Genomic DNA, 57,671 nt, shown 5'->3' on the forward strand with positions numbered 1-57,671 from the left:
AAGCAAGAGCATCACACTGATAATGTTAAAAAAACTAATGGATTTAAAGTGCTGGATAAAAACACCTCCAAAAAATGGCCCCATCAAGCTCCCGATGCTAAACGCGACACCACAAAGCAAATTTCCAGTTGGCAGCATATTTTTTGGTGTCAAATCGGCCATATAGCTGATCCCAAGGGAAAAAGTAGAACCAACGACCATTCCTGCTAAGAAGAGACAGATGGTTAAACCAATCATGATTTCTTCCAAGAAGCTTGCTGTCATAAAACTAATAGATCCTATTAAAAGAATGATCATTAAAATATTTCTCCTGCCATATTTATCGCTTAACAAGCCAAGCGGCAGTTGAAACACAATGGCTCCAACGGCAAAAGTGGTTAATAGAAGCGAAACATTCTCAATCTCAAGCCCAACTCTGAGCCCATACACAGGGAAGCTTCCATTTAGTGATGATTCTAGAAAGCCATAGCCAAATGGAGGAAGAAAGGCGACCCAGCTATATTTGATTGCTCCCCCGAATCGTTTCATTGTCTCCCTAAAGGAATTAACGGCAATCGTTTGCTCAGGCAGCTCATTTTTTAACGTAAATAAGAAACACCAAGCAACTAAACAAAGAGCCGATGAAAGAATAAACGGCAACGATTCATTTACTTTTACAAGTGGTGTCATTAATGGTCCAGCAGCAAAACCGATTCCGAAAAATAGCCCATATAGTGAAATATTCCGTCCCCGTCTTTGTTCTGAAGAAAAAGACGTGATCCATGTTTGGGTTCCAAAATGCAGGGCATGATCGCCAATGCCAATTAATAAACGAAGGAAAAACCAAAACCAGAAATTTTTCCAAACGGGAAAAAGGATTAATGATAACACAACAAGCAAGCAACCGTAGACAATTACTGGTTTAAAGCCGTATTTTCTTAAGGGATACTCCATAAATGGCGATACAAGCAAGATGCCAATGTATAAACCAGTCGCATTCATTCCGTTTAAGCTGGAGGAAATACCGTCATTTTCAAATATAATGGCAATTAACGGAAGCAGCATCCCTTGGCTAAATCCCGAAATCGCAATAATACTCACTAAAATCCAAAAGCGTAAATTTTCTAATTTCATTTTCAATCCCTCTACATATCTATTGGCTTTATTAATGAATATTGTGCCGATCAAACCGCCACATGCCTACCTGCTCTTTACGTTTTCGTCCTGAATAAAACCCGTTCGTATGCATGCATATGGCTAGTAATCAACAATAATCACTAATAGCCTAACTATTACTAAAAAAATTCCTAATTATGATCGTATCAAGGAAAAAGAAACATTGGCAAGAAAAATAATTTTTTTCAAAATATGGGGGCAGAATAGGGTGGTATCCATTTTACGTAGTTAATGACATTCTTTTTCGAAGGGATGAACGATCGCAATGAATAAAGTTTTTTCGGTACTCGTTTTAGTTGGTGTACCTTTATCTATCATTGGTGCACTCATGCACTGGTCGAGTATTTTAATGTTTATCATCTATTGTTTAACAATTATAGCCCTAGCTAGCTTTATGGGGAGGGCGACAGAGAGCCTTGCCATTGTGGCTGGCCCAAGAATTGGCGGATTATTGAATGCCACGTTCGGAAATGCCGTTGAATTAATTATTTCGATATTTGCCCTTAGAGAAGGATTAATTGGAGTTGTTCTTGCGTCCTTAACTGGATCTGTCCTTGGAAACCTGCTATTGGTTGCAGGTCTGTCTTTTTTTGTAGGAGGACTGAAATACAAACGCCAAAAATTTAATGTTTATGATGCCAGACATAATTCTGGCCTGCTTATGTTTGGAGTGATTGTGGCCTTTGTGATCCCTGAAATTTTTACAAAAACGATGTCGAAAAGTGATACCCTTAACTTTAGTGTTGGGATTTCAATTATATTAATTGTTTTGTATTTGGCTGCGCTGCTATTTAAGCTTGTTACACATCGCGGGGTTTATTTGACAGACAATGTGGCTGAAGATAGACATGAAGAAGAAGAGCCGGAGTGGGGAAAATGGAAGGCCCTCATCATTTTAGCCATTGCAACGGTCGCTGTGGGGTATGTATCAGAAAAGTTAGTAGACACCTTTCATACAGTCGGGGAAGCCTTCGGATGGACAGAATTATTTATAGGGGTAGTCATCGTTGCGATCGTAGGAAATGCCGCAGAGCATGCTTCAGCTATCATTATGGCCATCAAAAATAAAATGGATATAGCCGTTGAGATTGCTATCGGCTCGACTCTACAAGTAGCCATGTTTGTAGCACCAGTACTTGTGCTCATTTCCTTAATGTTTCCAGTTTCAATGCCTTTAATTTTCAGCATGCCAGAGCTCATCGCAATGGTTACAGCTGCACTTCTCATGATTATTCTGTCAAATGATGGGGAAACGAACTGGTTTGAAGGGGCTACATTACTTGCAGCTTATTTAATTATGGGAATTGGGTTTTACTTATTGTAAATCAAAAAAACGACTCTGAAATTTCGCAGAGTCGTTTTATATACATTTTGGTTTTATAAAGGAATGTAAATCTACTCGCTATTAGGCATTGATCACCAACCTTTACGTTGTTTATTGACCATAAAACCTTATTGGGAATGATGACAACTTCCTATAAATAAAAACTTCATCCTCCTTTTTATTTTAGCGAATCGACTTAACGGCCCTCCTTTTGCTTGAAAGTAAGTTTATTATACAATTATTTTTGATTATTGTAAATATTCTAATTTTTACAATTATGTTACAAATGAAATGAATGTCATTGCTTTTTTTTGAAAATTTTTTTCAAAATGGATAATAAAGCTGAAGTCCGAAAAAACTATAATCAAACGTAATGAGTTAGTGAGTTGAAAGGAGTTCGCATCATGAGAAAATCTGTATCCATCGTCCTATTAGCTCTAATTTTCATGTTTTCTTTTCAGCAAAATTTTGAGGCGGAGCAAGGGGGCAAAAAAACAGAAAAAGCCCCTAACGTAATCACTGTGCCAAACTCGGTTTTAAAAATCGCTAAAGAGAATACGTATCCAAATCCAACTCAGGATATGCCTAAATTACAGCCAAGTGAACTAACACAAAGTCTCATTGATACATCAAAGATTAAAATTGAAAATCCTGATTTAATCCGAATGCTCAACGAAACAACAGTCAATAGCACTCCGTTTGCTGTTGGCTATCGAGCAATTATCTACCTTGGCCAATGGCCTCTAAATTATGAATCAGTAGAGACTGCTCCCAACTGGGAATATCAGAAAATAAATACGAACTACCATGACAACCGTGGTGGAAACGCGCTTTATTCCATCCACTATGTTCAGGAAGCACAAAAAATCATCAGAGGCGGACTAACCGCGAAAGTCCCTAACACAGAAGATGTGAAAAAGATGATGCTTTTAAAGGCAATGGAAAAATCCGGTCTACCACTTGCGTTCGAAACGATTGTCGGTGCCGGCACGAAAAAGGGTCATAAATACAATATCCCGCCGAGAAGGCTCGGCTACCTCTACGCCTATGCACCAGCTGTAAATGAAAAAGGAAAGGTCACTTATGGTGAGGTGTATTTAATGCTTAAAGGCAGTAAAAAAGTGATTATTATTAAAAATGTAACTTCTCAAGGGGTAGGAGCTTGGATTCCTGTTCAGGATCATGTCTCATTTGGATTCTTGGCATCAGAACGTCCGCGTTAATATAATGGCAATATAGAAATCATGCTATAAAAAAGTCTGTAGGGGATGCGAACAGAAAATAATCGTATCCCTACAGACGTATTTATTTTATAGAGCTCGTATATCGGATATCTCATCTCGAACGATCGTCATTAATACTTCATGGTGCTCGTTTATCGGATAGCTCATCTCGGACGGTCGTCATGAACGCTTCATGGAGCTCGTTTATCGGATATCTCGCCAAAAACGGTCGCCATGAACGCTTCATGGATCTCGTTTATCAAGGAACTCCCCAAAAACGGTCGCCATGAACGCTTCATGGATCTCGTTTATCAAGGAACTCCCCAAAAACGGTAACCATGAAAGCTTCATGGAACTCGTTTATCAAAGACCTCACCAAAAACGGTCGTATAAACACAACATGAGAATTTTTAGAGTTGAGTTATTCTAGATTTCAATTTACTAAAATCCATATCCCGATAATAACTATTTTTCACCAGAACATTTGGACCAAGGCAGCGAACTTCAGAACAATGACAATTTAAAGAGTGAGCTAGGCTTGTTTGAAGCCATTTGTCAAAAATGTCCGGGAGCTGATCAGTTTGGACATTCCCAAGAGGAGGTGTGTCACCAAAATCAGTAACAATGACATCCCCTGTGAAAATATTAATATTTAAGCGGGAGCGTCCATCCGGGTCGTTTCTTACCGTTACATTTTTCGCCGAATAGAGTCTTCGTAACAGTTCCAAATCCTCTTCATTCGCACTGCAAGCATAGAACGGCAGGGTGCCGAATAACATCCATGTGTTCTCATCCCGTATATCCAATAATTGATGAATGGCGGAACGAATCTCATCTAATGATAGTGTTTCTAAATTAGAAGCAAAGTCAGAAGGATACATGGGGTGAATTTCATGGCGTTGGCATTTCATTTCTTCTACGATTTGCTTATGGATTCCTTTAAGATAAGGCAAGGTACGCTTATTCAACATCGTTTCAGCCGAAACCATCACACCAGCTTTAACAAGCTCCTGACTATTTTCTATCATTCTTTAAAAAGTCTTTGTCTTTGCTCATACGTTGGCTTGCGTTCCATCATCGCAAAGCCGCCTTCTATGAATTCTTCCTCCGTTCCCCAATTATGTGAAATATGCAGGACATCTAAGTATGGGATAATCTCCTCATAGCGGGCTAATTCAAGTGTTAAATTGGAGTTGATCTGCGTCTTTACGCCTCGATTATGAGCATACCGGAGCAAGGGGACAACATATTTCTCAACTGACTTTTTAGACAGGATCGGTTCCCCGCCTGTAATACTTAAAGCTCTTAAATACGGAATTTCATCCAGTCTTTTCAGCAAGAGCTCGATTGGCAGTCCATCTGGATCCTTTGGTTGCAGTGTATAGCCAACTGCACAATGCTCACAGCGCATATTACATAGTACGGTTGTCGTAAATTCAATGTTTGATAGAGTAAGCTTTCCGAATTCCTCTAGATCACGGTAAGCTTCCCAGGCATCATTTTCAGGTTTAACCTGTAAAAAGTTTGAAATCATTTTGTTCTCCTTTAAAATAAAATCCTTTATCATTTTAAAGTAAATAGCTCTTAATTCAAAGATAGGCGTATATTTTTTTATATGCACAAAATTGATTGTTTATTTTTAAGTCTGTTTTCGTAAAGTTTGTTGCTTTATTAGTGTGATTTATATTTAATTATCTGAGTTGAGTTGAGTGAAGGGCACTTGACTCCTCGAAAATGCATACGCATTCAAAGGCTAAAAACAACAATATATGATAAAAGAGCCATTTTTAAAAATAAATTGACTAGATGCTTTGGACAGTTTATGATAACCGTATTAACGACTATATAACGACAATTGTTAATAGTCAAAAAACACGTTAGAAAAAACTAAAAGGGGAGATGAACGATGAAAAAGGAGATGACTTTCAAGCTTGCGATTATTCCGCTTGTAGTAATGATTATTGCCATGGCAGTAACGGTTATTAAACTAGATGAGGGACCACATATTCCACTTATAATTGGAACTTCAGTTGCAGCAATTGTCGCATGGTATGCTGGATTCAAATGGCAAGATATTGAAGAAATGATGTACAAGGGGATCCGTCTCGCACTACCAGCAGTCGTTATTATCATGCTTGTTGGCTTAACGATCGGCGCATGGATTGGTGGCGGAATTGTGGCAACGATGATTTATTATGGGTTAAAAATTATTACACCATCACTATTTCTCGTCGCGGTTTGTGTCATTTGCTGTATTGTTTCTCTTGCCATTGGAAGCTCCTGGTCAACAATGGGGACGATTGGAGTTGCCGGCATGGGAATCGGTTTAAGTATGGGTATTCCTGCGCCAATGATTGCTGGAGCGATCATATCTGGTGCGTATTTTGGGGATAAAATGTCACCGCTTTCAGATACGACAAACTTAGCTGCTGGTTTAACTGATACTGATTTATTCGTTCACATTAAACATATGTTATATACAACTATTCCAGGAATTACTATCGCTTTAGTTGCTTATGCAATTTTGGGTAGAAAATTTGCCAATGGGGCTATGGATGTACATAATATTGAGCAAATAATAAAGGTTCTTGAAGATAGCTTTGTGATTACTCCATTCCTATTAATTATTCCAGTGCTAGTTATTGTTCTCGTCGCTAAAAAAGTTCCCGCGATTCCAGCACTTGTTATTGGTATTTTGCTAGGATTTTTAGCACAGATTTTTGTGCAAGGCGGCAATGTGGCCGATGCGGTCGTGGCATTACAAAGTGGTTTTGTTATTGAGACAGGGAATGAGATGGTGGACAATCTCTTTAACCGCGGTGGATTGGATTCGATGATGTATACAGTTTCGATGACGATCGTAGCCATGACATTCGGCGGCATTTTAGAAAATACGGGAATGCTTGAAGCAATTGTAAAACAAATATTGAAACTAGCAAAAACAGCAAAAGGTCTAGTTGCTTCTACTGTTGTCTCATGTTTTGCAACGAATGCTACATGCTCAGAACAGTATATCTCGATCGTTATTCCATCTCGTATGTTTGCAAAGTCTTATCGGGAAAAAGGGCTGCATTCCAAAAACTTATCTCGTGCCCTTGAAGATGGCGGTACACTCACTTCTGTTTTCGTACCATGGAATACTTGCGGCGTATTCATCCTTGCGACCCTCGGCGTTCATACATTTGAATATGCACCATATGCGATACTAAACTTTGTTGTTCCGATTCTTTCAATCATTTTTGCGTTTACTGGCTTTTCCATTGTTAAGCTGACTGATAAAGAAAAGCTTGAGCTTAAAAGAGAAGATAAAATAGCACTATAAGGATAAAAATAAAAAGGGAAAGTTCACAAAATGAACTTTCCTTTTTTTATTGCCCAGTAGAAAAAGTTAGAAGACACATAGATTATTTATTCAAATAAAGAATAGATAAATATGAAATATTTCAATTTTATTTAATACATGGAATATTGGTATGATAAAGATACTCTATGAATAAAAATAAATTTAAAACAGGGGGAGAAAAAATGAATATTGTTGATCAATTTAAAGAAGTGCCAACAACCTGCATTTCTGATGCATTAGACGGAATGACTAATCTAGACGCTTCGATCAAACCTTTAAAAGAAGAGTATCGAGTTGCCGGTCGGGCATTTACTGTACAAATGCAAAAGGGGGATAATCTGGTTGTATTAAAAGCAATTCGTGAGGCGCAGCCAGGTGATGTCATTGTGATTGATGCAAAAGGAGATACGAATAGAGCCATTGCTGGTGACTTTATTCTTGGGATGGCACAAACATTAGGAATTAAAGGGATTATTGTGGACGGTGTCATTCGTGATATTTTAGGCGCCAAAGAGTTAGATTATCCTGTATTTTGTAAGGGGACAACAATAGCAGCAGGCAATAAAATAGGTAAAGGCAGCATTAATGTCCCTATTTCATGTGGAGGGGTAACGATTCACCCCGGTGATATTGTTGTTGGGGATGCGGATGGTGTTATCGTTATACCCCGTGAAAAAGAAGAAGAAGTATTGAAGCAAACACAAGATAAGTTGGAAAAGGACATTCAAAGAGAGAAGAAAGTGTCCAACAATAAGGAAGAAATCATTCAGTATTTAGATAAAATGTTATCATAATAGTAGTTGGGCCTACACTAGGCCCAACTTTTTATATGCAAAAATAAATTGTCGTCGGTTTCGTTGAACAAGCCTTGATGTACGAAGTAATCACCAGCGCAGTGAAATGAAGCCGACGACATTTACATACCTGGCTTGAAATTGCAAAATCATGAATGCTTTTTTGAAGAGGCTGTTACTGATTCCTTTATAAAATCAATAAATGCTTTCACAAAATTAAGCTCCTCAACACTTTTATGATAAACCATCCATGTCTTTTGGGTTAATGGAATACCTTCTTTTGTTTGTAATGGAACTTGATGGACGTGTGGACAATCCTTTAAAAAGAGGGAAGGCAAAATTGCATAACCAAGTCCGTTTAGAACCATTTCTTTACATGTATCCCCACGGTCAACTGTAATTCTTACATATGGCGGTTGAGGATACCTTTCAGCCCACCAATTATCAGTCATATGTTTATATAGAGAATCTGTTTGATAGTCGATTTTTGGCAAGCTGGGAAGTTCATCCATGTCAATCGGCTTTAAAGATGCGATACATAGAGATTCCTCAAAAACCAATTCTTTTTCCCCTGGCCAATTGTAGTCTCCTCGAATAAAGCCAATATGTATGTCATGATTGTATGCCATTTGATAAATCTGTTTACTGTATCCAGTTTCGACCTGGAATTCGACGTCAGGATATTGCTTTTCGAATGATTGTAGCCAGCCAGGGAGTTTATATTTACTAATAAAATTGGACACACCCAGCCGCAATGTCCCAACAACATAATGATTAAAATTATCGATGTCTTCCCTTGTAATTTGAAAAATATCCAATAATTCCTCGGCTCTTTTTGCTAAGTATTCACCTTCGGCAGTGAATTGGACCCCTTTTATCCCTCGGTTTACAATTTTGACACCGAATTCAGTTTCAATTTGTTTTAACCGTTTTGTTAAGGTTGGCTGAGAAATATAAAGGGCTTGTCCGGCCTTTGTAATGTTCTTTTCTTTATAGAGAGTATGCAAAATTAGCCAATCCCGATCATCCATACACGTTCCTCCCTTTTTTCTAAAATCAGTTAATCACAATCTAAGTGGGTTCATTCAAAATGGTAATTACCAACTATGAAATAATCCTATTTTTCTATAAACGAAATATTCAATAAAATAGAATTAAATAAATCGATGAGATTAAGGGGGGCAACAAATGGATATAAAAACATTCAATATGCGTTCAAAATTAAAAATTAACGATAAAGATTATATCTATTATCCTATTAAATCATTAATTGAACAAGGTTTTGAAAAAGTAAACAAATTACCGTATTCATTGAAGGTATTACTTGAAGCAGCCATTAGAAACTATGATGGGAAAACGGTTACGAAAGAACATATTAAAAAAATCGCTAATTGGACAGTTGAATGCAGCAGAAATGAGGAAATACCTTTTAAACCAGCTCGAGTTTTAATGCATGATACAACAGGGCTTCCTGCTTTAGTGGACCTTGCTGCTATGCGTGAAACAATCAGCCGGAAAGGCAAAGATGCTTCAAAGGTAAATCCGGTTATTCCTGTTGATCTTGTTATAGATCATTCTGTCGCAGTTGATTTTTATGGAACCGCAAATGCGGTAACGTTGAATGAGAAAGTAAATATGGAGCGAAATAAAGAGCGATTTCGTTTCTTAAGGTGGGCACAGAATACATTTGATAATCTAAAAATTGTTCCTCCAGCGACTGGAATCATGCACCAAATTAATATGGAGTATTTATCATCGGTAGTCATTGAAAAGGATGCTAATGGGCAAAAAATCTTATTTCCAGACTCGCTTGTAGGAACTGATTCGCATACTACGATGATCAACGGTCTCGGCATAGTCGCATGGGGAGTTGGCGGATTGGAAGCTGAAGTAGCTATAATAGGACAACCTTTGTATTTTGAAGTACCACAAGTTCTTGGCTTTAAGTTAACCGGAGAGCTTGCGGAAGGTGTGACAGCAACAGATTTGGCTTTGACGATTACACAAATGCTTCGAGAGTATGGGGTAGTAGGAAGGTTTGTTGAATTTTTTGGCCCCGGTGTTCAATCTCTGAGCGTCGCAGATCGTGCCACTGTTTCTAATATGGCACCTGAATATGGAGCGACAATGGGCTATTTCCCAATTGATATTGAAACTATTCATTATTTAAGACTAATTGGACGTAGTGAAGAGTACTTAAAACTTATTGAAACTTACTACAAAGAACAGGGGATGTTCATGGATGAAAGCAGCCAGGATCCAGATTATCCGGAGATCATTGAATTAGATCTTTCTAAAGTCACTTCCTCATTGGCAGGACCAAAACGCCCGCAAGACCGGATCAATTTAACCAAAATGAAGGAATCCTTTAATGAAATCATCCGGAAGCCAATAGTTGACGGAGGCTATGGACTAACTGAGGAACAATTAAATAAAAGAGTAACAATAACACATGAAAATGGTAAGAAAACAAGTATCATGAATGGTTCTGTTGTATTAGCTGCTATTACAAGCTGTACAAATACCTCTAATCCAACTGTGCTCATGATGGCTGGACTTCTGGCGAAAAACGCTGTTGAAAAGGGATTGAAGAAGCCAAGCTTTGTTAAAAGCTCATTAACCCCCGGATCCCGAGTTGTGACAGATTATCTGCGTGAATCGGGTCTCCTTTTCTTTTTAGAAGATTTAGGATTCCATATTGCCGGTTATGGCTGTGCAACATGCATTGGTAACTCAGGGCCGCTCCCAGCTGAAGTCAGTCAAGTGATTGAACAACATGATTTAACAGTGGCAAGTGTTATTTCAGGAAATCGTAATTTCGAAGGTCGTGTACACCCAGAAATTAAAGCAAACTATTTAGCATCTCCACCACTTGTTATTGCTTATGCATTGGCTGGAACGATTAATATTGATTTCGCAACTGAACCAATTGGTTTTAATGATCAAGGTATACCAGTCTATTTACGTGAAATTTGGCCATCTTCAGCAGAAATTCAGAAATATCTAGCCGATGCAATTTATCCAGAGCTTTTTAAAGGCCGGTATCAAGAAGTGTATACAGCGAACGAGGACTGGAACAAAATTAGTATCCCGGAAGGACTGTTGTATGAATGGGATCCTTCTTCCACATACATTCAGGAACCTCCTTTCTTACATGACATGCCTGAGAAGCTAATTCATATTCAAGAAATAGAACAAGCCAGAGTATTAGCTTTTTTAGGAGATTCGGTTACGACGGACCATCTTTCACCATCGGGAGCCATTACACCAAATAGTCTCGCAGGTGCTTATTTAAGTGAAATGGGAATCGATAAAAAGGATTTTAATTCATATCCATCACGGCGCGGAAATCATCATGTCATGGTTCGCGGTGCATTAGCCAATCACCGTATTCGAAACAGGCTAGTACCTGGACTTGAGGGAGGATTTACTGAGTACTTTCCTTCTAATGAAATTATGCCAATCTATGAAGCTTCAACAAAATATAAGGAAAAAAATATCCCTCTTATCATTATTGCTGGTAAGGAATACGGGACAGGGAGTTCAAGAGACTGGGCGGCAAAAGGTGTTTATTTACTAGGGGTAAAAGCGGTTATAGCAGAAAGCTTTGAGCGTATTCATCGCAGTAATTTAGTCGGAATGGGCGTTTTGCCATTGCAATTTGCAAATGGTGCAAGTGCGCAGTCACTGGGAATTACCGGTCGGGAGATATTTCGTACAATTGGACTATCCGACCATATTAAACCTGGGGAAACGATCCATATAGAGGCAATAAGGGAAAATGGCACTCTATTTACCTTCGAAGTAATCGTACGTTTAGATAATGTAGTGGACATTGAATATTACCAGAGTGGCGGAATTATGCAGAGAGCGGCAAGGCGATTAATTGGTAATCAGTAAATTTTGGAACCATTGTCTTATTAACATTGCTTTGCCCCATTTCATTATGGTGTACGCGGTACTAAGGGCCTAGACAATCGTAATAATTTCTGGATTACTGCTAATTCTGGCTTCATACATACTGAAATCCACTATTGCTAAACCTTTTATAGTCTGCTATATTTTGAATTTATGAATATATCAGAAAACTAGAGGTGCCGAACTATTATGTATTATCGTAAAACTGATGTCAGAAACCTCCATATAAAGCCGGACGTAATAGTTAATTTAAAAATAAAAATGATCCTTCTTATAGGCATTTTAATTATGGCAGTTGTTATTATCATTGGGTTTTTCATTGAATATTTCGTATCTGATACGCTTGAAGCCGAAATGGGGCAACGGGCGCTTAGTGTGGCTGAAACTGTCGCTCATATTCCTGAGTTGATGGAAGCATTTTCGGGGGAAGATCCTGCATCCATTATCAATCCGATGATTGCACCGATCAAAGAATCAACGGGAGCCGAATTCATTGTAGTCGGAAATACGGACGAGATCCGCTATGCCCATCCCATTCCAGATCGTCTCGGAAAGAAAATGGTAGGAGGAGACAATGAGAGGGCGCTGGTGTTCGGAGAATCATATGTGTCAAAAGCAGTTGGTTCATTAGGGAGTTCGCTAAGAGCGAAAGTGCCTGTCTATTCAGATGGAAAGATTGTCGGAGTCGTTTCTGTTGGGTTTTTAGCTGATGATATTCGAAGCATCACTCGTACATATAATGAACATTTTTGGATTGTCTTGCTGCTCATTGCGGGAATTGCGATCATCGGGGCGGTCGTCATTGCATCTTATATAAAAAAATTGCTGTTTGGAATGGAGCCTGAGGAAATCGCTCACTTATTATTCCAAAAAGAAACGATTCTACAATCGACCCATGAGGGAATTATCGCTTTAAATCAACACGGAATTATTACGATGTTGAATTCAACCGCTGAACAATTATTATTTAATAGTCAAATTTCGGCTGAACAATATTTAGGGAAAAAGATACAAACAGTGTTGCCGGAGCCTCATTTATTCGAGTACTTAAGTGACGCGAACGGACAATCTAATCGGGAAATGGTGATAGGAAACCACATTGTTTTTGTTAATTCAGTTCCCATTTATTTTGAACAATCATTTATGGGAACTGTGTCAACACTTCGCAATAAAACTGAAATTGAGTTGCTGGCAAAGGAATTGGATAGGGTTAAGCAATATGCTAATGCTTTGCGTGCCCAAACGCATGAATTTTCGAATAAGTTGTATACAATTGTCGGCTTACTGCATTTAGGAAAGAAAAGACAGGCCATCGATTATATTTTAAAGGAAAGCAATTTACAAAAAAAATGGGCGGATCTGTTAATCCAAAAAATCGCGGATCCGTTAGTGAGTGGCCTTTTAATTGGCAAGTTAAATCAAGCGAATGAACTTGGAATTGAATTATCGATCCATTCGGATAGCGTATTGAAAAGTCTATTATGTGAAAAGCAGAGCAAAGCGTTGTTGACAGCCATTGGAAACCTTATTGACAATGCGATGGACGCAGTGAAGATGAAATCTACCCGTACAATTACAATTTTTTTTACAGATATCGGAGATGATATTATTTTTGAAATTGAAGATTCAGGAGAAGGGATACCAGAAGAGCTTTCAATGAAAATTTTCGAACAAGGTTTTTCTTTAAAGGAAGGTAATCATCGTGGATTCGGGCTCGCATTGACGAAACAGTTGATATCTGAAGTTAAGGGAGCCCTCTTTTTAGAGGAAGGAGAGCTTGGCGGAGCTTGCTTTGTTGTTTCTATACCGAAGGATCTAAATAAGGGAGGGTGCAGAAATGCATGAAAAGATACAAGTGTTAGTTGTTGAAGATGACTTTAGAATTGCTGAAATAAATCGTCAGGTAGTCAATCAGATAGATGGATTTACCGTGCTTTATGCTGTGAAAACGGGTGAAGATGCATTAACTTACTTACGGAATAATAAGACGTTACCCCATCTTATTTTATTGGACGTCTATATTCCTGATACAGAAGGATTGAATTTATTCTGGCAGCTGCGAAATGAATTCAATGAAATAGACGTGATCATGGTAACCGCGGCAAAAGAGGTAGTGACCATAGCAGAAACGCTGCGTGGTGGCATTTTTGATTATATTGTCAAACCTGTAGATTTTGCCCGCTTTGAACAGACATTGAAGAGATACCGCAAACAACGCACTCTGCTAACGTCAAGGGAAGAACTTGAACAGGATGAAATTGACCAGCTGATCGGGCTACCAACATTGCCGCCGCTAATGGAAGAAGTAGCGGTTGAAATGAATCCGAAAGGAATCGACAAATTGACGTTAGAAAAAATAAAAAACGTCATGCAATTGTGTGGCGAGTCAGGAATTACTGCATTGGATATCGGTAGTAGGGTAGGAGTCAGCCGCTCAACGGCAAGAAGGTATTTAGAATACCTAGTGTCTATTAAAGAAGCGATAGCCCAGCTTAAATATGGGGAAGTGGGTCGGCCGGAAAGAAGATATTTTCTGTGAACAAAATGAACAAAATGCTCATAATGAATATTATTGTTTTTATTTCAACAATCTTTATTATCAATGTTGCTTGTGATAAATTTCTGACTATATAAAAAATTAGGAACACAAGGGTGGGTGTATGACCGGCAAATAATAGCTATTTATGGACAGCGAAGGAACTAGTTGCTGAAAGGAATTAGGACAAGCTTAAGCATCTCTGAAAAAATGTAACCGTTCTCATCAAGCTGTTTTAGGGGGGAATTATGAAACGCAAAGCAATCATAGTTAATGTGGATAAAAAATCAAAGGGGGAATTAGAATGAGATTAATAAAGTACATGGTGTTATTATGTGCAGTTGTTTTAGCACTAGTCGGCTGTTCAAGTGACAGTGCAGGTGGAGACGGCGGAACTAAGAAAGAGAAAAAAGGTGGAGAATTGAGAGTAGCAGTACCTTCAGAACCACCAACTTTGGACACACATGTCAATACAACGACTATATCTTCGAATATTGCTAGAAACATCTTTGAAACCCTTCTTACATTTAACTCCAGCGGTGAAATTCAACCGATGCTAGTAGAATCGTATAAAGAGGATGGAAATACAATCGAATTTAAGCTTCGTCAAGGCGTTAAATTCCATAACGGTGATGAGATGAAAGCTAAGGACGTAGTAGCGTCAATGAATCGTTGGATCAACGTTTCAAGTTCTGGAAAAGAAACATTCAAAGGAGCAAGCTTTAAAGAAATTGATGAATATACGGTTCTACTAGAAATGGCGCAACCGACATCGACAGCTGCACTAGTTCTTGCTTACTCTGGGGGAGAAGCACCTACGATCATGCCTGCTTCTGTTCTGGAAGGGAAAGATCCAAAAGAGAAAGTAGGAGAATATATCGGTACCGGACCATTTCAAATTAAAGAGTGGAAACAAAACCAACAGATTCATTTAACAAAATTCAATGATTATTCAAGTCGGGAAGAGGCTGGAGATGGATTAGCTGGAAAAAGAGAAGCGCTTGTAGATGATCTCTATATTCTATTTGTTCCAGATTCCTCCACACGCGTTGCTGGGATTTTATCTGGAGAATATGATGCAGCCATGGAGCTTCCAATTGATAGTGTGGATCAGTTGAAAGGGAACAAAGATATCGAATTGAAAAGTGTACCGAGAGAACTTCTTTTGCTTTATTTCAATAAAAAAGAAGGACTCTTCACGAATAAAGTGGCACGTGAAGCTGTGGATGCAGCAATCAATAAAGAAGATGTGTTAAAAGCGGCTTTCGTTAACCCTGATTATTATAAAACGAACCACCATGTTATGCTAGCAAATCAGGAATCACAATGGTACAGCGAAATCGGGAAAGATAAATATGATTTTCATGACACAGACCTTGCTAAGAAATTATTTGCAGAAGCTGGTTACAATGGCGAAGAAATTCGTTTAATGACATCAAGAGACTATGATCATATGTACAATGCATCGATCGTTGTTCAAGAGCAATTAAAGAAAGCCGGGATCAACGTTAAGTTAGAAGTTTACGATTGGCCGACGTTCTCAGAACGTAGAAACGATCCATCTGCTTTTGATATCACGATCATTACAAATAAAGGGAAAGTAGAACCAACTTCTCTCGTTTGGTCTCGACCGGACTATGTCGGCTGGACAGAAAGTGAAGAATTAAACGGAATTACATCAAAAATCCGTCAAGCACCATCACTTGATGAAGCCCGTGGTTACTACGATGAGTTACAAGCATGGTTCTTAGACTTTAGACCAGCGATAAAAATGGGAGATGGCGACATGCTTTTTGCAGGCCGTAAAACTCTTTCACAATTAGAAGATGTGGACGGGCTCATATTCTGGAACGTTTCAAATTCTAAATAAGGTGAAACTTCAATCAGTGGTGGTTTTCCACTGATTGTTAGTTGCGGCCCACAGGATGTGGGTCACGGAGACGTTGCCACAGGACGTGGCGCTCTTAGTCTGCGTTCCTTAAATCGGGCTTTTACGGGCAGTTTGATCTCCCGCTTAGACTTCTTTGAATCTTCTAAAGTTTTGAAGTGGGAATCTTACTGCCCGTTAATGCGGGATAATAATCCGGACCAAATAACGTCAGGTTTACAATGTTGAATACATAAACTTGGCGTTATTTTAATTAGAAGTATGTTCAAAAAGGAGGACAAAATTTCCGGACTTTTTGAACAATCATAGAAACCATTAGTTAGGGGGGACTCCTTCATGTGGGCTTATATACTAAAACGATTGTTTTCCTTAATCCCGGTGTTGTTTATAGTCTCGATTGTTATTTTTTCAATTATACATATGACCCCGGGCGACCCGACGTCCTATATGCTGGGAGAAGAGGCGACTGAAGAGCAAATTGCGACCGCCAAAACCCAACTTGGATTGGATTTGCCGGTTTATGAGCAATATTGGAACTGGATTAAAAAGGCTGTAGCAGGTAATTTAGGCGCTTCCTATCATATGAATATGTCAGTGAACGAAGCCATCATGAGTCATATCGGACCTACTTTATCTCTTGCGATTCTAGCTGAAATCGTTGCATTATGCATTGCCATCCCACTTGGGATCATTGCAGCCATTAAGAGAGGAACGGCTACTGATCAAACGGTTATGGGATTTTCATTATTAGGAATGGGTATCCCGAGCTTTTTGCTTGCATTGTTTTTAGTTTTACTAGTCGGTGTAAAACTCCAATGGCTGCCTGTAGCTGGTTACAGACCGCTTGAGGAAGGATTATGGAATCACATCAAATACTTAATTATGCCAGCCATTGCTTTAGGATCCATCCAAGCTGCTTTGATTGCACGGATGACAAGGTCATCAATGTTGGAAGTACTTAATACGAATTATATTAAAATGGCAAGAGCAAAAGGCGTAGTTGAAAAAAAGGTCATCTATAGTCATGCATTGCAGAATGCCTTTCTTCCGATTCTGACTGTAATCGGTATCACATTTGGCGGTTTAGTGACAGGAGCGGTTGTTACTGAAACCATTTTTAATATCCCGGGCATCGGGTCATTAATCATGAACTCCGTTTCAAAACGTGATTACACAGTCATCCAAGGAATTGTCCTATTTGTGACTTTCGTCTACGTGCTGTTGAACTTAATCATCGATATTTTATATGGAGTCATTGATCCACGCGTTAGATTAGAAGATAAGTAATCTTTAAATGACATAACTTTGATTCATTCATTTCGAAGTGTTAGGAGGAATAGTATGGAGGGAATCGGGAGCACGTTAACGTTGTCGCAAGCAAGAAAAAAGTTGAAAAAAGAGCAGAATGAACTTCTGAAAAAACGCTTCTTGTCCAATTATTCGATGATGATAGGAATCAGTATACTCGCATTTTTAGTATTGTTAAGTTTAGTAGGTCCGTTGGTAGTCGGCTATAGTCCATATGAAATGGTTGTCAATAACCGGCTGCAAGCACCTCATGCAGAGCATATTTTAGGTACTGATAACTTTGGCAGAGATTTGTTGACACGAATTATTTATGGAGCACGTGCATCCATCGGTGTAGGATTTTCGATTGCAATCATTACTTCAATTGTCGGATTAGCCGTTGGCTTATACGCAAGTTTTTATAAAAGTTTAGACCAAATTCTCATGCGGATTTGTGATGGCTTGATGGCGATACCTGGAGTCCTGTTGGCAATCGCTTTAATGGCTGCTTTAGGTCCGAAGGTTGAAAATGTAATCATCGCTTTGAGCATCGTATTTACTCCTTATGTAGCACGTATTGTTCGGTCTGCTGCACTGGTTGTTCGTGAGCAAACGTATATAGAAGCGATGAAATCTCAAGGTGCTAGTTCCACGCGCATCATCTGGCTTCATGTAGCCCCTAACGTAATTTCACCATTAATTGTCCAGGCAACATTTATTTTTGCCGATTCGATTATTACTGAAGCTGCATTAAGCTTTCTAGGAGCGGGGATTCCTGCACCTGCACCGAGCTGGGGGAATATTTTATATGATGGAAAGCTTACCATATTTAATGCATGGTGGATGACCGTATTTCCAGGTTTACTCATTATCATCGCAGTAATCGGTCTTAACTCTTTAGGGGATGGGTTGCGGGACCTTATGGATCCGCATTACAAAAAAGTTAAGAAACGTCGAGCTAAAGCAAAAGCGTAAGGAGGGAAAGGAAGAATGACAGACGTACTCTTGGAAATAAATAATCTGAAAACACATTTTTATACAGAAACGGGACAAGTGACAGCTGTCAATGGCGTTTCTTTTGCAGTGAAAAAAGGGGAAATCGTCGGTGTAGTTGGTGAATCGGGTTGCGGGAAGAGTGTGATGTCTCAAACTATTCTACGATTATTTGAAGAGGGTACCGTTGAATACGATGGAGAAATCAATTTTAAAGGCAATAATCTTTTGACTCTCAATAAAAAGCAGATGAACAAAGTCAGAGGAAATGAAATTTCGATGATCTTCCAAGATCCATTAAGCACGTTAAATCCTGTTCATACAATTGGTCGTCAAATCGCCGAATCGATTATTCTACATCAAAAAAAGAGTAAAAAGGAAGCCGAAGCCGAGGTCATCGAATTGCTGAAATTAGTCGGCATTCCATCACCAGAAAGTAGAGCGAAAGAGTATCCTCATAATTTATCAGGTGGAATGAGACAAAGAGCGATGATTGCGGTAGCCCTTGCATGCCATCCCCAATTGTTGATTGCTGATGAACCGACGACTGCGTTAGATGTAACGATACAAGCGCAAATTCTCGATCTCATGAAAAAGCTGAATCAAGAACTAAACATGGGAATTATTTTTATTACACATGACTTAGGTGTGGTTGCGGAGCTATGTTCAAGAGTCGTTGTCATGTATTTAGGAGAAATTGTCGAAGAAGCTAGTGTTGAAGAGCTATTTTCAAACCCTTTGCATCCTTATACGCAAGGTCTTATTAAATCGATCCCTCAATTGGATGGTGATCGAACGGCGCTCTTACATACAATTGAAGGAACAGTTCCTCCTTTAACAAGGGTGCCTCATGGATGCCGCTTTGCCTCTAGATGCCCGTTTGCAGATGAACAATGCACGGCATCTTCACCACCAGTTTTTGAAAATACGGCTTCTCAAAAAGTTAAATGCTGGCATTTTGAAAAAATACTAGCTGAACAGAGGGGTGCGTAAAATGTCTATGCCTATGACTAAATCAAGTAATGTACAGATCGAACCAGCAAAAGAATCATTGTTAGAAGTGAAGCAATTAAAAAAGTTTTTTCCAGTGAAAAAAAACTTCCTGCATTTAAATAAGGAAAAAACATTTGTTCAAGCAGTGAATGATGTTTCTTTTACTTTGTATAAAGGCGAAACTTATGGACTAGTCGGTGAGTCAGGTTGTGGAAAAAGTACGACAGGCCGTACAATCTTGAAGTTAACTGACCCGACCGAAGGCCAAGCAATTTATAATGGAAGCAATATTTTCAAACTCTCAGAACAAGAGCTGCGGAAAGTGCGGCAAGATATCCAGATGGTTTTTCAAGATCCGTATTCTTCTTTGAATCCAAGAAAAAGAATCGGTAAAACATTAGAGGAACCGCTGGTCATTCATAACATTGGAAATGCCCATGAACGCACAGAAATTGTCATGGAAATATTACATACAGTCGGTTTGCAGCTCGAACATTATTATCGGTATCCGCATGAGTTTTCAGGAGGGCAAAGACAGCGAATCGGCCTTGCAAGAGCACTTATTTTGAATCCGAAAATACTAATCATGGATGAACCGGTCTCGGCGCTGGACGTCTCAATTCAATCCCAAATCCTTAACCTGCTGAAGAAATTACAGTCAGAGTTAGATTTAAGTTTTCTTTTCATCTCACATGATATGGGTGTTGTTCGCCATATTTCTGACCGGATCGGCGTGATGTATCTTGGGAGATTAGTAGAAGAGGCGCCGACAGATGAATTGTTTTCAGCCCCGTTACATCCGTATACGCAGGCTCTTTTATCAGCTGTGCCGGTGCCGAAATTAGGAACGAAAAGAGAGCGGGTCATACTTAAAGGTGATTTACCTTCACCGATGAACCCTCCTTCAGGTTGTGTTTTTCATACAAGATGTCCGTTTGTCATGGAGAGATGTAAATCCGAAGTGCCTCAAAAGAAACATAAGACAATGGAGCATCATGTTGCCTGTCATCTTTATGATGAATAAGTAAGTAATTGATCTAGGGGCTCCTTCACAATTCGGGGAAGGAGTCACTTTGTATGAGGATCCTGTCTTTCATGTAGTGTGACATGAGAGATAAAAAGGACTGTAGGTTTTGGTCCACATGAATATGAGGCGAATAAATATGGTATTAAGAAATGTCTTGCTGATCGTTCTCGGATTTCAAATTGTAATTAACGCCACCCGTCCAATCATCACATTATCTGCATACGACATGAACGCTTCCATGTTTGAGATTGGGGTATTGACCGCATCATTTGCGCTCTTGCCGCTTCTATTCGCCATTAAAGCGGGGAAAATTGCTGATAAGATTGGAGACCGTCTTCCGGTCATTATGGGTTTAATCGGGATGGTCATCGGGATGCTAATTCCGTATTTGAATGAATCGATTATCTCGTTATACATGAGCCAGTTTTTTGTCGGTATTTCCAATGTCTTCATTGCCGTTTCCTTACAAAACGTCCTCGGACATAATGCAACAAAAGAAAAGCGTGATCACTACTATAGTATGTTTGGGCTTGCTGTTGCTGCTGGTGCATTTATCGGCCCGATTATGGGAGGATATTTGTCTGAGCATTTTTCTTACGCTGCAGGTTTTCTTGTGTCCATGATCATCTGTGTGTGTTTAATCGGATTTGCTTATACGATTCCGGTCGTTATAAAGGAGCAAGCTGCCGATAAAGTACGTTCTGGTTCATCGCTTCAGTTAGTGAAGAGTCCTCTAATTCAAAGGGCGTTATTTTCAAGTGCACTCGTGTTGTATTCAAAAGATATATTTGTTGCCTATTTCCCGCTCTATGCAACAGAGATGGGCATTTCTACTTCCATGATCGGTTGGGTCCTTTCTATTCAAGGTTTGGCGATGATGGTTATCCGTTTTGTTTTACCCCATTTACTACGGCGGTTCGAGCGAGAGCTTATTTTATTTACTTCTATTTTACTTGCTGGTGCGTCTTTTCTCATATTTGCCCTATCAACGAACGTGATTCTTTTTTGTATTATTAGTTGCTTAATGGGGCTAGGGTTAGGATGTGGGCAGCCCATTTCGATGACGACGACGTATAACGCCTCACCAAAAGAAAGAACAGGGGAAGTGCTGGGCATTCGCTTAATGACGAATCGTCTGTCACAGCTTATTGCACCGGTCTTTTTCGGTGCAGTAGGGGGCTGGATCGGTGTCGTATCTGTCTTTTATGTGAGCGGCGCCTTTTTAATCGGAGGTGCTTTTGTAATGAAACCACGCAAAAACCAAGATGAATCAAGGTCTGTCAAAACATCCTAGACAGATAGTTAATATATTTTTTAGTGTGTTCAAAAAGGAGGACAAAAAGAGCCGAGAAGTTCAAGGAAGCGAAGCCTTCGAGCACCGGAACGTATGCTTTTAATACGTGAGGAGCGGAGAAGCAAGCTGACGCAGAAATTCGACAGCGATTTTTCCCGGACTTTTTGAACAACCTCTTTTAGTGACTAATTCGAGAGATTGAGAGGTGTTCAGCATAGAATACGTTCTAATTTTTTTCATTGGGATCATTGCGACGACACTCGGTACACTTGCTGGAGGAGGTGGACTCATTAGTCTTCCGGCCATGCTGTTAATGGGGCTTCCGATTCACGGAGCGATTGGGGCGAACAAAGTATCAAATACTGTTAGTTCGTTTTCCAGCTTTTTCGTGTTGGTAAGGCGCAAGGAAATATCGTTTAAAGAATCGTACTGGATTATTCCAGTCAGTCTTGGTGGCGGGCTAACAGGAGGCTATGTTGCATCAATACTTTCGGAGAAAAATTTGTATTGGATTGCCGTTTGTTTACTCATCTTCGCATTCATTACTTCGTTTTTATCCAAAGGGAGCTTTAGCGGGGATAAACCTCTCCGCTTCTCAAAAGCTAGTGTACCAGGCTTATATGGAATTGGAATCTACGACGGATTATTCGGTCCTGGCCAAGGGACACTAATGCTCTATTTATTCGGTCATTTACAGGTTGCATACATCAAAGCGGTAGCGTATGTCCGGCTCGCTACATTTTCAAGCTGCTTCGGAGCAGCTATAAGTTATATTGCTTCAGGAAAGATTATTTGGCCGCTGACAATTGCTTTGCTGCTTGGTTCGGTTGCAGGTGCGCAAATGGGGGTGCGAATTGCTCAAAAGTTGAAACCCAAATTCGTTAAGCCAATTCTACGTATTGTAACGGTCGCCATAATCTTTCAGCTGATTATAGATAACATTAAGTAAAGCTTTGGATGATCCCTGGTATTTCAAAGGCTCTTTAACCGAATAGGTTGGGGGTCTTTTTTGTTGCGATTACAGAAAACGCGCCCGATTGTTGAAGATCATTGCTTAAATCTTATTCAAGATAGACACCCGTTAATTTAAGTGCAATTCTTCACAAATTCACAAATCGTAATTATTCAAAATAAAAAACTGCAAAAAAGCTCGTTTACACGAGCTTATCTTTTTCGGTACCTCTACAAAATCAAAGTTATTGGTGATATTAAACTAGTTAATAAAGAAGTATGAAAAAAAGTGATTGTTGCTATCATATCGTATGAGCTTAAATCACCCATAACTGCTGTGATGTTTAAGTTAAAAGCAATTATCGAAAAGTCGGACTGTATCAAGTTTGATTAGATATTTGAAAAAGTGCAACAAGATGATGGGAGAGTTTCAGGAACTAGAATAGATATGGTGGAAATCTATCTAATGAATCACACTATAATTGAATCTTAATTTTATAAGAATAGACTTATTGGATATCCTTAATGAAAGCACCTAACGGTTGCAACATTTCAATTAATCAAAGAATACTTTCTTCTTTAGTAGACTATTTAAGAGTATCATTACATATTTGAAATGGCTTCACGTGTTGTCCATGTAGCGCTACTGAAAGCTCGGTAGTTCGTAACAGCAGCATGAAAATCGTTTTCACTAATTGTGGCAGTTGCATCGTAAACAACAGCTGTCTTGAAGCCATTTTCGATTAAATCTCTCATATGCGATTCAACACATACGTTTGATAATACCCCAGCCAAAATTACTTGTTCTTTTCTGCGTTGTCTTAGTTGATAGACCAGATCATTTGTCTGAGGACTGGCCACCTTGTGCGGTGTTGCAATGATGGTTGTTTTGTCCCAGATATACGGAGCTAAACTTGAAACATAATCGGCTTCCGGAGTTGGAGGACTATATTGATTTAATTTCTGATAAACACGCAAACTAATCAACATCTCTTGTTCGTTCCCTGTAAACTGCCAATCATAGTCATGTGGATATAAAAAGTGCGGGGAGACAAAGAGCTGATAACCTTTACTACGGGCAGTGCTTAATAGCAGTTCCAAGTTGACTAATGTATTATTCTGTTTAATGTTAGCCTTTGTCAAATGATATCCTCTTCCTCCTGGAGACAAAAAGTCATTTTGAGGGTCAGTAATAACAATTGCAGTTTGGTTTAAACATAGAATTGTTCCCACCTTTTTTATGTTTTCACTTATCGATTATACGAAAGGACACTAATCCTTATTCCGGATATGCGCCCGATTGTGGAACAACAAGGTATGTCTTTATCTTGTGAAACGGTTCACCGTCACGTATATAAATGAGGTTCCCATTTATTGTGCATAGGTTAGTTCTAATATGTGTTAATACAATTTATGTAAGACCAATAAATTAACACGGGCTAATACAGTTGATTTGTATTAGTTTAACTCACGAATTTTTCCTTCTAAGCAACGATTTTGGATTGAATGACAGATATGAGATTATACGGGGAGTAGAAAAAAGCCGGTGACCTTAAGTAGGTGACCGGAGTTTCCATATTAGCGTTTCGGCATTTTGCTCTCATCCATGTACAGCAGGTTCCAGCGGTGACCGTCCAGGTCGGCAAATCCTGCGCCGTACATCCAGCCATCAATTTCACTCGGCTTGCCAAAGATACTTCCTCCGGCAAACTCTACTTTTTGAATAAATGCATCTACTTCTTCTCTGCTTTCAGCGCCAATGGAAAATATTACTTCTGCGCTATGGGAAGTATCTGCGGTTTTTGAACCTGTAAATTTCTCAAACGCCGCATCCGGGAACAGTAGAATCGTTGTTTGTCCTATGGCAAGCTTGGCTCTCTCGTTACCAACGCTCACCGCATGGAATCCAATCTCATTGAAAAAGGCAGTTGACCTCTCAACATCTTTGACCGGCAGGTTAATCCAAATCTCCTGTGACATGGCTGTAGCCTCCTGGAATATATTTTCAACTACTCCTACTATACTCTACTTCTGGCAAGAGAAGCGAATCTTATAAAAGAAACCGCAACATAAATAATACAAGTACCATTTACTCATTATCAAAGAAGTCGGCTGGGTAGGTTTACCAAATGATGGTGAGTTATTATTAAGCTAACGGGAATCGATAGTTCAATAAATGTAGAAAAGATGGTTCTTCCTGTAGAGTGACAATAAAGTTATTTAATTAAAAACCTTAAATAAGCATAACCCCGTCCTAAAATCAGAACGGGGTTAAAATAAAGTTGTTTAATTTTTGATGAAAAATACTTCACCGAACTAAAAAATAACAATAAAAGTCGTTTAAATCTAAGTTTTATGCAACAATCTTGCCCTTTTCAAGAAGAAAGACACTTTCCTTATTTCAGAAAAGCGCCCGATTGTTGAACATCGTTTTTGGCTATTTTAGATTACCCACGTGTCTTTCCAAATGCACGGCATGCCTAATCCAACTTAAACTGTAAGGATACCGGTTGTCGGTTGAATGATTTCCACTTTATCTTACTTTCTTTGACTCTTCGTGAAGTATAGCTCGACTGCGGGCTACAAAGTCAAAAAGAAATTTAATCTCCTGATCATTATATTTTTCGAATAGTTCTCTCATTGATTGGCTAAAAGAAGCGAAGAGAGGGAGAATCTCTTTCTCGACTTTTTGAAAATGTACATTAATCATGACCCTTCTGCGATCTTTCGGATCTTTATCCCTATACACATAACAAGCTTTTTCAAGCCTGTCAATCACGCCAGTAACAGTTCCTGTCGTAAAGCCAGTCATTTCGGCCAGCTTGCCAGCAGTCATCGGATAGTTCTGCAAGATAATATCCAGACATTTGTGATCTGTCGAATTCAAGCCCAGTCTTTCAGCTACGTTTTGATGGAACATGATGGTTTCCGTGCTGAAGTTCCTCAATTCCTCATTAAATAATTCTAATAATTGTTCCCTCGATAAATTTTCTTTTAACATTTTGAAAACCTCCGCATATAAATAATATATCTCACGAGATAAGATATTTAGTAAACGAGATAAGATTCTTGTTAAACATAATATATTCAAAAACTACAGTAATAGTTCAATGCATATGCACATTATTAGTAACCGTTAGACGCGGATGTCTTATATGAGTGAGAGAAAAAATAAATTGAGAGGTGTTTTTTCAATGAATTCACTGAAAGAAGTTCTTTCGCAAAATAAAGGGATTACTATTTATACGCTTGCAAATTACATGAAGCAATATACTCGGAATAATTGGAAATCCGTATTGCAAGAATATAAATCGGAGTTTCAGGATGCATTTGATAAGTCAGGGGAATTTGCCTATGGTATCTTCGGACGTAAGTTGTTCGGGCCTTTGATCAAAGAAATTGAGCGTGAAGGGTTTGTCTTGGAGTCTGATCATTTGGCTTCTTCCGTGGAGTATTGGGGGCCGCCGGAAGAACGGGAACGGTGCATGTGGCATATTTGCAAACAAGCCGATGGTACTCCAATAGGGAGCTTGGTCACCCGTGTCTTTCACGATCATACGCAGTTTCGTATACCTCGTTCACCTGATATCATAGCACTTGAGAAAACGGAAAAAAGCGAGATCGTCGAGGCGCTTTCCCGTGCTTCCAACCGCATCACCAAATATAACGAATTCACTGGTACATTTTTAACAGAAAAAATCGACAATGACGAACAAAAGGAGCAAGGTTGGGAATACAGTGTTGAGGTTGGATTGGGAGATTATCTTGAAATCGATAACCCCGAAATGAGCGAGGGGATGCTTGATCATGCTCTTTCTCTTTGGGGACACAATAACTGGGAACTAACGTCAGTTGTTCCTTATCAGGGACGTCTAGTTGCGTTCTTTAAACGTCCTATTTTCGGAAGAGAGTAGAAATTAAAAGTAAGCACTGTAGTTACCTGCCTTCTAAGGTGTAGTACCATGGGAATTAAATGACTCTGTTTGTTACTTAATCAATAAAAACGAGCGCTCTTGCTCGTAGGAAACTGCGAAAGTCATTTCGGTAAGCAGATTGCAGTTGATCACACGGTTACTGTTTCTACCTAAAATTGTAGCTAACCCCCTCGATATCTTCTACTCCTTGACGTATGGGTATCTTAGGGGTTCGCTTATATTTATTGACGTACATTTTACCCTAAAAAGCATTAATCCCTGTCAATCCTTTTTTAAGTAAAAGTCCACAATTTAAACACGTTATCTTCAACAATCTGGCCCGATTGTGGAATAAGAAAAATTCCTGCAAGTTGTTGTAAAAATGAGGTCATATAGAGGTCTAATAAATAAAAAGTACACCACTATTTTGATATGCTCCCCTTAAGGTAGACAGGTTAAAAATCACAAACGTTATCAAGAACGACTAAACGGCCTTAGCCCTATGGAATATAGGGCCAAAGCCGCTTAAATCAATTTTTATTATTTCCACTGTCTACTTGACAGGGAGCACTTCATTTATAAGTGATGTACTTTTTATTTAATGTGTGACATTAAAGACAAACATCTACTCTACACAATAAAAGGGTACATTCACTTGTCTTTAATTTTACAGAGTAGTAAGGGCTTTAACTAATACAAAAGCTATTTCTAAATTAGTGGAGGTCGGAGTGGGATTCCCCCCGACCCACCGATTTAAAAAACTATCGGGATATTCAAGTTATATAACGCACGGGGCCGTCCTTGCTGATAGGTCATTTCTTCGCCGACAATTTGGATATAGCCATGGTCAACGAGCTTTTTAATCATTCTTTCCGCTGTACGTCTTGAGACTTGAAGGTAGTCTGCTAAATCAGCGGAGGTGAAATGCTGCCACCCGCTATCCTTGGCAAAATCAATGATTTTTGCTAGATTTGCTGGACTCAATTTTGCTTTTTGAGCAATTAAATATAAATCCGGATGATCATTTACAAGTTTTTGTTGTTTTTGTGAGTGAGGAAAAGGCCCAAGCAAATCTTTATTTTCAGTTAGAATATAACAGGAATGATGATTCTTTTCAGCAAAGCTTAAAGCAACTAAGGCATTTTTTTCCGCTTCTTTCATGGTAGCGCCGTAGCCGAATCCGATGAAGATTTCCTGATTTTCTAAAAAACTAAAATCATTAGGGTTTAATGCTTCAATATCACCGCGAGTGCTGTACAAAACAAATAAAGAATCATTTCTTTGTTGGACTGTTGCAAAGATTTCATGGGCAAAAATATCAATGCTTTTCCGTTGCTCTCCATTGGATGAATTTACGGAAATGTACCCAACAGCGACTTGAGCGGACTGGCTTTTCACATATTCAGCTTTCGCCTTCGCTTCCTGCAGACCGCGAATTAATGTTGTTTTCGGGTCAGCCATCCGTATAACGGGTACACCGAGAGTAAATAATTGATCATAAACAGCATGCACACTCGTGATGGCTAAATCGATTTCTCCCTTCTTCCATAATGAATGATGAAAGGTCACAAGCTCGTCAAACTTAAATAGCTCACTAAGTAAAATATTTCCATAGTCCATAATGTGCAGAGGTCCAGTTTCAATATCAATAGCATCCAGCACGTTTGACACAATCGAAGAGTCAAATAAATCGATAGATATGCGCTCAAAGGGAATATTCTTATGGTATAATACCGCAAGAAGGGTAGAAGCAATTGTCATTTCATCCTGTGCCAAATAGACGACTGGAATGGGCAGCTGATCATGTAGCTTTTTTGTAAATAAATATGGCAATGTTCCAGAAAGGAAGATGACATCACAAGGCTTAATTTGTTTCAATAATTGTGAAGCTTCCTGCGGATTTTGATAAATATATCCGTCCAATTCAATATTGGAGACTTGATGAGACACAGATTGAATTCGATCGAAGAATTCAGCAGACCCTATAATAGCAATTCTCGTTTGCATCGTTCACCTCTATAGGAGAATTTTTATTTTTTTAATTAACGACTATTTAACGACAACTATATCAAAAAAGTTGAAAATTTTATACAGAAATGAGGAAAATTTATATGAAAATTACAGCTATTCATCTTCACGCCATTCATTTACCGCTTCATGTTCCTTTTGTCGTCAGCTATCATTCTTACAATGACATGCCATCATTGATCGTTAAGATTGAAACAGACGAGGGAATTATCGGCTATGGAGAGGGAGTGGCTGACGAGCATGTAACTGGGGAATCATTGCAAAGTATTTTTCAAATTATAAAACATACACTAGCTCCTGCTCTTATCGGTCAAAACCCAATGGAGATTGAGAAAATACACGATATTATGAATAAATCAATTTATGGAGCGCCAACTGCTAAGGCAGCAATCGATATTGCCTGCTTTGATATTATGGGCAAAAAAATGCAACAGCCCGTGTATCAGTTAATTGGCGGCCGTTATCATGACGAGTTTCCGATTACACATGTGTTGAGCATCGCTGAACCTGAAAAGATGGCAAGTGAAGCGGCTGAAATGCTAGAGCAAGGCTATCGTTCTTTTAAAATGAAGGTTGGAACAGATGTAAGAAAGGACGTTGAGCGTATTCAAGCTGTTCGTGAGCGTGTCGGTGAGGACATCGCCATTCGCGTTGATGTAAATCAAGGCTGGAAAAATAGCGCCAACACCATTGTTGCATTGAATCAATTGCGTGATTGTAACCTCGATTGGGTAGAACAGCCGGTTGTGGCGGATGATATCGATGGAATGGTTGAAATTAATCAGAAAACAACGATTCCTCTTATGATTGACGAGGGTCTTAAAGGTCAGCGCGAAATGTTAGAGATTATTCAAAAACGTGCGGCACATAAGGTAAATATTAAATTAATGAAGTGTGGGGGCATCTACCCTGCGGTCAAGCTTGCTCATCAAGCAGAGCTTGCTGGCATTGAGTGTCAAATCGGGTCGATGGTCGAGTCTTCTATTGGATCAGCAGCCGGTTTCCATGTTGCTTTTTCCAAAAAAGTGATTACAAGGGTAGAGTTAACAGGTCCATTGAAATTCTCAAAGGATGTCGGCAACTTGCATTATGATGTTCCGTTTATCCGTTTAACTGAAAAAGCGGGGTTAGGCGTAGATGTAAATGAAGAGATACTGAACGAATTAACTGTCTTACAGGATGTCGTTCGCTAGGGAGTGAGAGTGAATTGAGTAAACTATATGAAGGAACTCTAAATGTACATGGGCAAACAGTGCCATTTTTCGTACAGCAATTAACAATGCAACATTTAGGAAAAATATTAAAAGTGCAGGAGCAGGTTGTTGCCCACTTGAACGGAAAAAGTACGCTGCAGCCGCTGACAGAGGAAGAGTTTCGCTATATTTTAGAAGGAAATGGAATGATGATTGGCGCTTTTGATGGGAAAAAACTAATCGCGTTCAGAGCATTATTAGTACCTATTATGGATGAAGAGCATTTAGGGCTGGATATTGGTCTGCCAGAATCGGATCTTTCAAAAGTGATTTATCAGGAAATTTCAAATGTCCTTCCAGATTACCGTGGAAATCAGCTTCAGAAAACATTAGCTAAAGTGATTATGAAAGAGTTATCTAAGAATAATCACGGCTATCACTATGTTTGCTGTACTGTTGCTCCTTTTAATATTCCGAGCTTAAAGGACAAATTTTCTCAAGGCATGCGGATTGCGGCATTAAAAGAGAAGTATGGCGGGAGCTTGCGCTATATTTTTGTTATGGATTTGGCTGAGCAAGCTGATCTGGAGTGGACGGAGAGCACTTTCATTCCGATGGAGGATACTGCTGCACAGCAATTGAAGCTGTCTGAAGGCTGGAAAGGGATTCAAATGGAGAATCGGGACGGCAAGCTGTGGGTGGAATATAGGAAGTAGTGAGAAAGAGGTTATATGATTGCCATGAGCTGTCCATGGTAACCGTTTAAGGTGAGTCATTTGAAAAATGGTAGTCATGAGTTGTTCATAGTAACCGTTTATGGTTAGTCTTCCGAAAAACGGTCGCCATGAGCTGTTCATGTTAACCGTTTAAGGTGAGTCATATGAAAAACGGTCGCCAGGAGCTGTTCAAGACTACTCTTTAAGTAGAATCCCTATTTAGTTTAAACTTCTCTCTAATCCTCACCCGAAAAAAACGCAATCAATTGGTCATAATATAAACAAAAACAATTTGCGCCTAAAGGAATTTTTCGGTAGGATGGTAACGTAGTGAAAGGAGAGAGCTTTTTTGGGAAGTAATATACAAGATAAAAACAACCAAGTAGTATTTTTAAAACAACGATTAAATATGTTCCTTGATGTACTTGATGCAATTGAGCCAGAAGAGGCGGATCTTGAGGACATCGATCGTTTAATCGAAATTATTGACGATATTGAATCGAAATGCCGCGAATTTAATAATCGTGATGAATAAAGAGCCGTTTGGCTCTTTTTATTTTGTACAAAAAAATACCCAGCTAATTTAACCAAACATGTTCTATGAAATTCATTCCAGTTTCGTTATATATGTAAAGATTTGTTCATCTTCCGTTCACAATGGAGGTTTAGTCTAAGTTTGTCAAACGAGAATGGAGGAATGAATGATGAACCTTGCATGGAAAGAAATGAAGAAAAATAAAGTAAGATTTATGATTTTAGGTTCCATTGTTTTTCTTGTTAGTTTCCTAACTTTTATGATTTCAGGTTTAGCAAATGGATTATCACAAGACAACGCTGCCCTAATTAAAGATTTACCAGAGGGCCAATTTTACATGAGTAAAGATGCAGATGAAACTTATAATCTGTCCAAAATAGATCGCCGTACTCAGGATGAAATATTAAATACACAAAAAGATGCTGTAGCTTTTTCCATTCAAATGGGCTTTTTAAATGATACGACTGGCAAGCAACATAGCATTGCTTTCGTTACATCCACTGATTCAAAACTATTTAAACATGTGAAACACGAGGAAATCATACTAGATCGAACTTTAAAGGATAAAGGGATCAAGGTTGGAGATATATTAACGAATAATCAATTTAGCGGCAAGTTTATTGTAAAGGGTTTTGTTGATCAAAAGAAATACAGTCATGCCCCTGTTGCTTATATTAATATGGAGGATTACAAAGAAATTTACCGAGTGGAAGAAATGCAATTGATGTTCCTACCTGGAGGAGATTCTTCACAAGGATTCACGGGCTTACAATCATTTTCAAAGAAAGATTTTCTCCATACGATTTCAAGTTATAAAGCAGAACAGCTTTCTTTAAATATGATTGTTTGGTTTTTAGTTGTCATTAGTGGAATGTTGTTTGCTATCTTTTTCTATATGATGAACGTTCAAAAAATGGGTTTATACGGTATTTTAAAAGCAATTGGTCTAAAAACAAGTAAATTGTTCAATATGATGTGGACTCAAATGGTTTTCATTACAGTTACTTCACTTGTTATGTCTATTTTACTCAGTCAAGTCTTTCAATTAATTGCGCCAAAAGGAATGCCTTTTAGTTTACCTCTTGAAACAACAGCGCAGTTATCTTTCGTATTCCTAGTTATCGGATTTATTGGGGCTTCACTATCAGGGCTACAAATAAAAAAAGTCGAACCATTACAAGCGATACAACAGGGAGAGGTTTAATGTGGAAATTTTTACAATTGATAAAGTTAGAAAAACGTTTATAAATGGTGAGGTAGAGGAAGAAATATTAAAAGGAATTAATCTTACCCTGAAAGAGGGTGAGGTAACAGCATTAGTGGGTGCATCAGGCTCTGGTAAAAGTACGCTTCTTACAATCGCTGCGGGACTTCAGCCTACATCAGAGGGACAAATCATATTCGAAGGGAAAAATATGACTGTCATGAGTTCAGAGCAAGTTCGAAAAGTACGAGCAAGTAAATTTGGTTTTGTCTTTCAATTTGCCCATCTTGTTCCTTTTCTCACAGTAGCTGAACAATTAATGCTCATGCTAGATGTTTCTGAATCGAAATTAAAGAAACAAGAACAAAAAAGAGAAGTTGATCGCATTCTAAAATTAGTTGGAATGGACCATCGGAAAAATGCCTATCCATCTTCATTGTCAGGTGGAGAGAAGCAGCGAGTGGCCATTGCTCGTGCAATGATTCACAAGCCTAAAGTTCTCTTCGCAGATGAACCAACGGCAAGTTTAGATTCAAAAAGATCTAAAGATGTCATGTCATTAATCCAAGATTTAACGAAAACCCTGAACATTACTACCTTGATGGTTACCCACGACGAAGAGATGCTTTCTTATGCAGATCATATCATTAAAATGAGCGATGGTCTCATTCTGTATAATAAAGATTCAAACCTTGCACCAAAGGAAATGGCATAAAATTAATATTATTTTTTATCCAGTCCTGTCATATTGCGCGGGGCTATTTTTTTATATAGAGTTTTAGAAGAAAGGGTTTAATTTTTACTAATATAGGAGTAATCATGATGACGAACATTTTAATTGTTGATGACGATATCCATATTTTAAAGCTTGTACAAATTCATTTATCTGAACAAGGTTATAAAACATTCACAGCAAAAAACGGAATCGAAGCTTTGGAGATTCTTCATAAGGAAATATGTGATTTAGCAGTGGTGGATGTCATGATGCCTTTTATGGATGGCTATACTTTAACGCAAGAGATCCGCAAGCAGTGTAATATTCCGGTCATCCTTTTAACAGCGAAAAATCAAATCGAGGATAAGGAGCAAGGATTTCAGGCAGGAACGGACGATTATTTAGTGAAGCCTTTCGAACTGAAGGAATTAAGCTTTCGGATAAAGGCCTTATTACGGCGATATGATAAGAAACTAGATGAATCTATTGTTCGTGTAGGTAGTACAACCATGAATAAAAATAGCTATGAAGTGCAGATTGGGGACCGAACGATCCTTTTACCTTTAAAGGAATTTGAACTTTTGTATTTTTTAATGTCAAAACCTATGCAAGTGTTTTCCAGAGACCACTTAATTGAATATATTTGGGGTTTAGATTACGAAGGAGATGACCGAACAGTAGATGTTCATATAAAACGATTAAGAGCACGTTTTTCTAAATTGACAGATGATTTTCAAATAAAAACGGTTCGAGGGGTTGGATACTCACTGGAGGCAAAGCGGGAATGAAAACTCTTTATGTGAAATTTGTTGTCATTACGATTGGAATTATGATTTTAAGCAGTATTCTAGCTTTTTTCATATCCAACACTTATTATCAACAAAAATTAAAGCCTTATAACGATCAAAAAATCACCAAAATTGCTCAATCTATATCTGAATTTACTAACAAGCACCCGAATATAAATTTGAACGAATACTTAGAGAATATATCATCCATTGGATATCAAATTTATTTGGTGGACAACGCTGGAGAAGAGGCTACTTTTGGCAAACCATTCAGGGATAAAAGTCTTGCAGTTTCTACTAAAGAATATGTACTAAACGGCAATACTTATCATGGTATTCTTCATTTTCCACAACAAACGTTTGTAACAGGTTTCTTTGCAAATGAATTAAAGAATACTATTGGTGTTCCATTAGCACATGGTGGAAGAAATTATGCTCTTTTCATAAGGCCGGATATTAAACTTCTTTTTAATGAGATGCATTTTTTATTTGGATGGCTGCTTGCCCTAACAATTATTTTGAGCATTGTCATGGTCGTTATTAGTACAAAATATTTAGTAAAACCAATTTCAAAGCTAACAACAGCCACAAAATTACTCTCCAAAGGCGATTTCAATGTTGAACTTAATACGACTCGCCACGATGAATTAGGAGAACTTTCCCGAAGTTTTTTACGAATGGCAAGTAAATTAGAACAAATGGATGAAACAAGAAAGGAGTTCATTTCGAATATTTCGCATGATATTCAGTCACCTCTATCCAATATAAAAGGATATACGAACTTATTGGAAAAAGAATCATTAAGTCTTGAAGAAAGAGGCCATTATGTTTCAATCATTCATGATGAAATTAGCAGGCTTTCGAATTTAACTAAACAATTATTACTTCTTGCCTCATTAGATCGTAATGATGATATTGTGAAGAAAAAGCCATTCAATGTTGGTCAGCAAATGAAGGAATTGATACGAAATTATCAATGGCTAGTAAGTGAAAAGGGTATTATGCTTAGCTACTCCTTACCAGATACGAAAATCATCGGTGACTCATCCTTACTCAATACCGTATGGGATAATCTATTAACAAATGCCATTAAATATAATAAACCTGATGGCAGTATTGAAATATCAATTGAAGAAAGAGGAGAAACGATAGTAGTAACTTTCAAAGATACAGGAATAGGATTGAATCATACAGAAATAGAGAGGATATTTGATCGTTTTTATCGGGCAGATACCGCACGTACTAGAACAATCGAGGGAACAGGACTTGGTTTATCCATTGTTTGGACGATTGTTAAATTGCATGATGGTCATATAGATGTGAATAGTAAAGAAAATGAAGGAACTACTTTTATTGTTCAGTTACCAGTTAATTAGTAATTGTTGCAACTTGTCATTTATTGCCGAGGAAATAGTCAATCGGTATTGAATGACTCTTTTTTGTTTAAGGCCATCTTTTCCTTCGGCAGAATAAAAGCTTTATCTTTAATTACTTACCCATTAGGAGTATAATATAATCGCAATTAATAATTATTTTCAAAAAATATATCGTGCTCAAAGGGGAAGGGGAACGAGAATGAATATCGAAAAGTTTCAAGAGAGTATGTATCAGCTAATTGTTGAAACATCAACAAAGCTTCCAAGGGATGTACGCCGTGCGATTAAAGCAGCAAAGGAAAGAGAAAGTGCTGGTACAAGATCGGCGATGAGCTTAGCAACGATCACAAATAATATTAAAATGGCTGACGATAATGTTTCACCAATTTGTCAGGATACAGGTCTTCCAACCTTCAAAATCAAGACACCAATTGGGGCGAACCAGCTTGTGATGAAGGAAGCAATTAAAAATGCGATCGTACAAGCTACGAAGGATGGAAAGCTTCGTCCGAACTCAGTTGACTCGCTAACAGGGGATAATAGCGGGGACAATCTTGGAGCGGGCGTTCCGGTCATTAAATTCGAACAATGGGAAAACGACTATATTGACGCGCGCCTCATTTTAAAAGGCGGCGGCTGTGAAAATAAAAATATTCAATACAGCTTACCTTGTGAGCTTGATGGGTTGGGACGTGCAGGCCGTGACCTTGATGGCATTCGCAAATGTATTATGCACTCGGTTTATCAAGCACAAGGACAAGGCTGCAGCGCTGGCTTTATCGGTGTTGGCATCGGTGGAGACCGTTCTTCAGGCTATGATCTTGCAAAAGAACAGTTATTCCGTTCAAATGATGATGTAAATCCAAATGAAGATTTACGCAAACTTGAAGAGTATGTCATGGAAAATGCGAACAAGCTTGGCATCGGTACGATGGGCTTCGGTGGAGAAACAACTCTTTTAGGCTGTAAAATTGGGGTCATGAACCGTATTCCTGCAAGCTTCTTCGTATCTGTTGCGTACAACTGCTGGGCATTCCGCCGTTTAGGTGTAGCGATCAATACGGAAACAGGTGAAATTAACGAGTGGATGTACCAAGAAGGTGAAAATATCGACTTCGGTGCAACAGAAGCGGAAAAAGAAACAGCAGCAGCTTCTGAAACAAAAGCGGAGGTTATTACATTACAAGCGCCAATTACCGAAGAACAAATTCGTGGCTTGAAGGTTGGCGATGTTGTTCAAATTAACGGCAGAATATTCACTGGCCGTGATGCGATTCACCATCACTTAATGTCCCATGACGCACCGGTAGATCTAAATGGCCAAGTTATTTATCACTGCGGTCCTGTTATGCTGAAAGATGCTGAAGGAAAATGGCATGTGAAGGCTGCTGGCCCAACGACAAGTGCGCGTGAGGAGCCATACCAAGGCGATATCATGAAAAAATTCGGCATTCGCGCGGTAATCGGAAAAGGCGGAATGGGTCCGAAAACATTGGCTGCTCTTCAAGAGCATGGAGGAGTGTACTTAAATGCAATCGGCGGCGCAGCGCAATACTATGCAGATTGTATTAAAGACGTTGAAGGTGTGGACTTAATGGAATTCGGTATTCCTGAGGCCATGTGGCATCTTAAAGTAGAAGGCTTCACTGCAGTAGTCACAATGGATTCACATGGAAACAGCTTGCATGCTGATGTTGATAAATCTTCTTTAGAGAAGCTTGCTCAGTTTAAAGAGCGTGTATTTTAATAAAAGGCTATATTAGGGACCATTGATTACTAGCCTTATGCATGCATGCGAACGGGTTTTATTCGGGACGAAAACAGGTATGTATAAGGCGGTTTGATAGCCAACAATATTCATTAACAAAACCTAATAAAAAATGCTCTAGTCATTCCTTTAGCTAGGGCATTTTTTATGCCGTTTTTTGGCATCGATTGCTGTGAATGTTTTGCATGCTTACACAAACAATAAGAAAAAAATAGAGGAGGATTGCAGATGATGAAATGGTTCAAACATCTAAGCATTCTAAGTATTATTTTCTTCTTATTTTCATCAGCAGTCTATGCGTATTCCAACAATCCCATTCATTGGGGATTTAAAAAAGCCTCCAATGAACAGCCGGCTGATGCCGGAAAAGAATGGGATGAATTGCTCGAACGGCTAGGTGCCTACTACAAAGGGGATCCGACGAAAAAAGAGATATATCTAACTTTTGATAATGGTTATGAAAATGGTTACACAGCAAAAATTTTAGACGTATTGAAAAAAGAGAAGGTGCCAGCAGCATTTTTTATAACCGGTCATTATTTGAAAACCGCTCCCGATCTAGTGAAGCGAATGGCAACTGAAGGTCATAATATCGGCAACCACTCCTATCATCACCCCGATATGACGACAATTAGCAATGATAAAATCGCTGAAGAATTAGAAATGGTTCGCGCAGAAACGGAAAAACTCACTGGTATTAAAACGATGACCTACTTGCGTCCGCCCCGCGGCATCTTTAGCGAACGCACGATTGAAGTAGCGAAGAAGCATGGCTATACCCACATCTTCTGGTCATTGGCGTTTAAAGATTGGGTTGTCGAACAGCAAAAAGGCTGGCAATATTCCTACGATAATATTATGAAACAAATTCATCCAGGAGCCATTCTGCTACTTCACACCGTATCCAAGGACAATGCCGACGCCCTGGAAAAAGCGATTCAGGATTTGAAAAAGCGGGGATATACATTTAAAAGCTTGGATGATTTGATGATGAGTTTGGGCGTGGAGGAGAGAATGCTTTATTGAAGTGGGGGCTAGCGGATGTAATAAGGAAGTCGCCGATATAATAGGAATGTCGCTGATAAAATGAGAAAGTCGCCGATAAAACTAGGAAATCGCTGATAAAATGGGAAAGTCGCCGATAAAACCTGGAAGTCGCTGATATAATAGGAAAGTCGCTGATAAAACTGGAAAGTCGCTGATATAATGAAAAAGTCGCTGATAAAACGGTGGAACTGATCGATAAACAGCAGCACTGGCGGATATATTTGAATAGTTGCGGATATCTTGATGAAAGTGGCGGATATAATCAAAATCTGGCGGATATATGACCAAATCTGGCGGATATGCTAAAAATTAGACCCAATAACGGGTCTTTTTATATTTTCAAGATACAGCTTTAGTCAAAGCATAATGAAAAATGCTATAATTACGGAAAAATGGTTAAAGGACGGATCATTCTTGGAAACAATACAGATAAAAGGCCCTTACAATTTTGATCTTGTACTGGACAGGCTTTCCATCGACCCGCTTAATCAAGTGGATATAGCCAATCGATCGGTAAAAGTGCCACTGCTGATTGAAGGCGAACCGATTGTGGCAATAGTAAAAGCAATTGGAACAACTTTAGCTCCCGAATTCGAGATTGAAGGGACAGAGGGACAATATAAGGAAAAAGCCGATAAAAGACTAGCGGAAATTTTTCAATGGCATACTCCACTTGAAATGATTAGCGAGCATTTTAAGAATACAGATCTTAAAGAAATCTTTGAACAGCATCATGGCACACCCATTGTTCTCGATTTTTCTCCCTATAATTGCTTGCTGAAATGCATTATCCATCAGCAGCTAAATATGTCTTTTGCCCATACTTTAACAGAGCGGTTCGTCAAAACGTATGGATTTGAAAAAGAGGGCGTTTGGTTTTACCCGCAACCGGAAAAAGTCGCCAAGCTTACTGTAGAGGATCTTCGCGAGCTCCAGTTCAGCGGACGAAAAGCTGAATATGTGATTGGCATTGCAAAGGAAGTCATGGCAGGTAACCTTAACTTTGATGAACTAAAAACAAAATCAGATGAGGACATTTTTAAACAATTAATTAAACTACGCGGAGTTGGTCCGTGGACGGTTCAAAATTTCCTCATGTTTGGGCTCGGCCGTCCGAATCTTTTTCCAATGGCGGATATCGGCATCCAAAATGCAATTAAAAAATTATATCAATTAGAAGCAAAACCAGCTTTAGAAGAAATGGAATCATACTCAAAAGGCTGGGAACCTTACTTAAGCTATGCTTCCCTATATTTATGGAGAAGCATAGAATAATCTGGAGTGATCAAGCATCATGAAACAAGAACAAACAGCAAAACTCAAACTGAATCAAACTTTTCCACTAACTATCAAAAGACTCGGAATTAATGGCGAGGGAGTCGGCTATTTCAAGAAGCAGGTTGTCTTTGTCCCAGGAGCTTTACCTGGGGAAGAGGTTGTCGTCGAAGCAACGAAGGTGAATCCAAAATTTGCTGAGGGAAAAATAAAGAAAATCCGTAAAAAATCAGAGCACCGCATCCAGCCGCCATGTCCGATTTATGAACAGTGCGGAGGCTGCCAACTTCAGCATTTACAGTATAGCCAGCAGCTAAAGGAAAAACGTGATATTGTTATTCAATCACTGGAAAGACATACGAAGCTGAACCTAGACCAAATCAATATTAAAGAAACAATCGGCATGGACGACCCATGGAATTACAGAAATAAGAGCCAGTTTCAAGTCGGGCTAAATGACGGAAAAGTCCTTGCTGGCCTATACGGAATGAACTCCCACCGCCTAATCAATATTGACCAATGTGCAGTTCAGCATCCGCAAACAACAAAAGCAACTGTAACCGTTAAAAGGATTCTGCAAGACCTTAAAATCCCGATATATAATGAAAAAACAAGAAAAGGTCTAATTAGAACGATCGTGATAAGAGTTGGCATTCAAACAGGCGAACTGCAAATCGTCTTGATCACGACAAAAAAGGAACTTCCGAAAAAAGACCTCATCATCCAAGAAATTAAAAAGCGGCTCCCGGAAGTGAAATCCATCATCCAAAACATTAACGGACAAAAAACATCCTTAATTTTTGGTGAAGAAACAGTCAATTTGGAAGGAAATGACTTCATCCAAGAAACACTTGGCGACCTATCCTTCGAACTATCAGCCCGGACATTTTTCCAGCTTAACCCCGAACAAACCGTTAAGCTCTATAATGAAGTGAAAAAAGCGGCTGGCTTAACTGGGAAAGAAAAAGTAGCGGACGCCTATTGCGGAGTCGGAACGATTGGCTTATGGGTAGCGGACCAAGCCGCCGAAATCCGCGGAATGGACATTATTCCAGAATCCATCGAAGACGCTAAGAAAAACGCCGCCCGCCATGGTATCAAGCATGCCAAATACGTTGCGGGGAAAGCAGAAGTCTTGCTGCCAAAATGGGTGAAAGATGGATGGAGACCGGATGTAATCATTGTGGATCCACCTCGTACTGGGCTTGATGAACAGCTGTTAAAAACGATTTTAAAAGTGAAGCCGAAGAAGGTTGTGTATGTATCTTGTAACCCGTCAACATTGGCGAAGGATATTAATGTTTTGGGTTCTAGCTATAAGGTTGAGATGATTCAGCCCGTCGATATGTTTCCGCAGACAGCTCATGTGGAGTGTATCTCGCAACTCATTTTAAAGAAAGGCAACTAACCCACTAAACTGTACCCTATAGAGTAGACACTAAAAAAGGTCTGCCCTATAGGGTGCTTTTTTGTATAATGAACAAAATGGGGAATCGGAGAATAATAAAATGACCAAAATATATAGGGGTTTTCCAGAAGTTTCGCGACTTTTTGGAGACCTTTATTTCATAGCTATTTCAAGGGAGTGCAGAGAATAAAACTCCATTTTACCTCACGATAAATTGTGTTGTCAATAAAAAGTTTGTAATATTTTCAAAAAAGTGTTATAATAGTCTTACAATTGTTTTTTTAATCGTATTCCGAATTCCGCTGTATTTTTTTGCAGATAGAATTATGGATACGTTTTTTTAATATCCTTTTTAAAGTCGAAGAAAAATTCAAGCAATTGTGTGAGCTTTAAAGGTAAGTTAGTTGAATAAAATTATCAATTTACTGCTAATAGTAACCGAGTTTTTATTCTACAAGGAGGACTAGAATATTGAATCTAATCAATAAGAAAGTTACACACAAACGTTTTGGCATGGGTAGTATAGTTAGACATAATGATTCTAGTATTGAAATAAATTTCGCATCGGAAAATAAAAAGTTTGTTTTCCCCGATGTATTTGGAAAGCACCTAAAAATACATGATAAAAGTGTTGCTAATTCACTCGAAAAAATTTTACAAAAAAAGGAAATGGAACGAAAAAAGGAAGAATGGAAAAAGGAAGAGGAAAAAAAATTTCAACGAAAAAACCAGGAACTTCGCTTGGAACATGAAAAACTTATGAAAAATCATAAACTTCATCCCGAATCACAAATGGTTTTTTGGTGTGACACAGAAGAAAAGAATAGTTCTTTTTCAGAGTGGAAGGTTTTTTCAGGCGTAATAAAAAGTGGTAATAACAAGGGGAATCCAAACAAACCCATCCGTTTGCACCAAAATAGCGCTGTCCTGTTAACAGCAATAGATTCCAGCATGCCTGAAAAAGACAGGCGTATCTTAGGTGTCTATATGGTGAATGAAGATTTTATCGGTAAGCTTTGTGAAGATGGATATATTCCTGCTCATTCAAAATACAGACTCCAACTTACAGAACAGGAATCGGATCAGATGCTTTTCTGGGAATATTATGTAAATAAGAAATCCCCTCACAAAATGACATGGAATTCAGGTAAATACCGTTATTTGGATAATTCATGGATAGCTCAAATTTTGCTTGATATAGTTTCGTTGAAAAGTGACCCAAAGGAACGAGAGCTGGCACAACAATTTTTTGAACATTTTTGTAAAATGAATCAGATAGCAGATCAAGAGTTACCAAAGCCTAATGGCGCATTAATGCGTATTTAGACGTTAGCCCAAAGATAATAAGAATGACAAGGGACTGACACATTTTTCATTAGTAAAGTACCATGATCATTTAAGACTGCTGCTTGATTTTCAAGATCAATATGCGGAAGCACTGCCACGTTCAATCACAGGGCTTCATCGCTTTTTCAAAATTCATGTCAAAGGATTCCGTGGAGCTGGTGAATTAAGAAATCAATTGATGGACACGAAATTAACAGATGAAGTGCGTGCATTGCTTGATAACTTTGGAAAAGAATGTTGATGGGACGGGGACAGTGAAATGATGTAACTCTCAAAAAGTTAGAGAAAAGATGAATCACATCAACTCATGTGTACTTATTTTATTCATTTTTAAGTTCCTTTGCAGCAGGCAATTTTTGTTTTGAGAAAGTCTGCTTTCTGAAAGAAAGAATGTAATAAACGCACCAGCATCCTTGTGTTTCCACATACACTCTACGCACGTTGAGGCGGTTGCGAAGCTTGTATTAAGGTAAATATTAATTAAGCGTGCCTGTTAGCTCTGATCATTGTCATATACAATTGAAAAAATTCTAGGAGTGACAGGCGCTTTTTTTTAAAAAATATACCACCTAGGAAAAAGGGACAGTACCTTAATTTATCAAAGGTACTGTCCCTTTTATCGGCAAACATCGTACTTTAAGTGTTAATTATTAATTTCTGTTGAATTTGATGTAGACCCCATGTTCCATAAACTAAATACAGCTGTGATGATACCGAGGATTACACTTGACCAAACCACTCCATCTGATAATGAATAAATGAATGGGAAAATAATAAACCAAATTCCAGTTAAAAGGACAATCCAGTTTTGCCACGACCTCCAACCAAATTTATCATAACCGCACAATGCACAAATAACCTGAATAGCACCAAAAATTAGACTTAACCACAAGGCGCCTGATTGATCAGAAAAATCCATAACCCAAGGTGCAATAAAAAACCAAATACCAATTAAAGCATTTAACAAACTTCTTATTTTCATCATTACACCTCCCTTAAAATTAAGAAATCATTAGATTTCTTTGTTGTATTATATGATTGATATTAAAAGAAATTGACATTTTTAATTAAACAATTTAATATTTAAATTGTTTAATGATAATCTTATTAAAATATTAATACTAGGAGGAAAATGGGTGGATTTACTGGTAAATCGAATTCAAATTGCCCTTGAATTGCTTAAGCGCAATTTGGATTCCGATTTTCAAAATACGATTGAAACACCGATTACTAAGCCACAAATGTTTTTAATGTATGGCATTTATAAAAGAGGGAAATGTAAGCTTTCGGCTCTTGCGGAAATAATGGAAGTCAAACCAAGTGCCATTACAGTCATGATTGATCGATTGGAGAGAGAGGGCTATGTAAAAAGGTCCCATGATATTGTTGATCGTAGGGCAGTATTTGTTGAATTGACTCCCTTAGGGAAAGAAGTGTTGGAAAAGGTTCTACATGCGAGAAATAAAATATTAAAGTCTTATTTAGCCCGCCTTGAACAAGAGGAAATTCATTTGTTTACTGAGCTGTTGGAAAAAATGGTGATACCAGAAAGATAAAAATAAATGCTAAGGAAGTGTAGACCTTGGGAGAGCTGACACAAAAGAAAAAAGTGACCATTATGATGGCGATTATGATGGCGATGTTTTTCTCAGCAATTAATCAAACCATCGTCAGTACAGCTATGCCTCGTATTATTGCGATTCTTGGTGGAATGGATCATTACACGTGGGTTATTACTATCTATATGTTAACGTCCACGATTGCAACAGTTCTTGTCGGAAAATTATCAGATATTTATGGTCGGAAACCGTTTATTCTTGCTGGGATTGTTTTTTTCATGATTGGTGCATTTTTAAGCGGATTTTCTAAAGATATTTATCAAATGATCACTTATCGTGGTATTCAGGGACTAGGAGCAGGTGTTATTATGGCTTCCGCCTTTACAGCAGTTGGGGACCTATTCTCGCCCCGTGAACGTGGGAAATGGATGGGCATCATGATGGCTGTTTTCAGCTTCTCTAGCGTTATTGGACCACTGCTCGGCGGATGGTTGGTGGACCATATGGATTGGAAATGGCTGTTTTGGATTTTCCTTCCGTTAGGGATTGTCGCATTTGGGATGATCCTTATGTTTTTCCCGAAAGTTGAACGCAAGGAATCGGAGAAAATCGACTTTCTTGGGTCTCTCTTTCTTAGTTTAACGATTATTGCGATGCTTCTTGGCTTTTCATGGGCAGGTACGAAATATGATTGGGGATCCGTTGAAATCCTTGGTCTATTTTCAGCGGCGATTGTTTTCCTCGGAATCTTTATCCTGGTAGAGAGTAAAGCAAAGAGCCCTGTCCTCCCGTTATCATTGTTTCGCAACGATATTGTCACAATATCGAACAGCGTTGGGTTTATTATGAATGCGGGCATGATGGGGGCTCTCATTTATCTTCCGTTTTTCGTACAGGGAGTAGAAGGGATTTCACCAACTTATTCCGGCTATGTCACGATGCCGATGTCGATTGCCATGCTTGCAGTCAGTGCAATCACCGGAAATCTCATTACAAAAACTGGGAAATATAAACGCTTTGCGATTATCGGGATGCCGATTATGATTCTTGGGATGGTCATCATGGCGTTTATGAATAGTGTATGGATGGCGGTAGTTGCGATGATCGTTTTTGGACTTGGGCTTGGTACAGGAATGCCAGTATTTTCGATCACGGTCCAAAACGCTGTTAGTCCTGCCCAACTCGGTGTAGCAACGGCCTCCTCTCAATTGTTTCGGAATATGGGTGGGACGATTGGAATTGCCGTGATGGGTACGATCATGCAATCTAGCTTGGTAAAAAATATGAAAAATTTATCATCTGGTGGAGGATCTGACCTCACGAAGCTTGATCCGAAGACAGCGGAGCAATTGTCTGTGTTCAACAGTCCGGAAATGCTGCTCGATCATCCGAAGCTAGAACAAATGACACAAACACTTCCGCCTGACATTCAGACGGTTGTAACGCAAATGATTGATACACTCCGTGATGCATTAAGCGCATCCTTGACAACTGTTTTTCTGGCTGGGGCGGCCTTGCTTGTTGTTGCTTTACTGCTAACCCTTTTTCTAAGGGAAATTCCGCTTCGTACATCGAACGAAGTGCCACAAGAAGAAGCGAGTTCCGGCAATTTGAGCAAAGCGAGTCCTGGGGAACAACTTAAACACTAAATGGTAAAACTTGGGGCGATACGGACGATTTATTGTCCGATATCGTCCATGTTTAATTTGGAAGAAATTAGGGAGACTAATTTTTATTTGTTAATATTAAAGTGTATAATGATCAAAATTCACTATAGTTTGATAAAAAGTACTTAAGCATGGTATAAGTGTAAAATAAGCAGGGACATCTTTGCTTTTTATTTTGGGGACAAGGGTTTGACCTGGTGTCCCATAGTGAGAGGGATTGAATATGATAGATAATTTTTGGCGTGATTTACCGCGTCCATTTTTTATACTAGCACCAATGGAAGAAGTGACGGATGTTGTTTTTCGCCATGTAGTGAGTAAAGCAGCTAGACCTGATGTGTTTTTTACCGAGTTTACAAACACGGAGAGTTATTGTCACCCAGAAGGGATCCAAAGTGTGCGTGGGCGTTTGACTTTTACAGAAGATGAACAACCAATTGTGGCCCATATATGGGGGGATAAGCCCGAAAATTTTCGGCAAATGAGTATTGGTATGGCGGAACTAGGGTTTAAGGGTGTGGATATCAATATGGGCTGTCCTGTACCTAATGTGGCATCCAGAGGAAAGGGAAGTGGCCTTATCCTCCGTCCAGAAGTCGCTGCAGAAATCATACAAGCAGCCAAAGCAGGAGGATTGCCTGTAAGTGTGAAGACAAGGCTTGGCTACACGGATGTAAACGAGTGGCACGATTGGCTAACACATATTTTGAAACAAGACATCACTAATCTTTCTATTCATTTGCGTACAAGAAAGGAAATGAGCGAAGTAGATGCTCATTGGGAGCTGATTCCTGAGATCAAGAAACTTCGTGACGCGATCGCACCAGATACACTTTTGACGATCAATGGGGATATTCCTGACCGTCAAACGGGCTTGAAGCTAGTTGAACAATATGGTGTTGATGGGGTGATGATCGGGCGTGGTATATTTAAAAATCCATTTGCCTTTGAAAAAGAGCCGAAAGATCATGACAGTAAGGAATTGCTTGATCTCCTAAGATTGCATCTTAATCTCTATGATCAATATTCCAAAGAATTAGAGACACGTCCATTCACAGCTCTGCATCGCTTTTTTAAGATCTATGTCAAAGGATTTCGAGGAGCAGGTGAATTAAGAAATCAATTGATGAGCACAAAGTCAACAGATGAAGTGCGTGCAATGCTCAATAACTTTGGAAAAGAATGTTGATGGACGGGGACAGTAAAATGATGTAACTCTCAAAAAGTAAGAGAAAAAATGAATCCCATCAACTAATGAGTACTTATTTTATTCAGTTTCAAGTTCCTTTATAGCCGGCAACCTTTGTTATTGTTTGATTCGTGGCCTTTGCGTTCTTACCTTCAAAAAGGGTGGTTTATAAAAAAAGTATATTTTACTTACTTTTGATTATAGTTTGATCAAGTCTGTTTTCTGAAAGAAAAAGGTCTTAAGAATGTAATTAACCCACCAACACCTTGTGTTGCCACATGTACTCTGCACATTGTGAGGCGGATGCGAGGATAGTTTTAAAAGAAGACAAGGAAGCCTAATTAGGCTTCTTTTCTTTTGGTTCTTCTAACTTGCTTATTGTTCAAATTTTAAAGGGTAGTTTAGTACTTGTAGAGGTGAACCGTATCATAAGTAAATGAGGTTTTTTGAAATATTTGGATATTACATCAAAATGGTACTTGAATTTGTATCACGTTTTGTTTCAAAATTTGTACTAAAAAAGCAAATAGCTCAGCCTTATACTGTACTATTTGTCTGTTCAAGTTTCTTTTTTTTACTAACGCTTTACTTTATGTACATCTTTTCACAACATTATAAAACCCCATGCTTCTGTTGAGTGATAAAAGAGAAGAAACGAATACCAGGTTCTATAATGGATAGAATAAGTGGGAAAAAACGAGATAATGAGGTGTTGCTATGGAACATAAAGTTCTGCCAAGGAATGAATGGATTGAAGCGAGAAAGAACTTCTAAAGAAAGAAAAGGAATTTACGAAGTTACGGGATGAACTCACACAACAGAGACGAGATTTGCCGTGGGAAGCTATCAGTAAGTCTTACACATTTGACGGTCCCAATGGCAAGATGTCACTAGCAGACTTATTTGATGGAAGAAGTCAGCTGATTGTGTATCATTTCATGTTCAATCCTAGTTGGGATCAAGGCTGCAAACATTGTTCTTTTTGAGCGGATCACTACAGTGGGATGATTCCGCACTTAAATCACCGTGATGTCTCTTTTGTTTGTATTTCTCTTGCACCCTTAGAAAAGTTGGAAGCATTCAAAAAACGAATGGGTTGGACATTTCCTTGGTATTCATCAGGGTATATGGATTTTAATTATGATTTTAAAGCATCTTTTACCGAAGAAGAAGTAGAGAAGGAACAAGCATTTTACAATTATACACTACAAAATCCGATGAGTACTGATAGGGAGGGCGCAAGCGTATTTTTCAAAGATGAAGTAGGAAATATATTTCATACATACTCGACTTACGCTCGTGGCATTGACATGATGAATATCACATACCAGTTTCTCGATTTGGTGCCGAAAGGTCGACAGGACGATCGTGGACTACGGCATCATGATCAATATGTTCCAAAAATATAAAACCAGGCGGGGAGTACCTCGCTTTTTCGTGGTTTTATATAATTTTGTCAAACTGCCACTTAGTTGAATAAGAAAAAGGTTGAACAGCCTTACCTGGTTGAATTTAAGCAGATAAACCTATCTAAGCCTTTTCTAGAATTTCTTTTATTTTTTTTAGATCTTTATTGTTTGCTTTTTTCATCATCGAGGTCATAAAAGGTGTTAAAACCTTTGAGAATCCAGTCGGATTTCCTATTGTTAATGGCTTTGGAGTTAGCCATTCTACTGATTTAATATTAACATACCATTTAGGAGCATTATCTGGATTAGTTGCATATTCCGCGACACTTTCACAAGGGGAATTTATAATTATTTCAGTGAAAACATCTACCATATTTTTTAACTACCTTTATGTTTAATGTATTTGATATAAGTAACAATTCCCTATAGTATCCATTTTCTTCTTTTACTATTCTGCCCAGTTCGTATATAAGGTTAGCCAGAATGCTAAATATTTCTGGTTGACCTTATTTTATATGGTCTTATTATAACAGTAGCCAGGGTAGAACGTCTCAGAGACAGCCCTAGTATTTCACTAAACTGCCACTTTACTACCATAACTTAACCTTTATTAACACGAATATTTCTTCAATTATATTAATGGTGTTTTCTTTATAAGATTTATTCAAATTATCATAAAAATGATATACTAATTACAAGAAACTTGGAGGTGCTAGAGGTGAGATAGGAACAAGTACGTGAACAATATCCAGAGCAATGGGTCGTTGTTGAGGCTATTTCCGCCTACTCAAAAAATTCAATACGTTATTTTGATGAATTATCAGTCATTTCTTACTTCCCCGATTCAACTCAGGTATGGAAAGAATATAAAAAATTGCATTTAGCTGAGCCCACACGTGAATACTACATTTTTCATACTGACCACAAAACAATTGAAGTTAAAGAACAAAAATTTATTGGAGTTAGGAGACGACTTCAATGAAGATTGAAATGTGTGAAGGGTTACCTCTAGTCTCCGTTTTTTATTTTTATGTTAAATAGCACCCTATCGATTTGAGTAAGACGAAAAAACAAAATTAAAAAATTACAAGACTATTTTAATGCCTTTTAAATCTTTTTATTTTTCTTAAAGTCTTTTTATCACCCAGCAGACGAAATATGGCAAGACTAGGTGCATAGTTGGCTTCGAAAATCCAAATTTCCCCACTTTTATCAATCCCGATATCTAATCCAAAAATTCGATGTCCTGGGTAAATGCTCGATAACCTCGCGGCTGTAAGTTGGGTTATTGCTTCAATTCTTTTTATTAATTCATTTGGATTAATATTTTCTATATTTGAATTATCCAATGCGTCTTGAACAATCATTACTTTTTGAGCAATATTTGTAATAAAATACCCCTCACATGCTACTTTTGCTGCCTTCCCGGTTACCACCCATGATGCAACTTTTTTCTTTCTTTGAACCATTATTCTTAGATCAAAAGGAAAATCATTAATTTTTGCTAGATCAATAGCTTGTTGTACTATGTTTTTTCGACTAATTAAATTACTATTTACAGCTTTATAAGTTTCCATTCTTCCATGAATAATAGTTTTGAGCATATTCGAACGGAACTCATACAGGCCTGTATCGATCGTTTTTATTTTCAGTAACCCGTTTCCGAAACGCCCCATATTAGGTTTAACAATAACCTGCTGATGTCGATCCATAAGCCTCCAAAAGTTATCTTCAGTCAACAGCATTGTTTCTGGTAAAAACTCTTTTAATTGATCATCCAGAATTAGAGTCTTATGATTTGTCCACTTTCCGTAAGAGACATTCACCAAAGCTCACTCTCGTTTCCGTTGTTTTTTTATATGATATTCATTGTTCTTTCTCCCTCTTGTATTTGTGACTAAAAATAAATAATAAAAGGTGGTGTAAGAAAATGGAGAAATTCCTTTTTGCCCCGTGATGGCATTAGGTTAATACTTTCAAAGTTTGATAAGGGTAATGTTATTTCCTCGTCATAACAGTTTTTCTACGTGGCTATGATAATGCAATTTTAAATCAGATTGGTGATTAAGCCGTTTCAGCTTGTACATCTCTGAATATCTTAATACGGAAGTGCGATTCAAATGAAAAAGTAAGAAACAAAAAAAGAGATAGTTTATTGGGTATTGTATTTCAAAAATTTAAGGAGGTGAAAAATTAATGGGTGTAAAAAATTTCCAAATCTCTCTGTCTGCTACTCAAGTAGACTGTCAACCATTTACGCTTCATGGTGTATTTACGGAGAACGGCGTTGGAGTTCCAGGAGTTACAATCATGCTCACTATAACAGCTCCGGCAACGGTTTCTCCAGCTTTAGTTACAACAGGTGCAGGTGGTACGTTTAGCGCTACAGTATCTGGTACTCCACCTGGACAACCTGTCACCATTACTGCTACCTCAGTTGCTGTGGATGGAATTCCCTCCGTATCCACGAGTCATACTTTTACTTGCTCACTATAACTACTAAAAGAGATGTAAACAGCCTCTTTTGCGCTGGCCGCTGAGAAAGTTCTTTCTCAGCGGTTATTTTTTACTATTTAGTCCACTAGTGTTGCATAAATGGTGCCATGATTTTTAGTTTAATCAACTTCCTTGTTTAGAAAATGAGAAGAACCTCATTTAGATCTACTACGGGGAACCGTATCATAAGTAAATGAGGTATTTTTGATTGAAAAGAATGTTTATATAAAGAGTGATAACAATAACCTTTAAGAAATTGGCAGCAACCTAAAGCAGGATGCTGCTATATATTTTATATCGCTTTTAAAGAATTCAGCTTGTTCTTTCAAACAGTTCTCCCATTGGATCATCTAATTTTCGATAAACTAATGCAAGCAGCATTGAAGGAATGGTACAAATAATCATCCCGATAAAGGCGTATCTTGGCTCAATTTCATACAAGTAACCGCCGAAAATCGTGAATATCGCTGTGCTCCAGCTAAGTGCCAGTGCAGAATACATGCCTTGTGCATTCGGAATCTGTACATGTGGAATATTTTTGATTAAGTATTTCATAAAAGCATAATGCCCCATCGCAAATGAGAAGGCATGCAATGTTTGCGAGATACAGAAAACAATAATATTTGGAAAGGAAAATACTAGTATCCAACGCACGGTTGAACCCAATGCCGCAAGTGTTAGTAAGGAACCAACTGAAAATTGATGAAAGCGCCGATCTGCGATTAAAAAGAAAGTGATTTCTGCGATCACAGCAATATTAAGAATCACACCAATTAAATATTTGGGTGCATGGATTTCTTGTAAAAAAATATAGCCATAGCTGTAATAAGAAGCGTGTGCCGCTTGCAGTAAAATTACAATAACAAGCACCACACCAAAGTGTTTAATGCTAAATAATTGTAGCATACCGACTTCTTTTGTTATATTCGCTGATGGTTTTTTATTTAAAACATCAGGAGTGGGCATAAAATTAAGACACACGAATACAAACGTGCCGAGTAGCAAAGCCCATAAAATCACTTCATCTCCAAGTGCCCCTGTAAAGACAGTTAAAACCATGCCGGAAATAACAAAGCCAATGGATCCCCACGAGCGGCTTTTCCCGTAATGTCTCAATTGCTTACTTTGCGAAAGGACGCCAGCAGCGCTATCTAACGCAGGCATCAATGCTGGATAAAATAAATGCAAAAGTAATGTTGCCACCAGTAAGCCAGCAAAAGATTCCGCAGGGATATAACATAAAAGGGAAATCAGCGTGCCGATTGCCATCCCTTTTAGTAAGGTTCTACTACTAAATTTCCTTGATAAATAAGGAAATACTAATAATGTAGAAATGCCTCGTACAACCAGCCCTAAACTCATAATCAAACTAGCTTGTGGAACTGAAATTTCTTTTGTATAGATCATCCACCCTGTCCAAAAGGGTAGAAAAACACCCCATGTTATAAAAAAACTAAAAAACTGTCTGCTCATCCAGCGTTGTGAATTCATTTAATTCCCCCCATGTTTGCATAGTATCATGGGGATACGTACAATAATATGAGAAATCTCATATCAGGAGTAATATTATGGAAATTTATAAAGGCGAGAAAAGGCAGAGTTATTTGGAGAAGCATTCGATTGAGCATTTATTTTCTTTTACAATTGAAGAGTTTATAGAAGTACATAAATATAAACGCGATGAATGGATCATTCAAGAAGGTATGCGACCGGATTATTTATTTTATGTTATAGAAGGAAAAGCAAAAATTTATGTAACACATCAAAACGGAAAAGTATCCCTACTAAATTTTATTAAGGCGAACGATTATATTGGGGAAATGGAATTATTAAATCAGATTTACTATTCAAAAGGGATCCAAACCTCTACCGAGACCATTTGCTTTGCAATTCCTTTTCAACACTGCCGTACACAAATGCTGGAAGATGCGACATTTCTTCGTGAACTAACCAAATTTTTAAGTATAAAAGCAACACAAATGGCTGCAAAGTATTCACAAAGTCTCGCCTTCCCGCTAGAAAATCGGCTAGCAGATTTTATTTTGCAAACTGCTGATGAAGAGATATATAGGGAAAAACATGTAACGGTTTGTGATTTTCTAGGCGTATCCTATCGGCACTTATTGCATGTATTTGCACAATTTTGTGATAAAGGTTATTTGAAAAAGGAAGGACATCAGTATCGAATTCAGCAGCATGAGAAATTAAATGAGCTTTCAATGAAATTGAAGAATGAATAACTGATCTTTTACGGTTGTTTTTGCTCCTTCAATTCAAGATAAATAGACAAAAACCGCCGCTTAAAAAGGTGGGGTGAACCTTACCATAAGTAAATAAGGTTTCTTTAATAACACATGACCGACAGCGTATAAGAAAATTGGGTGTTTAAGTAAATTCATTATGATGAGAAATAGTGAACATGGACTTTAAAGTGAAGCACATATAGCTTCACTTTTTTGTTTTAAATCCAGACCATAAGAGCAAGAATGAGGACGAATTGGAGATCTGTTACTTGTTAAAATGTATCCAACAAACATAGGAGGAAAATAAAATGAACAAGATTCAGGAATTCAAAGGGTTGCATTCTTTATAGGGAATATTATTTCTAGGAAACGCCTGGGACTTACTTTCAGCCTTAACGCTTGAAAAAGCAGGATTCAAAGCAATTGGTACGACCAGTTGGGGTATCGCAAACTCACTAGGATTTTCAGATGGAGAATTGATTGATTTTGACAGACATTTAGGAATCATCAAAACTATAGAGAGAATGTGGAAATCCCTGTTTCGGCTGATATTGAGGCTGGATATAGCGAAGACACAAACAAGATTATTGATAATGTTTTAAGGACGGCAGATGTCGGGGTAGCAGGTATCAATATTGAGGATTCATTGAAAAAATCAAATGGATTAAGAGAGATTTCACAACACTGTAATCTTCTGGAGAAAATAAGAATAGCGTTAGAGCATAATGGTTATAAAGATTTTTATATTAACGCTAGAACAGATACTTATTTTCAAAGGCAAAACCCTTTCATGGAAACAATAGAACGAGCAGAGGCATATGTTGAGAGTGGCGCTAGTGGGATTTTTGTTCCCGGTTTGATCGAAGATGGTGAGATTAAAGAAATTACAATGAATATTAGTGCTCCACTAAATGTATCATCTTTACCTGGTCTAACAAATTGTAATAAGCTTAAAGAATTAGGAGTGAGACGTTTTAGTTTTGGAAATGCCCTATCTGATAAAATGATTGCTTTTTTAGAAAAGAATGCTAGCAAATTATTTGAGTGTAAGGATACTGCCCATTTATATGAGAACTAATGTAGAAAGGACAGTGGGGTACGATGGTGACTAATATCAATCTTTCGTTTGAAGAAATGTGGGAAAAAATAATTGCTTGTGATCGAAAGTATGATGGCCTATTTTTTACAGCTGTGAAAACAACTAAAATATACTGCCGTCCTTCCTGCAGATCAAGGAAGCCGAAAAAAATTAATGTAGAATTTTACCATGACATCAATGAAGTTGAAAAAGCTGGTTTTCGTGCTTGCAAAAGATGTCAGCCAGAAGTTGAGCAATCCCCACATATTGAGATTGTCAGAAATATCATTACTTTCCTAATCAATCATTATAAACAAAATTTGATATTAAAAGATATAGCGGATCAAGTCGGTTTAAGTCCCTTTTATCTGGAACGCTTATTTAAACAAGAAACATCTGAGACTCCGCGTACTTATTTAGAAAAAATACGCATCGATAAAGCAGCCCATCTTCTTAAATGCACAGCCCTGACGAACCTAGAGATCTGCTATGAGGTGGGATTTCAGAGCCCTTCCAATTTTTACAAAGTGTTTCGAAGCTTGAAAAACTGTTCACCCAGTGAGTATCGAAAGGAACTCCTAAATGAATTGGATTGATTATGGATCTTATATAGAGGTTTATCCTCCTAAGGAATTTAATTTTGAAGAGTGTTTAATTTTTTTAGGCAGGTCAGACCAGGAAGTGCTTTATCAAATTAAAGAGGGGTCTGTATATAAACTAATAAAAGTTAAAGAATCTTTGATTTTATGTAAAATAGGATTCATTAATGATTCCATAAAGGTTGAATTCCCAATAAGCCCCCCATCAATTCAATTTCGCAAAATAGTGGCAGAATATATCTGGGAATGGTTTGATTTGGATCAGGATTTAAGGGGGTTTTACCACGTAGCGAGTCAAGATAAAGTTTTAAAGAAAATTGCTCATAAATATTATGGCTTACGGATTATATGCATTCCAGATTTATTCGAGGCATTAGTGTGGGCAATTATGGGCCAGCAGATTAATTTAACCTTTGCCTACACATTAAAGCAAAGGTTTGTTGAACAATTTGGCGAATATATCACTTTCGAAGGAGAAAGGTTTTGGTTATTCCCTTCATTTGAAAATATTGCATTCTTGAATGTAGATAATTTAAGGAAACTTCAATTTACTGTTAGGAAGGCTGAATATATAATTGGAATTGCTAAGGATATGCAGAGGGGCAAATTAACAAAAGAACTATTACTTCAGAAAGAAGATTATCATCAAGTACAAAAATCATTAATGTTGATAAGAGGTATCGGAGCATGGACAGCAAATTATGTAATGATGAAATGCTTACACCAAGCCTCTGCCTTTCCAATTGCGGATGTCGGTCTTCATAATGCATTAAAGAATCTATTAGGACTTGAGAGTAAACCGACTATAGAAGAAATTGAAGAATTAGCAGCAGATTGGAAAGGTTGGCAGGCATATGCTACTTTTTATCTTTGGAGGTCATTATATGACAAAAATACATAAATTAGACTATGAATCACCGATTGGAGTGATAGAAATAATCGGTACCTATGAAGCGGTTATTTCTATTCTGTTCTCTGAAGAGAATAAAAAGATGAATTTTTTACAACCTGAAACTCCTCCGGTTTTAGCAAAATGCTATAACCAACTTGACGAATATTTTAAAGGCAATCGCCATGAATTTACATTCCCATATCAATTTGAAGGGACAGACTTTCAAAAAACAGTATGGGACGCTTTAATAAAAATACCTTACGCTGAAACGGGGTCCTATAAGGATATAGCCGTTTCCATCGGGAATGAAAAAGCCATCAGAGCTGTAGGGAGTGCAAATGGGAAAAATAAGCTAAGCATTGTCATTCCTTGTCACAGAGTAATCGGTTCAAATGGGAAATTAACCGGTTATGCAGGAGGTCTGTGGAGGAAAGAATGGCTGCTTCAACATGAAAGATCTTTTATAAAGGAACATAACATAAATAGAGATTATGAACTTTAATGCACCTCATTTAGATTAGTTACGGTGAACCGTACCATAAGTAAATAAGGTTTATTAATTCGTCAAGTAAGCCAGAAATAATAAATAATCTTATACTTGTTTGCAATGAATTGAAGAATTACTTGAAAGTAAAAGTTATTATCTGCTGGCTCAGACGAACGAGTAAAAATGATAGGTTTCTAACATAAGCTATCTTTATTTATCCGACAAAAGAGCCTGTAAACGTTTGTACTTTAGTACTTTGTCTACAGGCTGATCGTGTAAAACATTCTTGGAAGGTTTTACACTATTCACATGGTTGCATGGACTACTTCATGAGTAGGTTATAAATTGCCTGTGCTGCTTCCTCACGTAAAGTAATACCTTGAGGAACAAATAGTCCTGTTGGTCCTTGGATCAAGCCAAGCTCAGCAGCAGCTGTTACATTGTTTCGTGCCCAGGAAGCAATAAAATTAAAATCATTGAATGTAGCGTTTGAGTGTGAATAATCTAGCTGTTTTCCAGTCTTGAACTCGTAAGCTCGAATCAACATAGTCACCATTTCTTGACGCGTAATTTGGCCGTCAGGATCGAAGTGAGATTTGCTTTTTCCATTCACAATTCCCGCCTGCGCTGCACTGGAAATAGAGTCAGCATACCATTTATCAACCGTAATGTCTGAAAATGTAATCGTGCTTTTTTCGCTAATTTTTAACAATCTTACTAACATGCTAGTAAATTCTGCTCGAGTAACTGGGCGCTTCGGGTCGAATGTCGTTTCGCTTGTGCCGTTAATAATCTGTTTGGACGCCAGCTCGCCAATAACATGGTAAGCCCAATGCGTAGGAGGCACGTCAGCAAATAGCTTGCCATTATTGCTTCCGCCATTATTGCTTCCGCCATTATTGCTTCCGCCGTTATTGCTTCCGCCGTTATTGCTTCCGCCGTTATTGCTTCCACCATTACTATTATCTTGCTCTTCAGTAGGTGTTTCTTGTGATGGAATCGCTCTTAACTTTGGATAGTCATTTCCTTCTTCAATTTCCCAAATATGATCAAAATCCCAACCGACATAGGTTGATTTTTGCTTTAATTCTTCTGTTGTTTTGCTAATTCCGCAATCATCATTAGCTTTACCGTAACCGCATTCTTTAGGTGTTTGTCCAGCTTTGTCGATATTCCAATAAGAATTGAGGATATCTCCTGTAGAAATATCAGCTATGAATCCTCCAACCATTGCGTTCTCGCTCTTTGCTTTCACAGTTCCAGTATAATACGTTTTATCAATAGTAACGGGGATTGAACTAGAGCTGCTAAACAGATTTCCAACAAGTCCACCGACTTTATCATTGCCCGTTACATCTGCTTGTACATACGAATTAGAGACACTAACTCCCGTAGCACCAGCTAAACCACCAACATATCTGGAACCATTTACTTGACCAGTAACGAAGCTATTGCGAATAAATCCATTACCACTCATGTAGCCTACGATTCCGCCGGTGTAGTTTTTACCATTTATGTTCACATTTGTTAAACCGATGTTTTTGATCGATGAGCCCCAAATACCGTATCCAAAAAGACTGGAAAAATCTTCATTTGGTCGGTCTATCCAAAGTCCATTAATAATATGACCCTGACCATCGAATGTACCAGCAAATCTGGAATCAAGTTCACCAATCGGTCTCCAACCCTTGCCGTCTTCTCCTTGGAAATCAGTTAAATCGAGATTATTATTTAAAACATAATATGCATTTTTATCTAAGCGCATTTTTTCAAGATCTTGAACTGTTTTAATAGTGTATGGATCTTTTTCTGTACCCGAACCGGGCATTAGCTGCTCTTCACGGGTAATCTTAATTGTATACGTTTGAGTATTGATTTGATCAGCAGCAGTGACCTTGATTACAAAAGTGTTCTCTCCTACATTCAAGGTTGGGTTACCACTTAGTTCAACGGTCGCTTTTTCTTCCATCGTCATCGTCGTAATGTTAGCAGACGAGACACTGTAAGGAACA

At 38.3% G+C, this 57,671-nt stretch carries 46 protein-coding genes and 4 pseudogenes (2 of these 50 cut by a window edge); 38 read left to right on the top strand and 12 right to left on the bottom strand.

The annotated features are described in order from the left end of the window. Positions 1 to 1,113, bottom strand: the 5' portion of a protein-coding gene (locus F7731_RS11350; RefSeq protein WP_151534903.1) for an MFS transporter. Its footprint begins 66 nt before the window's first position; the window shows 1,113 of its 1,179 coding nt (coding positions 1-1,113); it begins with the start codon at positions 1,111 to 1,113; the stop codon falls past the left edge of the window. 307 nt (positions 1,114 to 1,420) lie between these two features. On the opposite strand from F7731_RS11350, the gene cax reads away from it, so the two are divergent. Continuing rightward, positions 1,421 to 2,479: a calcium/proton exchanger gene (gene cax / locus F7731_RS11355; RefSeq protein ID WP_151534904.1), complete on the top strand. Its 1,059-nt coding sequence runs from the start codon at positions 1,421 to 1,423 to the stop codon at positions 2,477 to 2,479. A gap of 404 nt (positions 2,480 to 2,883) precedes the next feature. Further along, positions 2,884 to 3,702 (top strand): YfkD famly protein, encoded by an 819-nt coding sequence (locus tag F7731_RS11360; RefSeq protein ID WP_151534905.1) that lies wholly within the window; start codon positions 2,884 to 2,886, stop codon positions 3,700 to 3,702. Between the two features lie 410 nt (positions 3,703 to 4,112). Here the strand turns inward: F7731_RS11360 and yfkAB are convergent. Further along, a pseudogene (yfkAB, locus tag F7731_RS11365) lies at positions 4,113 to 5,236 on the bottom strand (radical SAM/CxCxxxxC motif protein YfkAB). A gap of 372 nt (positions 5,237 to 5,608) precedes the next feature. On the opposite strand from yfkAB, the gene nhaC reads away from it, so the two are divergent. Further along, a complete protein-coding gene (gene nhaC, locus F7731_RS11370; protein ID WP_151534906.1) occupies positions 5,609 to 7,024 on the top strand; it encodes a Na+/H+ antiporter NhaC in 1,416 nt (471 codons plus the stop codon). A 203-nt stretch (positions 7,025 to 7,227) separates the two neighbouring features. Then, a complete protein-coding gene (locus tag F7731_RS11375; protein WP_151534907.1) occupies positions 7,228 to 7,839 on the top strand; it encodes an RraA family protein in 612 nt (203 codons plus the stop codon). A 149-nt stretch (positions 7,840 to 7,988) separates the two neighbouring features. Here the strand turns inward: F7731_RS11375 and F7731_RS11380 are convergent, their stop codons facing one another. Beyond that, complete coding sequence (locus F7731_RS11380) at positions 7,989 to 8,870, bottom strand: LysR family transcriptional regulator (protein ID WP_151534908.1); 882 nt, start codon at positions 8,868 to 8,870, stop codon at positions 7,989 to 7,991. Between the two features lie 157 nt (positions 8,871 to 9,027). On the opposite strand from F7731_RS11380, the gene acnA reads away from it, so the two are divergent. The 10 genes from acnA (at position 9,028) to F7731_RS11430 (ending at position 22,724) form a co-directional block, all read left to right on the top strand. Beyond that, the gene (gene acnA / locus F7731_RS11385) at positions 9,028 to 11,739 is read left to right on the top strand and encodes an aconitate hydratase AcnA (protein WP_151534909.1); all 2,712 of its coding nucleotides are present in this window, start codon (positions 9,028 to 9,030) and stop codon (positions 11,737 to 11,739) included. A gap of 207 nt (positions 11,740 to 11,946) precedes the next feature. After that, positions 11,947 to 13,602 (top strand): ATP-binding protein, encoded by a 1,656-nt coding sequence (locus F7731_RS11390; protein ID WP_151534910.1) that lies wholly within the window; start codon positions 11,947 to 11,949, stop codon positions 13,600 to 13,602. Next, complete coding sequence (locus tag F7731_RS11395; RefSeq protein WP_151534911.1) at positions 13,595 to 14,296, top strand: response regulator; 702 nt, start codon at positions 13,595 to 13,597, stop codon at positions 14,294 to 14,296. Before F7731_RS11390 ends, F7731_RS11395 begins: the two co-directional genes overlap by 8 nt. 301 nt (positions 14,297 to 14,597) lie before the next feature. Beyond that, a complete protein-coding gene (locus F7731_RS11400) occupies positions 14,598 to 16,163 on the top strand; it encodes an ABC transporter substrate-binding protein (RefSeq protein ID WP_151534912.1) in 1,566 nt (521 codons plus the stop codon). Between the two features lie 354 nt (positions 16,164 to 16,517). Next, positions 16,518 to 17,468 (top strand): ABC transporter permease, encoded by a 951-nt coding sequence (locus tag F7731_RS11405; RefSeq protein WP_151534913.1) that lies wholly within the window; start codon positions 16,518 to 16,520, stop codon positions 17,466 to 17,468. Between the two features lie 54 nt (positions 17,469 to 17,522). Next, positions 17,523 to 18,443 (top strand): ABC transporter permease, encoded by a 921-nt coding sequence (locus tag F7731_RS11410; RefSeq protein ID WP_151534914.1) that lies wholly within the window; start codon positions 17,523 to 17,525, stop codon positions 18,441 to 18,443. A 15-nt stretch (positions 18,444 to 18,458) separates the two neighbouring features. Continuing rightward, on the top strand, positions 18,459 to 19,454 hold the full coding sequence (locus tag F7731_RS11415; RefSeq protein WP_151534915.1) for an ABC transporter ATP-binding protein: 996 nt from the start codon (positions 18,459 to 18,461) through the stop codon (positions 19,452 to 19,454). A 1-nt stretch (position 19,455) separates the two neighbouring features. Next, positions 19,456 to 20,478 carry an ABC transporter ATP-binding protein gene (locus F7731_RS11420; protein WP_425481994.1) on the top strand — a complete coding sequence of 341 codons (1,023 nt, stop codon included), beginning with the start codon at positions 19,456 to 19,458 and terminating at the stop codon, positions 20,476 to 20,478. Positions 20,479 to 20,617: 139 nt separating this feature from the next. Next, positions 20,618 to 21,775, top strand: a complete 1,158-nt coding sequence (locus F7731_RS11425) for an MFS transporter (RefSeq protein WP_151534916.1) — start codon at positions 20,618 to 20,620, stop codon at positions 21,773 to 21,775. Positions 21,776 to 21,989: 214 nt separating this feature from the next. Then, complete coding sequence (locus F7731_RS11430; protein WP_151535160.1) at positions 21,990 to 22,724, top strand: sulfite exporter TauE/SafE family protein; 735 nt, start codon at positions 21,990 to 21,992, stop codon at positions 22,722 to 22,724. Between the two features lie 605 nt (positions 22,725 to 23,329). On the opposite strand, the gene F7731_RS11435 is transcribed toward F7731_RS11430, so the two are convergent. The 3 genes from F7731_RS11435 to F7731_RS11445 all read right to left on the bottom strand — a co-directional run bounded on the left by F7731_RS11435 (position 23,330) and on the right by F7731_RS11445 (position 25,727). Continuing rightward, positions 23,330 to 23,959 (bottom strand): cysteine hydrolase family protein, encoded by a 630-nt coding sequence (locus F7731_RS11435; RefSeq protein ID WP_151534917.1) that lies wholly within the window; start codon positions 23,957 to 23,959, stop codon positions 23,330 to 23,332. Positions 23,960 to 24,304: 345 nt separating this feature from the next. Beyond that, complete coding sequence (locus F7731_RS11440) at positions 24,305 to 24,706, bottom strand: VOC family protein (protein WP_129731953.1); 402 nt, start codon at positions 24,704 to 24,706, stop codon at positions 24,305 to 24,307. 553 nt (positions 24,707 to 25,259) lie between these two features. Further along, on the bottom strand, positions 25,260 to 25,727 hold the full coding sequence (locus tag F7731_RS11445; protein WP_151534918.1) for a MarR family transcriptional regulator: 468 nt from the start codon (positions 25,725 to 25,727) through the stop codon (positions 25,260 to 25,262). A 193-nt stretch (positions 25,728 to 25,920) separates the two neighbouring features. Between F7731_RS11445 and F7731_RS11450 the strand changes: the two genes are divergently transcribed. Continuing rightward, entirely contained in the window at positions 25,921 to 26,640 is a 720-nt protein-coding gene (locus F7731_RS11450; RefSeq protein ID WP_151534919.1) for a DUF6022 family protein, read from the top strand. A 753-nt stretch (positions 26,641 to 27,393) separates the two neighbouring features. Here F7731_RS11450 and F7731_RS11455 read toward each other — a convergent pair. Further along, the gene (locus F7731_RS11455) at positions 27,394 to 28,647 is read right to left on the bottom strand and encodes a helix-turn-helix domain-containing protein (protein ID WP_151534920.1); all 1,254 of its coding nucleotides are present in this window, start codon (positions 28,645 to 28,647) and stop codon (positions 27,394 to 27,396) included. Positions 28,648 to 28,751: 104 nt separating this feature from the next. On the opposite strand from F7731_RS11455, the gene F7731_RS11460 reads away from it, so the two are divergent. The 13 genes and pseudogenes from F7731_RS11460 to F7731_RS26845 form a co-directional block, all read left to right on the top strand. Next, a complete protein-coding gene (locus tag F7731_RS11460; RefSeq protein ID WP_151534921.1) occupies positions 28,752 to 29,861 on the top strand; it encodes a mandelate racemase/muconate lactonizing enzyme family protein in 1,110 nt (369 codons plus the stop codon). Positions 29,862 to 29,875: 14 nt separating this feature from the next. Then, complete coding sequence (locus F7731_RS11465) at positions 29,876 to 30,577, top strand: GNAT family N-acetyltransferase (protein ID WP_151534922.1); 702 nt, start codon at positions 29,876 to 29,878, stop codon at positions 30,575 to 30,577. A gap of 349 nt (positions 30,578 to 30,926) precedes the next feature. After that, positions 30,927 to 31,112, top strand: a complete 186-nt coding sequence (locus tag F7731_RS11470) for an SE1561 family protein (protein WP_151534923.1) — start codon at positions 30,927 to 30,929, stop codon at positions 31,110 to 31,112. Positions 31,113 to 31,281: 169 nt separating this feature from the next. Continuing rightward, positions 31,282 to 32,316 (top strand): ABC transporter permease, encoded by a 1,035-nt coding sequence (locus F7731_RS11475; RefSeq protein WP_151534924.1) that lies wholly within the window; start codon positions 31,282 to 31,284, stop codon positions 32,314 to 32,316. 1 nt (position 32,317) lies between these two features. Further along, on the top strand, positions 32,318 to 33,031 hold the full coding sequence (locus F7731_RS11480; RefSeq protein ID WP_151534925.1) for an ABC transporter ATP-binding protein: 714 nt from the start codon (positions 32,318 to 32,320) through the stop codon (positions 33,029 to 33,031). Positions 33,032 to 33,138: 107 nt separating this feature from the next. Then, positions 33,139 to 33,819, top strand: a complete 681-nt coding sequence (locus tag F7731_RS11485) for a response regulator transcription factor (protein WP_151534926.1) — start codon at positions 33,139 to 33,141, stop codon at positions 33,817 to 33,819. Then, entirely contained in the window at positions 33,816 to 35,195 is a 1,380-nt protein-coding gene (locus tag F7731_RS11490) for a sensor histidine kinase (RefSeq protein ID WP_151534927.1), read from the top strand. Before F7731_RS11485 ends, F7731_RS11490 begins: the two co-directional genes overlap by 4 nt. 199 nt (positions 35,196 to 35,394) lie before the next feature. Beyond that, positions 35,395 to 36,942, top strand: a complete 1,548-nt coding sequence (locus F7731_RS11495; RefSeq protein WP_151534928.1) for a fumarate hydratase — start codon at positions 35,395 to 35,397, stop codon at positions 36,940 to 36,942. A gap of 252 nt (positions 36,943 to 37,194) precedes the next feature. After that, a complete protein-coding gene (pdaA, locus tag F7731_RS11500) occupies positions 37,195 to 37,989 on the top strand; it encodes a delta-lactam-biosynthetic de-N-acetylase (protein ID WP_151535161.1) in 795 nt (264 codons plus the stop codon). Between the two features lie 387 nt (positions 37,990 to 38,376). Then, on the top strand, positions 38,377 to 39,285 hold the full coding sequence (locus F7731_RS11505; protein WP_212031176.1) for a DNA-3-methyladenine glycosylase family protein: 909 nt from the start codon (positions 38,377 to 38,379) through the stop codon (positions 39,283 to 39,285). Between the two features lie 19 nt (positions 39,286 to 39,304). Beyond that, entirely contained in the window at positions 39,305 to 40,693 is a 1,389-nt protein-coding gene (gene rlmD / locus F7731_RS11510; protein WP_151534930.1) for a 23S rRNA (uracil(1939)-C(5))-methyltransferase RlmD, read from the top strand. A 471-nt stretch (positions 40,694 to 41,164) separates the two neighbouring features. Next, a complete protein-coding gene (locus tag F7731_RS11515) occupies positions 41,165 to 42,019 on the top strand; it encodes a malate synthase (protein ID WP_151534931.1) in 855 nt (284 codons plus the stop codon). 55 nt (positions 42,020 to 42,074) lie between these two features. Next, positions 42,075 to 42,281 (top strand): annotated as a pseudogene (locus F7731_RS26845) (tRNA-dihydrouridine synthase); the annotation flags it as partial. Positions 42,282 to 42,683: 402 nt separating this feature from the next. Here the strand turns inward: F7731_RS26845 and F7731_RS11525 are convergent. After that, positions 42,684 to 43,022 carry an SPW repeat protein gene (locus tag F7731_RS11525; RefSeq protein WP_212031177.1) on the bottom strand — a complete coding sequence of 113 codons (339 nt, stop codon included), beginning with the start codon at positions 43,020 to 43,022 and terminating at the stop codon, positions 42,684 to 42,686. A 154-nt stretch (positions 43,023 to 43,176) separates the two neighbouring features. On the opposite strand from F7731_RS11525, the gene F7731_RS11530 reads away from it, so the two are divergent. The 4 genes and pseudogenes from F7731_RS11530 to F7731_RS26720 form a co-directional block, all read left to right on the top strand. Continuing rightward, on the top strand, positions 43,177 to 43,596 hold the full coding sequence (locus F7731_RS11530; protein WP_151534933.1) for a MarR family winged helix-turn-helix transcriptional regulator: 420 nt from the start codon (positions 43,177 to 43,179) through the stop codon (positions 43,594 to 43,596). A gap of 26 nt (positions 43,597 to 43,622) precedes the next feature. Further along, on the top strand, positions 43,623 to 45,248 hold the full coding sequence (locus F7731_RS11535) for an MDR family MFS transporter (protein WP_151534934.1): 1,626 nt from the start codon (positions 43,623 to 43,625) through the stop codon (positions 45,246 to 45,248). Between the two features lie 241 nt (positions 45,249 to 45,489). Then, positions 45,490 to 46,455: a tRNA dihydrouridine synthase gene (locus tag F7731_RS11540; protein ID WP_151534935.1), complete on the top strand. Its 966-nt coding sequence runs from the start codon at positions 45,490 to 45,492 to the stop codon at positions 46,453 to 46,455. An 821-nt stretch (positions 46,456 to 47,276) separates the two neighbouring features. After that, a pseudogene (locus F7731_RS26720) lies at positions 47,277 to 47,864 on the top strand (DUF899 domain-containing protein); the annotation flags it as partial. Between the two features lie 121 nt (positions 47,865 to 47,985). On the opposite strand, the gene F7731_RS11550 reads toward F7731_RS26720, so the two are convergent. Both F7731_RS11550 and F7731_RS11555 read right to left on the bottom strand, forming a co-directional pair. Next, a complete protein-coding gene (locus F7731_RS11550; protein ID WP_151534936.1) occupies positions 47,986 to 48,237 on the bottom strand; it encodes an SRPBCC family protein in 252 nt (83 codons plus the stop codon). A 724-nt stretch (positions 48,238 to 48,961) separates the two neighbouring features. Beyond that, positions 48,962 to 49,690 carry a YheC/YheD family protein gene (locus F7731_RS11555; RefSeq protein WP_170289690.1) on the bottom strand — a complete coding sequence of 243 codons (729 nt, stop codon included), beginning with the start codon at positions 49,688 to 49,690 and terminating at the stop codon, positions 48,962 to 48,964. 370 nt (positions 49,691 to 50,060) lie between these two features. Between F7731_RS11555 and F7731_RS11560 the strand changes: the two genes are divergently transcribed. Further along, a complete protein-coding gene (locus F7731_RS11560; protein ID WP_151534938.1) occupies positions 50,061 to 50,360 on the top strand; it encodes a hypothetical protein in 300 nt (99 codons plus the stop codon). A gap of 312 nt (positions 50,361 to 50,672) precedes the next feature. On the opposite strand, the gene F7731_RS11565 is transcribed toward F7731_RS11560, so the two are convergent. Beyond that, the gene (locus F7731_RS11565; RefSeq protein WP_151534939.1) at positions 50,673 to 51,851 is read right to left on the bottom strand and encodes an MFS transporter; all 1,179 of its coding nucleotides are present in this window, start codon (positions 51,849 to 51,851) and stop codon (positions 50,673 to 50,675) included. A gap of 77 nt (positions 51,852 to 51,928) precedes the next feature. Between F7731_RS11565 and yeiL the strand changes: the two genes are divergently transcribed. The 5 genes and pseudogenes from yeiL (at position 51,929) to F7731_RS11590 (ending at position 55,674) form a co-directional block, all read left to right on the top strand. Continuing rightward, on the top strand, positions 51,929 to 52,600 hold the full coding sequence (yeiL, locus tag F7731_RS11570; RefSeq protein WP_151534940.1) for a transcriptional regulator YeiL: 672 nt from the start codon (positions 51,929 to 51,931) through the stop codon (positions 52,598 to 52,600). Positions 52,601 to 52,956: 356 nt separating this feature from the next. Next, a pseudogene (locus F7731_RS11575) lies at positions 52,957 to 53,681 on the top strand (isocitrate lyase/PEP mutase family protein). 23 nt (positions 53,682 to 53,704) lie between these two features. After that, positions 53,705 to 54,277, top strand: coding sequence for a bifunctional transcriptional activator/DNA repair enzyme AdaA (locus F7731_RS11580; RefSeq protein WP_151534941.1), 573 nt, complete (start codon positions 53,705 to 53,707; stop codon positions 54,275 to 54,277). Beyond that, a complete protein-coding gene (locus F7731_RS11585; protein ID WP_151534942.1) occupies positions 54,264 to 55,181 on the top strand; it encodes a DNA-3-methyladenine glycosylase family protein in 918 nt (305 codons plus the stop codon). The genes F7731_RS11580 and F7731_RS11585 overlap by 14 nt, the downstream gene beginning before the upstream one ends. Next, on the top strand, positions 55,165 to 55,674 hold the full coding sequence (locus F7731_RS11590; RefSeq protein ID WP_151534943.1) for a methylated-DNA--[protein]-cysteine S-methyltransferase: 510 nt from the start codon (positions 55,165 to 55,167) through the stop codon (positions 55,672 to 55,674). The genes F7731_RS11585 and F7731_RS11590 overlap by 17 nt, the downstream gene beginning before the upstream one ends. Before the next feature lie 307 nt (positions 55,675 to 55,981). Here the strand turns inward: F7731_RS11590 and F7731_RS11595 are convergent, their stop codons facing one another. Then, positions 55,982 to 57,671 carry the 3' end of an S-layer homology domain-containing protein gene (locus F7731_RS11595; RefSeq protein ID WP_151534944.1) on the bottom strand. Its footprint extends 2,189 nt past the window's final position, so the window shows 1,690 of its 3,879 coding nt (coding positions 2,190-3,879); the start codon falls outside the window, past its right edge; its stop codon occupies positions 55,982 to 55,984.

This window comes from Cytobacillus depressus (assembly GCF_008923245.1).
Taxonomy (GTDB): Bacteria; Bacillota; Bacilli; order Bacillales; family Cytobacillaceae; genus Cytobacillus; species Cytobacillus depressus.

What these genes read in the sequence shown, in the direction of transcription:
- cax (WP_151534904.1), top strand. Translation starts at nt 1,421, where the DNA reads ATGAATAAAGTTTTTTCGGTACTCGTTTTAGTTGGTGTACCTTTATCT.
- F7731_RS11360 (WP_151534905.1), top strand. Translation starts at nt 2,884, where the DNA reads ATGAGAAAATCTGTATCCATCGTCCTATTAGCTCTAATTTTCATGTTT.
- nhaC (WP_151534906.1), top strand. Translation starts at nt 5,609, where the DNA reads ATGAAAAAGGAGATGACTTTCAAGCTTGCGATTATTCCGCTTGTAGTA.
- F7731_RS11375 (WP_151534907.1), top strand. Translation starts at nt 7,228, where the DNA reads ATGAATATTGTTGATCAATTTAAAGAAGTGCCAACAACCTGCATTTCT.
- F7731_RS11380 (WP_151534908.1), bottom strand. Translation starts at nt 8,870, where the DNA reads ATGGATGATCGGGATTGGCTAATTTTGCATACTCTCTATAAAGAAAAG.
- acnA (WP_151534909.1), top strand. Translation starts at nt 9,028, where the DNA reads ATGGATATAAAAACATTCAATATGCGTTCAAAATTAAAAATTAACGAT.
- F7731_RS11390 (WP_151534910.1), top strand. Translation starts at nt 11,947, where the DNA reads ATGTATTATCGTAAAACTGATGTCAGAAACCTCCATATAAAGCCGGAC.
- F7731_RS11395 (WP_151534911.1), top strand. Translation starts at nt 13,595, where the DNA reads ATGCATGAAAAGATACAAGTGTTAGTTGTTGAAGATGACTTTAGAATT.
- F7731_RS11400 (WP_151534912.1), top strand. Translation starts at nt 14,598, where the DNA reads ATGAGATTAATAAAGTACATGGTGTTATTATGTGCAGTTGTTTTAGCA.
- F7731_RS11405 (WP_151534913.1), top strand. Translation starts at nt 16,518, where the DNA reads ATGTGGGCTTATATACTAAAACGATTGTTTTCCTTAATCCCGGTGTTG.
- F7731_RS11410 (WP_151534914.1), top strand. Translation starts at nt 17,523, where the DNA reads ATGGAGGGAATCGGGAGCACGTTAACGTTGTCGCAAGCAAGAAAAAAG.
- F7731_RS11415 (WP_151534915.1), top strand. Translation starts at nt 18,459, where the DNA reads ATGACAGACGTACTCTTGGAAATAAATAATCTGAAAACACATTTTTAT.
- F7731_RS11420 (WP_425481994.1), top strand. Translation starts at nt 19,456, where the DNA reads ATGTCTATGCCTATGACTAAATCAAGTAATGTACAGATCGAACCAGCA.
- F7731_RS11425 (WP_151534916.1), top strand. Translation starts at nt 20,618, where the DNA reads ATGGTATTAAGAAATGTCTTGCTGATCGTTCTCGGATTTCAAATTGTA.
- F7731_RS11440 (WP_129731953.1), bottom strand. Translation starts at nt 24,706, where the DNA reads ATGTCACAGGAGATTTGGATTAACCTGCCGGTCAAAGATGTTGAGAGG.
- F7731_RS11445 (WP_151534918.1), bottom strand. Translation starts at nt 25,727, where the DNA reads ATGTTAAAAGAAAATTTATCGAGGGAACAATTATTAGAATTATTTAAT.
- F7731_RS11450 (WP_151534919.1), top strand. Translation starts at nt 25,921, where the DNA reads ATGAATTCACTGAAAGAAGTTCTTTCGCAAAATAAAGGGATTACTATT.
- F7731_RS11455 (WP_151534920.1), bottom strand. Translation starts at nt 28,647, where the DNA reads ATGCAAACGAGAATTGCTATTATAGGGTCTGCTGAATTCTTCGATCGA.
- F7731_RS11460 (WP_151534921.1), top strand. Translation starts at nt 28,752, where the DNA reads ATGAAAATTACAGCTATTCATCTTCACGCCATTCATTTACCGCTTCAT.
- F7731_RS11475 (WP_151534924.1), top strand. Translation starts at nt 31,282, where the DNA reads ATGAACCTTGCATGGAAAGAAATGAAGAAAAATAAAGTAAGATTTATG.
- F7731_RS11485 (WP_151534926.1), top strand. Translation starts at nt 33,139, where the DNA reads ATGACGAACATTTTAATTGTTGATGACGATATCCATATTTTAAAGCTT.
- F7731_RS11490 (WP_151534927.1), top strand. Translation starts at nt 33,816, where the DNA reads ATGAAAACTCTTTATGTGAAATTTGTTGTCATTACGATTGGAATTATG.
- F7731_RS11495 (WP_151534928.1), top strand. Translation starts at nt 35,395, where the DNA reads ATGAATATCGAAAAGTTTCAAGAGAGTATGTATCAGCTAATTGTTGAA.
- pdaA (WP_151535161.1), top strand. Translation starts at nt 37,195, where the DNA reads ATGAAATGGTTCAAACATCTAAGCATTCTAAGTATTATTTTCTTCTTA.
- F7731_RS11505 (WP_212031176.1), top strand. Translation starts at nt 38,377, where the DNA reads ATGAAAAATGCTATAATTACGGAAAAATGGTTAAAGGACGGATCATTC.
- rlmD (WP_151534930.1), top strand. Translation starts at nt 39,305, where the DNA reads ATGAAACAAGAACAAACAGCAAAACTCAAACTGAATCAAACTTTTCCA.
- F7731_RS11525 (WP_212031177.1), bottom strand. Translation starts at nt 43,022, where the DNA reads ATGAAAATAAGAAGTTTGTTAAATGCTTTAATTGGTATTTGGTTTTTT.
- F7731_RS11540 (WP_151534935.1), top strand. Translation starts at nt 45,490, where the DNA reads ATGATAGATAATTTTTGGCGTGATTTACCGCGTCCATTTTTTATACTA.
- F7731_RS11550 (WP_151534936.1), bottom strand. Translation starts at nt 48,237, where the DNA reads ATGGTAGATGTTTTCACTGAAATAATTATAAATTCCCCTTGTGAAAGT.
- F7731_RS11560 (WP_151534938.1), top strand. Translation starts at nt 50,061, where the DNA reads ATGGGTGTAAAAAATTTCCAAATCTCTCTGTCTGCTACTCAAGTAGAC.
- F7731_RS11565 (WP_151534939.1), bottom strand. Translation starts at nt 51,851, where the DNA reads ATGAATTCACAACGCTGGATGAGCAGACAGTTTTTTAGTTTTTTTATA.
- yeiL (WP_151534940.1), top strand. Translation starts at nt 51,929, where the DNA reads ATGGAAATTTATAAAGGCGAGAAAAGGCAGAGTTATTTGGAGAAGCAT.
- F7731_RS11580 (WP_151534941.1), top strand. Translation starts at nt 53,705, where the DNA reads ATGGTGACTAATATCAATCTTTCGTTTGAAGAAATGTGGGAAAAAATA.
- F7731_RS11585 (WP_151534942.1), top strand. Translation starts at nt 54,264, where the DNA reads ATGAATTGGATTGATTATGGATCTTATATAGAGGTTTATCCTCCTAAG.
- F7731_RS11590 (WP_151534943.1), top strand. Translation starts at nt 55,165, where the DNA reads ATGACAAAAATACATAAATTAGACTATGAATCACCGATTGGAGTGATA.